Source organism: Kribbella sp. CCNWLW201 (assembly GCF_037203805.1).
In the GTDB taxonomy this organism is placed as follows: Bacteria; Actinomycetota; Actinomycetes; order Propionibacteriales; family Kribbellaceae; genus Kribbella.
Window position 1 is genome coordinate 112614 of sequence record NZ_JBBCBQ010000003.1, and the last position, 54880, is coordinate 167493.

Consider the following 54880-nt stretch of genomic DNA (forward strand, 5'->3'; position numbering starts at 1 on the left):
TGGTGACCGGCTCGGTCAGGTCGCCGCCCGGTGGCGACACCGCGCCGACCACAGTCACCGACGCCGTCCGGCCGCCGTGGGTGCGGACCCGGCCCGCTCGTTCGTAGAAGGCGGCGAGCGCCGACGACAGATCGGCCGGATACCCCTCCTCGGCCGGCAACGCACCGGTCCGGGAGGCGAACTCCCGCAACGCCTCGGCCCACCGCGACGTCGAGTCCGCCACCACCACCGCGTGATACCCCATGTCCCGGAAGTACTCGGCCACGGTGATCGCGGTGAAGACGCTGGCCTCGCGGGCCATCATCGGCATGTTCGAGGTGTTGGCGAGGATCACCGTACGGTCGATCATCCGGCCACCGGTGCGAGGGTCGGCGAGCTCGGCCAGCTCGCCGAGGACGTCGGCCATCTCGTTACCGCGTTCACCACACCCCACGTAAACGATGACGTCCGCGTCGCACCATTTCGCCAGCTGCTGCAGGAGAACGGTCTTGCCGGTGCCGAAGCCGCCCGGCACCGCGGTTGTCGAGCCGGCACCGATCGGGAAGAGCAGATCGAGGACCCGCTGACCGGTGTGCAACGGGACGAAGGCTTCCTCGCGATACTCGAACGGTCGCGGACGGCGCACCGGCCACTGCTCGAAAAGCCCGATCTCTACGTCGCCGACCCGTGCCACCGGCTGGTCGGACGACACCTTGCCGGCACCGACCAGCAACCGCAGTTCCCCGCGGACGCCCGGCGGCACCAGCACGCGGTGCTCGATCGCTCCGGCACCGGTCACCACCCCGAGCACCGTGCCCGGCCCGACTTCGCGGATCTCCCCCGCACCGGGGACGAAGTGCCAGCGAGTGGACGCCGACTCGTTCGGCGCCAACGGTTGCGGAACGAGCCAAGTCGGTGCCGACGACAACGGGCGCAACAACCCGTCGAAGACCTGCCCCAGCAGGCCCGGTCCGAGGCGCGCCGACAACGGCCGGCCGGTGCGATGGACCGGGTCGCCGACCATCAGGCCACCGGTGTACTCGAAGGCCTGCAGGGTGACGGTGTCACCGCGGATCGCGACCACCTCGGCCGGGATCCGCGGACGACCCAGCTCCAGCACTTCGTACATCGCGGGGTCCGGCACGTTGCGCGCCTCGACCAACGGGCCGTTGATCCGGCGAATCCGGCCCGGCGACGTCAGGCCGTCCACAACGCCGTCACCTCCACACTCGATCGGTCGAGGGCTCGCTCCGCCAGCGCCGGAAGACTCAGGTCCAGTCGCCTGCTGCCCACCGATGCCACGACGCCACCGTCCGGGCTGTCCGTCACCATCGCGTCGGTGCCCAACCAGGCCCGGGCCGCTTCGACCAGTTGTTGCCGGAGCTCTGCGTAGTCAGGCTCTTCGGCCAGTCCCGTCGCGGCAGTACGGCACCGTCGCCGCAGTTCGTCGTACAGCTCGCGTTGTGCCGCCAGGACCGTCCGCCGCGCCTCCCGGCGGCTGTCGGCCATCCGCGCCGCGACCGCCGCGGTCGCATCGGCCTGTCCGTCGGTCCGCGCTGCGGCCAACATGCCGGCCGAGGTACGGCGTGCGTCGGCGAGCAGCTCGTCCTTCTGGCGCTGGGCCTTCAGCCGGACGGCGGCAGCGTCGGCGTGAGCCGCGGCCAGCAAAGCTGACCGGACCGGATCCAGGGCGGCATCGGCAGCCGCCGTCAGCGGCCTGCTCATGGCGGCAGGACCACCGTCAGCACCGTCGACGATTCCAGCGTCTCCCGGCCGACCGCCGCAGCGGCCGCGGGCGTGAGGAGCACCACCCCGACGTCATCGGGCAGCTCGCGCCAGCACCGCCGTACCTCGTCCGCTGTCGTTGCCTCGAGCAACCGTACGCCGGCGGCCGCGTAGCCCGCCGCCAGAACCGGCGCGCCCAGGACCGCGATCGTCGTCATCGAGCCTCGCCCACCAAGATGATGGCGACGATCAAGCCGTAGATCGCGATGCCCTCGGCGAGTCCGACCACCACCATCGCCCGGCCGAACAGTTCCGGCCGCTCACTCATCGCGGCCAGCGCGGCGGCACCGGTGTAGGCGACCGCGATACCCACCCCGATCGCGGAGCCCGCGACCGCGATGGCCGCGCCGAGCAGTGCGGACCCGTTGGCCGTGGCCGCGGCGGCCCGGCCCGCTGTGGCCACCTCCGGCCGGCCGGCCGCGAAGCCCCAGTCCGCGGTCACGATGGCGATCAACAGGGTCACGGCGGCGAGCAACAGCAGTACGTTCGCGACGGTCAGCACGACCGCGGCCCGAGGATGCCGGCGAAGGAAGGTTCTCACGGTGTCACCTCCAACTCCTCCGCGGGCAGCCGCCACGGGCGGAACGGTCGTCCGTCCGCTTCGAAGACCCGGGAGAAGAGTTCGTAGTATTCGAGCCGAAGAGCCTGGATGGCTGCCACCAGCGCCTCCAGGGCGAATGCGACGGTGGTGCCGGCGAGCAGCACCAGGACGGCACCCAGCCGGCCCGGCACCGAACCGCCGTCCCACAAGGCGACTGTGCCCTGCCAGACGATCGCGCCGAGCGCCGCATGGGTGAGGCCGAACGCGGCCAGGCGCGCGAACGAGACCACGTTCGAGCCCAGCCGGACCACCACGTCGAACAGTTCCACGGTTGCCTGCAGGACCCCGGCGGCCCCGCCACCGGCTGCCGTCAGCAGCCCGATGAACGTCAGCACCAGGCCCGCCACCGCCAGCAGGACAGCACCGGCCAAGAGTCCACCGCTGCCGAAGTAGATGCCGCCGGCAACACCGCCGAGGGCCAGGAACAGCAGGCTGCCGGCGATCCCGGTCCGGGCGTACAGCGCGAACCCCCAGCCGCCCTCGCGGAAGCGGTTCACGATACCCAGGGCGTACGCACCACCCAGCAACACCGCCCCGACACCGATCGCGGTCAACAGCAGGGTGATGACGTCGTCGACCGGAGACAGCCACACCACCGGGACCAGGCCGGTCGGACCGAACATCTCGCCGTACAGCAGGCCGAAGACGACGCTGGTCGCCCCCGCCCCGGCGAGGAACGGCCAGGCCCGCCGGAGCTTCGCCAGCCGGGTGAACCGGCCGCTGTGCACGATCGCCGCGGCGGCGAGCAGGAGCAGGCCGTGACCGACGTCGCCGAACATCATTCCGAACATGGCCACGTACGCGAGCCCGGCGACCAGCGACGGATCCACATCTGCGTAGGGCACGGTGGTGTAGGTCTGCACCAGGAGCTCGAATGACTGGCCGCGGCCCTTCTGGCGCAGCAAGGTCGGCGGCTGGATGCCGGGCGGCGTGGGGAGCGGTACGGCGGCAGCATCGACAGGCGCCAGCGCCTCGGTCAGATCAGTCAGCGCCGCTGCCGGTGTCCAGCCCAGCAGGGCTGTCACAGGCCCATGGTGGACCGCTTGCGCCGTCCGGCGCCGAAGCTCCAGTTCGCGAGCCGACCAGTCCGGCTGACGGTCCGCGACGACGGCGAGTTCGACGTCGGTCTGCACCGGATCGAGTTCGACCACCCCCGACGAACTCAGCGTGGACAGCAGCTCGCGCGTGTGCTCTGCCGGCACGAGCAGGGCAATGCGCTGCATGCGCACCGGCCGGACGGCGTCACGCCAGGACATCGAGCACCTCCCCCGGCCCGGCGCCGACAGCCGCGTCACCGAGGGCCACCCGCACCCGCCAGCCATCGACCGCGAGGACGGCGACGGCACCCAGGAAGGGTTCGATTCCCGGGGTCCCGTGCCGCAGCAGGCGGAAGCCGTCGGACTCGATCCGCGCGGCCAGTCCCGCCTCGGCCCGCCAGAGATCCGGCGGGGACCCGACACCGTCCAGGACCCATCGGCCGGCCGCCGGAACAGTGTCGCGCAGCGCCGCGACAGAACTCGCCGTCATCCAGTCCGTGCCGATCAGCGGGGCCGCGGCCCGCACCACCTCCTCGGCCGGACCAGTTGTTGTCACGAGCAACTGTTTGGCCGCCACCAGGGTCGCCGCACCGGTCACCCACTCGATCGCCGGTGCTGCTTCCGCGGCCACCATCCGCAGCCAACGCAACAGCAGTACGTCGCGCAACGCCGCCGGTGTGGTGTCGCCGGGGTCTCCCCACGGCGATGCCCTGAGTGCTTCACGCAGCGCTGGTGCGGAGGTCGTCGCCGCGATTCTCGGCCAGGACAACGCCAGGCTGCCGAGGTCGTAGTACTGGTGTGACCGCTCGGCCCCAGCCAGGTTCCGCGCGAGCGTCTCGATGTTGGCGCGTTCGTAACGAGCCCCCAGTGCCCGCGCCAACCCGACCGCCGACCTGGGCAACCAGCCCGACAGGACCCGCAGGTGCCACAACTCGAGTTCCGTCACCACCCGCTCCGCCTGCGACAGCGGCGTACCCGGCACAGCTGCCCGTGCGTACGCCGTCCCGGCCAGCAAACCGAGTGCGTCGGACAGCCCCGGGCTGAGCGCGATCCGTCGCGCCGCGCCGGCGCCGAGACGACGGCGCGCCATCGCCTTCGCGCGCACGCTGGCCGCGACCCAGCCCGCATCCATCACTCCACCCCGGCCCGGCCGGCACTGTCGCGGACTCGCGCCACGATCAGGGCGACCAACTCGTCCATCCGCTCCTGTCCCCGCCGGATCACGAGATCCGCCTCGGCCGTCGCCGCGACCAGGACCCGCTCCGCGGCGGCCTCCCCGCCAGCCCGGATCCCGGCCGCCGCCTCGGCACGCTCGGCCGGCACCCGGGCTCCGGCTCCGTCGACCAGGCCGGCTGCCTCGCGCTTCGCCGCCGCCACGAGGTCCGCGGCCTCCTGTTCGGCACGCGCGCGAACGTCGCGGCAGTCCGCGATCACCTCGTCCAGAGCGTCGAAGACACCGACAAGCTCGGCAGGTACACCGGACCGCGTGTCCACGGGTACGCCGACCGGCGGCCCGGCGCTCCCCGGTGTGCCGACCGGGCGGAAGCGACGCAGCCGGTCCAGCATCACGCTCATCGCTTCCCCCTTCGATCGTGTCGCGGACAGAGCCCTGCCAGCATCGTGACCGCACGCCGTTCGACTCCCCAGGGCCCAAGGTCCCGTCCGCGGCGGCAACGGACCTTCGCGGGCTGTGCAGGACCTTCGATCCCTCCAGACCGGGGACTTGGCCTCTGCCCGGTCCGCCGGAGCAGTGGTGTGCTGGCAGTAGGCGCGCCCGCGAAACAGCGCGCGACAGACCGGAAGGGGCAGGACCATGAAGGCAGCACCCGGTAACTGGCTGGTCATCGAAGGTGTCCATCTGAGCGAGCCGAAGCGGCACGGCCTGATCCTCGAGGTGCACGGGCCGGATGGAGCCCCGCCGTACCTCGTCCGCTGGGACGACACCGAAGCCGAGACCCTGTTCGTCCCCGGCCCCGGCGCCCACATCCTGACCACGGAGCAGATGACACAGCTGCACACCCGCTGAATCGCGTATCAAGGGGGGATGAGATGACGATCGGCAGCCGCAACGCCGTGCTCGGAGCACCCGTGCTGATAGAGGTGCTCACCGACGGCATTCTGCCCACGAATGCCGCTGAAATGATTCGCGACCGGCTGGCACCGATCCTCGGCGTCCGGGCGGCTCACAGCCGGGTCCGGCTCACCAGGCTGAGCGAGCCCGGGCTGGCTCGGCCGGTCGTCGGGCAGCTCGATGTCCGGCTGGCTCAGCACCATCTGCGCGCGCAGGTGGCTGCTGCCACGATGCCGGAGGTCGGGATGATGCTGGCAGCCAGGGCGGTCGCACAGTTGCGCCTGTTCCCTGGCGCACTGGCCGAGTGCCTGCTTCGGCACAGTCCGACGCCACTGCCGGTGTGGTTCCCGGAGATGCGACCACCCGGCACCCGGCAGGTGGCCCGGCACAAGATGTGCCGGCCGGCTGCGATCACGATCGACGAAGCGATCGCCGCACTCGAGGCGGGCGACTACAGGTTCCATCTGTTCTGGGATCGCTCCAGCGGCCGGGACAGTTTCGTCGTCCGAACCGGGCCTGGCCGCTACCGGCTCGTTCAAGCCGCACCGGACCGGACTCACACCCGGGCGGCTTCCGGCCTGATCGAACTGGCCCCTGCCCTCTGGCGCACCGTGGACGAGGCGATCGCCCGGCTGGACCTGACCGGTGCCCCGTTCGAGATCTTCGCCGAGAAGGCGACCAGACGCGTCTGCGCACTCTATGCGAGGTACGACGGCCACTACGGGCTGCTCGGGCCCGCGACACAGCTCCGGCTGCCGTACTGACCGCCAGGTCGAGTCATGCCGGGGTGTGCACGACTGCGATCGAGCAGGATGCCTGGTGGAGGAGATCCTGACCGACAGAGCCGACCGGAGGGCCGCCCACCTGGCCATGCCCGCGCGATCCCACCACCAGCAGCGAAGCGTCACGTGTCAACTCGGCCAGCGCGGCCGCCGGTCGTCCCATCACCACGGTGACCTGCACCCGAACACCCGGGAACTTCTCCCGGTAGGGCCGAACGGTCTCGGCCAGCCCGGTCTCCAGCAGCGCCCGCTTCGTGGCCACGGCCGAGTCCTCGTCGTACGGGTGCGGTGGTTGCCAGGAATACGTCACCGTCAACGGCACGCCGGCGCGGTCCGCTTCCTCGAACGCGAAGGCCACCGGCTCCTCGCAGTTCGCCGTCCCGTCCGTGCCGAGCACGACCGGGCCTGGCCGGTTGTTGCCCCGAACAATGATCACCGGACAGGGCGCCGCAGCGATCACCGCCGCCGCGGACCGGAGTCCATCAGTCCCGCCCTGATCGCACAGGGCGATCAGGGTCGCATCAGCAGCCGCGCCGAGGATGGCCCTGGCCGCCGTACCGTGGACGACCTGGCCCGAAGCGCGACCGGCGCCGAGTCGATCGACCGCGTAGGCCACCGCGGCATCCAGTTCGGCCTGGCAATCCTCGAGTGGGAGCCGGCCCGATTGGTCCAGGCACGGGCGGACCACCCGCACCGCGGCGCCACGGCCGGCCGCGGCCTCGACCGCCCAACGCAAGGCGGGCCGGCTCTGCGGCATCTCGTCGATACCGACAACGATTTGCTCTGCCGGTGCAGTCATCAGAAGGGGCCCTTCGCTCGCCGGCCCTTGGTACAGCGGGGCCGAGGTTCGGCCGGCGTGGCGGTGCTTCCGTCACGCCGGCCGGTGCAGGGCGGCTGGATCAGACCGGGTGACCGGCGTGGTGCCACCAGCCGGCGTGGTCGATCAGCATGATGGCCAGAACGACCAGGATCGACCCCATGAAGAGCGCCAGCAGCAGTTCTGCCGCCGCGGTCTCCGCGAAGCCCAGTGCGACGATGCCCAGTACTGCGGACACGATCGCGATCCCGATCTCGGTCTTGCCCAGCCGATCCCGCGGGTTGCCGCTCAGCAGTAGCCCGAACGCCGCCGCGCCGAGCAGCAGTCCGACAGCGGACATACCACGGGCGTCCTCCACGAACGGCATGTCGCCGTCGATCAGGTAGCCGACGTAAGGCACTGCGATTGCGACGACCAGCAGAGTCGCGACAAGATCCCTCGCCTTCAGCCTCATCAACCTCACCTCCTTCCCCTACACCTCCACCGTCCACCCCGGCCGCGCACGGCGGCAGTGCCACAGGTCGCCCGCGCGACGACCCAGGTCCCGGCCGGTCAGGGTCTTCCGGCCCTGGGCGGGTCGCCGACCGGGGACGTGGAATTGGAGAATGAGCAAGCAGCCGGCAAGCGTTGCCACCCTCGACTCGCCTGATGCGACGGCCCCGGTGGTCGTCGTACCGGACGGGTGGGATCCGACGCAGGTTCAGGGCCTGATCGTGGTCGGCGTCATTGCCTCGGGGGGATCGCACGAAGCGATCGGATATGCCTTCCGGGCGGCCGCGACGCGGGGCGGCGAACTGATTCTGCTGTACGTCCTGGAGGGCGCTCCCACCCGCCCGGATCAGCCCTGGTATCCGGCTGCGCGGCAGCTCGTCACGCGCGCTCTGGACGGCTGGCCGGACAAGTTCCCCGACGTGACGTTCCGGACCCACTACCGCCTCGGCGACCCCGCCGACGTCCTCGCCCGGTACTCGCAGGTCGCCGACCTGGTCGTGGTCGGAGGGGCGTCGTCGACACCACTCGGAAAGAGCCTGCAGGAGCTCAGCAAGTGCCCGATCGCATTCACCGGTGGTCACTGACAGTGCCCGGAGAGCATCCTGAGAAGACCGGACTCCGACCAGCGAGGAGAGCCATGAACACCAGCCGCGCCGACCTCACCGGCTCACAGTCGGCCGATCAATTTGTCGCGACCTCTCGGTCGCCGTGGTCGATGCTGATCGTGGCGACCCTCGGTTTCGCGCTGAACTTCTGGGCGTGGGCGCTGCTCAGTCCGCTCGGACCGCTGTTCCGGACCGAGGGCACGCTCGGCAGGCTGACCGAGTCCGACGTCGCGCTGCTGGTCGCCGTACCCGTCCTGGTCGGGTCGCTCGGCCGGATCCCGGTCGGTGCCCTGACCGATCGCTTCGGCGGGCGGATCATGTTCCCGCTGATCTCGGCTGCGACCGTCGTACCGATCCTGTTCATCGGCTTCTTCGCCCTGGACTCGTACGCCGCGCTCCTGGTCGGCGGCTTCTTCCTCGGCATCAGCGGCACCACGTTCGCGGTCGGCGTTCCGTTCGTGAACGCCTGGTTCCCGCCAGAGCGGAGGGGCCTGGCGGTCGGGGTCTTCGGCGCTGGCATGGGCGGTACTGCGATCAGCGCGCTGACCACCGTGAAGCTCTACAGCAACGTCGGCCACCGCATTCCGTTCCTCATCACGGCGGTCACCCTCGCTGTCTACGCGGTGGCCGCTTGGTTGGTACTGCGAGATGCGCCGGGCCGCAAGCCTGCTCAGGGATCGTTGCTGACTCGACTCATCGCGAACGCCAAACTGCCGATCAGCTGGCAGGCCTGCATCCTGTACGCCGTCGCCTTCGGTGGGTACGTCGCCTTCTCGGTCTACCTACCGTCGTACCTGAAGACCGCGTACGACCTGGACGCGGCCGACGCCGCCAACCGGATGGCCGGCTTCGTGGCGGTCGCCGTTCTGATGCGGCCGATCGGCGGCTGGCTGTCGGACAAGTTCGGTCCTGTCCCCGTGCTGGCCGGTTGCTACGCGGTCGTCGTCGCGGGCGCGGCGGTCGCCGCGACCACACCGTTGCTCGAGTACGTCGGCACTGTCGCCTTCCTGTCCATGGCGGCCGCGCTCGGCGGCGGTAGCGGGGCCACCTTCGCACTCGTTGCCAAAGTCACCGATCCGGCCAGAGTCGGCGGGGTGACCGGGCTGGTCGGCGCGGCCGGCGGGCTCGGTGGCTTCGTGCCGCCGCTGATCATGGGCTACGTCTACGGCCGCACCGACTCGTACGGGATCGGCCTGGCGTTGCTGTCCGTCACCGCGGCCTTGACGCTCGTACTGACCCTGACGATCGTGAGAAAGACCGCCAATCAGACAACCCGCAAGGAGAACCCGACCAGCGAGGAAGCTGCATGAGCACTGGGGCTCGTCCAGAACATGACCAACCGGGACTGGACGGAGGGCTGGCCGAGGCCCTGGTCCGGACCCGCCGCTACTTCACCAGGTCCGAGGTGTCCGACGACCTGCGCACCCTGCACAAGACGGGCGGGCGCGGTGCCGACGACTTCTACCGCGACCGCTGGAGCCACGACAAGGTCGTCCGCTCGACCCACGGTGTGAACTGCACCGGCTCGTGCTCCTGGAAGGTGTACGTCAAGGACGGCATCATCACCTGGGAGACCCAGCAGACCGACTATCCGTCGGTCGGTCCGGACAAACCCGAGTACGAGCCCCGCGGATGCCCGCGGGGCGCGGCCTTCTCCTGGTACACCTACTCCCCCACACGTATCCGTTACCCCTATGTACGCGGCGTACTGCTGCAGCTGTATCGCGAGGCCAAGTCCCAGTACGGCGATCCCGTCGCCGCGTGGGCGCACATTGTCGACAATCCGACGCTCGCACAACAGTACAAAACTGCCCGCGGCAAGGGCGGCCTTGTCCGGGCGACCTGGCAAGAGGCCACCGAGCTCATCGCGGCCGCCTACGTGCACACGCTGAAGAAGTGGGGACCCGACCGGATCGCCGGGTTCTCGCCGATCCCGGCCATGTCGATGGTGTCGCACGCCTCCGGCGCCCGGTTCACCTCGCTGATCGGCGGAACCATGCTGTCGTTCTACGACTGGTACGCCGACCTGCCGGTGGCCTCACCACAGGTGTTCGGCGATCAGACCGACGTACCGGAGTCCGGGGACTGGTGGGACGCCGGTTATCTGATCATGTGGGGCTCGAACCTGCCGGTCACGCGGACGCCCGACGCGCACTGGATGGCCGAGGCGCGGTACCGCGGGCAGAAGGTCGTCGCCGTGTCTCCGGACTACGCCGACAACGTGAAGTTCGCCGACGAATGGTTGCCTGCGGCACCTGGTACGGACGGCGCGCTGGCGATGGCGATGGGACACGTGATGCTGAAGGAGTTCTTCGTCGACCGCGAGACGCCGTACTTCATCAGCTACGCCAAGGCCTACACCGACCTCCCGCACCTGATCCGCCTCGACGAGGCCGACGGCGTCTACCGGCCCGGCAAGTTCCTGACCGCAGCCGACCTCCCCGGCACCACGGAAGACAACGCCGACTTCAAGACGGTGGTGCTGGATTCGATCACCGGCGAGCCCGTCGTACCGAACGGATCGCTCGGTCACCGCTTCGGGGAAGCCGGCCAGGGCAAGTGGAACCTGGACCTGGGCGAGGTAGATCCGCTGCTGTCGATGGCCGGTGAGGAGACCGTGCTGCTCCGGCTGCCCCGCTTCGACACCGGCGACGGCTCAGCCGGCGACCTGATGCGTGGCGTCCCGGTACGGCGAGTGGGCGGCCACCTGGTCACGACCGTCTACGACCTGATGCTGGCCCAGTACGGCGTCGCCCGCCCCGGACTGCCAGGCGAGTGGCCCGCCTCGTACGACGACAACGCGCCGTACACACCGGCATGGCAGGAATCCATCACCGGCGTCCCGGCAGCAGCCGCGGCCCGGATCGCGCGGGAGTTCGCGCAAAACGCCGAAGACTCACGCGGCCGATCAATGATCGTGATGGGCGCGGGTACCAACCACTGGTTCCACTCCGACACGATCTACCGTGCCTTCCTCGCGTTGACCACGCTGACCGGCTGCCAGGGCGTCAACGGCGGTGGCTGGGCGCATTACGTGGGTCAGGAGAAGTGCCGGCCGATCACCGGTTGGGCGCAGCTCGCGTTCGGCCTCGATTGGTCGCGACCACCGCGGCAGATGATCCAGACGGCGTACTGGTACCTGCACACCGACCAGTTCCGCTACGACCCCTTCGGCGCGGACACGTTGGCCGCGACGCAAGGACAGGGTCAGCTGGCCGGGAAGTCCACGGCCGATCTCATCGCGCTCAGCGCCCGCCTCGGCTGGATGCCGTCGTACCCGACCTTCAACCGCAACCCGCACGACCTGGCCGACGAAGCCCAGGCGGCGGGACGGCCGGTTGCTGAGCACGTGGTCGACCAGCTCAAGTCCGGCGAGCTTCGGTTCGCCTGTGAGGACCCGGACTCCCCCGAGAACTTCCCGCGGATCCTCTCGATCTGGCGAGCCAACCTGCTCGGCTCGTCGGCCAAGGGCAACGAATACTTCCTCGAGCACCTGCTCGGCGCCGGCTCGTCGTTGCGCGCGAGCGAAGGCAGCCGCCCGAAGGACGTCGAGTGGCACGACGAGGCACCACGCGGAAAGCTCGATCTCCTGCTCACCCTGGACTTCCGGCAGACGAGTACGACGCTTTTCTCGGACGTCGTACTCCCCGCAGCGACGTGGTACGAGAAGCACGATCTCAACACCACCGACATGCACCCGTTCATCCACTCCTTCAACCCCGCGATCGCGCCACCCTGGCAGACCCGCACCGACTGGGACGCCTGGCAGACCATCGCGGAGAAGTTCAGCGAGCTCGCAGCCGACCATCTGGGGGTACGTCGAGACGTCGTCGCCGTACCGCTGCTGCACGACACCCCCGACGAACTGGCCAACCCGCACGGCATCGTCCGCGACTGGAAGACAGGCGAGTGCGAACCGGTGCCGGGCGTCACGATGCCCAAGCTGGTCGAGGTCGAACGCGACTACGGCGCTGTCGCGGCCAAGATGGCGGCGCTCGGACCGCTGATGGACAAACTCGGCGCGACGACCAAGGGCGTCACCTACGACGTGACCGAGTCGGTCGACTACCTCCGCGCGAAGAACGGCGCAGTCCGCGGCGGCCCCGCCGACGGCCGCCCATCGCTCAAACGAGACATCCACGCCTGCGAGGCCATCCTCGCTCTCTCCGGTACGACGAACGGACGCCTCGCGACCGAAGGATTCAAGACTCTAGAGATCCGGGTCGGCAAACCACTCCACGACCTGGCCGCGGAGAACGAAGGCAAACGAATCACGTTCGCCGACACGCAAGCCGCGCCAGTCCCGGTCATCACCTCACCGGAGTGGTCAGGCTCGGAGTCCGGCGGCCGGCGGTACTCGCCGTTCACCATCAACGTCGAGCGGCTCAAGCCCTGGCACACCCTGACTGGCCGGCAACACTTCTTCCTCGACCACGACTGGATCGCCGAGCTCGGGGAGAACCTCCCGGTCTACCGGCCGCCGCTGGACATGGGTGCGCTGTTCGCCGAGCCGGCGATCGGCTCGGTGACCGAGCACGGCGTGACGGTTCGCTACCTGACTCCGCACAGCAAGTGGTCGATCCACTCGGAGTACCAGGACAACCTGTTCATGCTGTCGCTGTCCCGCGGCGGTCAGACGATCTGGATGAGCGACAAGGACGCGGCCAAGGTCGGGATCGCGGACAACGACTGGATCGAGGCGGTCAACCGCAACGGCGTCGTGGTGGCCCGGGCGATCGTCTCGCACCGGATGCCCGAGGGGACGGTCTACATGCATCACGCGCAGGACCGGCTGATCGACGTACCGATCGCCGAAACCTCGAAGAAACGCGGCGGCATCCACAACTCGCTGACCCGGCTGCTGATCAAGCCGACCCACTTGGTCGGCGGGTACGCCCAGTTGTCCTTCGCCTTCAACTACCTCGGCCCGACCGGCAACCAGCGCGACGAGATCACCGTGATCCGGCGGCGCTCGCAGGAGGTGAACTACTGATGCGAGTGATGGCTCAGATGGCGATGGTGATGAACCTCGACAAGTGCATCGGCTGCCACACCTGCTCGGTGACGTGCAAGCAGGCGTGGACGAACCGGAGCGGGACCGAGTACGTCTGGTTCAACAACGTCGAGACCCGGCCCGGTCAGGGCTATCCGCGCACCTACGAGGACCAGGAGACGTGGAAGGGCGGCTGGACGCTCAACCGGCGCGGCCGGCTCACGCTGAAAACAGGCGGACGGCTGAAGAAGTTGCTGACCATCTTCTCGAATCCGAAGATGCCGTCGATCCACGACTACTACGAGCCCTGGACCTACGACTACGCGACGCTGACCGACGCGCCGGCGCAGCAACACACCCCGGTCGCGCGGCCGAAATCGTTGATCTCCGGCAAGAATATGAAGGTGTCGTGGTCGGCCAACTGGGACGACGATCTCGGTGGATCCGCGGTGACGGCCGAGCGCGACCCCGTCCTCGCGAAGGTCGGCGACAAGGTCAAGTTCGAGTTCGAGCAGACCTTCATGTTCTACCTGCCCCGGATCTGCGAGCACTGCCTGAACCCGTCCTGCGCGGCGTCCTGCCCGAGCGGCGCGATCTACAAGCGGACCGAGGACGGCATCGTGCTGGTCGACCAGGATCGCTGCCGGGGCTGGCGGATGTGCATCTCCGGCTGCCCGTACAAGAAGGTCTACTTCAACCACCGCACCGGCAAGGCCGAGAAGTGCACGTTCTGCTTCCCCCGCGTCGAGGTCGGGCTGCCGACGGTCTGCTCGGAGACCTGCGTCGGCCGGCTGCGCTACCTCGGCCTGATGCTGTACGACGCCGACAAGGTCCTGGCCGCCGCGTCGACACCGGACGAGCACGGACTCTATGAAGCCCAGCGGGACGTGTTCCTCGATCCGTCCGATCCCGACATACGACGGGAAGCCGAGCGGGCCGGGATCCCGCACGACTGGATCGAGGCGGCCCAGCGGTCGCCGGTGTACGCGTTGATCAACCGCTACAAGCTGGCGTTGCCGCTGCATCCGGAGTACCGAACCCTGCCGATGGTCTGGTACATCCCGCCGCTGTCACCGGTCGTGGATGTGGTCAAGGAGACCGGAGAGGACGCCGAGAAGCGGGAGAACCTGTTCGCCGCCATCGACGCACTGCGCATCCCGATCGAGTACCTCGCCGAGTTGTTCACCGCGGGCGACGTGCAGCCGGTTGACAGCGTTCTGCGCAAGCTCGCCGCGATGCGCTCCTACCTGCGCGACATCAACCTCGGCCGGGACCCGGACGGCTCGATCCCGGCGGCTGTCGACATGACCGAGGAAGAGATGTACGACATGTACCGCCTGCTCGCGCTGGCGAAGTACGACGAGCGCTACGTGATCCCGGCGGCGCATGCCGAGCAAGCGCATGACCTCGAAGAGCTGGCCTGCTCACTCGACTACGAGGGCGGCCCGGGCATGGGCGGCTCCGGCCCGTTCGGCGAGGGATCCGGCGCACCGACCCCGATCGCGGTGGAGAACTTCCAGCTGCTGAAGGACCGCCAGACGGCGGACACGATGGCGGCTGCCACGGACAAGGACACCCGCGTGAACCTGCTGAACTGGGACGGCAAGGGCAGACCGGACGGGCTGTTCCCACCGAAGGACGGTGGGGAATGACCAGGCATCCGGATCCGAAGCTGCCGGCGCATCAGTTGACGATCGCCTGGCAGGCCGCCTCGTTGCTGCTCGACTATCCGGACGAAACCCTGCAATTGGGGCTCATCCAGCACGCAGTGGCCGAACTCCCTTCAGCCGTCGGCGATCCGCTGCGCGCCACCGCCCGAGCGCTGGCGTCGGAGGACCTCTCCGCGCTCCAGCAGGACTACGTGGACACCTTCGACAGCCGGCGACGGCACAACCTCTACCTCACCTACTTCGCCCACGGAGATACCAGGCGTCGCGGAGTCGCGTTGCTGCGGTTCAAGCAGACCTACCTGCGATCCGGCTACGTACTGGACGAATCGGAACTGCCGGACCACCTCTGCGTGGTGCTGGAGTACGCCGCGACGGTCGATCAACGACTGGGGTGGCGCCTGTTGCTCGACCATCGCGCCGGACTCGAGCTGCTGCGGCTGGCTCTCGCGGAGGCCGGGTCCGCCTGGCACGGCGCCGTACAGGCTGTCACCGCGACGCTGCCGCCGCTCGACGGTGACGAACTCGCGGCCATCGACCGGCTCGCGGCCGAAGGGCCGCCACAGGAGGAGGTCGGACTCACGCCGTACGCGACGCCGGCCTTCGATCCGTTGCCGATGCCGACGTTTCCCGGAGCGCACCGATGAACGACATCCTGTGGGTGGTCATTCCCTACGTCTGCCTGACGGTCTTCGTGGTCGGGCATTTCTGGCGGTACCGGTACGACAAGTTCGGCTGGACCACTCGGTCCTCGCAGCTCTATGAGGACCGGCTGTTGCGGTGGGGCAGCCCGTTGTTCCACTTCGGCATCCTGGCCGTGTTCCTCGGCCATGTGATGGGTCTCGGCATCCCGAAGTCCTGGACCGAGGCGGTCGGCATCTCCGAGGGGCTGTACCACTTCCTCGCCGTCTCGATCGGCGCGATCGCCGGCTTCGGCACCGTCGTCGGACTGGCGATCCTCATCTATCGCCGCCGTACGGTCGGGCCGGTGTTCTCCGCGACCACCCGGATGGACAAGGTCATGTACCTGTTCCTTGCCACGGTGATCGTGCTCGGGCTGGTGAACACGGTGGTGGCCAACATCGTCGGGCACTACGACTACCGCGAGGGCGTCTCGGTCTGGTTCCGCGGCATATTCCGGTTCGATCTCCATCCCGAGCTGATGGCCGAAGCACCGTTGACCTTCCAGCTGCACGGCCTCGTCGCCATCGCCCTCTTCGCGCTCTGGCCGTTCACCCGCCTGGTCCACGTCTTCAGCGCTCCGATCGGCTACCTGACCAGGCCGTACATCGTCTACCGCAGCCGCGATCAGCGGACCGCCGGCCACTCCCCGCGCCGCGGCTGGGACAACCCCTGATCAGGTAGGCCCTCGGTCCCGGCAGGCCGGGACTTCGTGCTCTGGGGCGTCGCGCGGTCCGCCGGTTGGATGGTGGTACAGCGCTCAGGAAGGGCACTCGAGATGAACACCACACCCCAGCACCAGCCCTCGGTCGATCTCGCCACGCGCGTCCGGCAGCGGCGGCTGGCGCTCGGGCTCAGTCGTGCCGACGCCGCCCGGCGAGCCGGTCTCACCGTCACGGCGATCGACCGGATCGAGAGCCGGCCGGTCGCGCTGACCGCCGGGGACCTCGTCCGGCTCGTCGAGGCCCTGGACACGACCGTGTCCGACCTGGTCGGCGCCGAGCCGCCGGAGAATCTCGCGAGGGGGCTTCACCCCGTCCACCCGACGCTGGAGGGGATGTCCCGGGCGGAGTGCCTGGCCATGCTGGCAACGGGCAGCGTCGGCCGGCTCGCGTACCAGGCCGCCAACCAGCTCATGGTCGTGCCGGTGACGTTCAGCCTGTACGGCGACCTGATCGTGTTCCGGACCGCCGAGGACTCCGCGATCGCGCAGTACGCGCTGGAGCCGGTCGCGTTCGAGGTGGACCGGATCGACGAGGGCATGCACGAGGGCTGGAGCGTGCTCGTGAACGGCACCGTCCGGCCGGCCACCGACGAGGAGGCCACCCGCGTGCATGACCTGGTCGAACCGTGGGCCGGCGGCAACCGGGACACGTGCATGCTCATCGAGCCCGCCCAGATCAGCGGCCGGCGGCTTCGCGCCTGATCACCGGCCAGCTCAGGACCTTCTGCCCTGATGAGGCGGCGTACCAAGAGAAAGGGTGGACGTCGATGCCAGCCTGTCGACACTCACTGCGGTTTGCGCTTCCCCCGCTCGACGGCGTAGACGGCCGCCTCGGTGCGGCGCTCCAGGCCGAGCTTGCGGAGCAACCCGGAGACGTAGTTCTTCACGGTCTTCTCGGCCAGGAACATGCTCTGGGCGATCTGCCGGTTGGTCTTGCCCGCCGCGATCTCATCGAGGATCCTGCGCTCCTGCTCGGTCAGCGACTTGTAGCGGGGGTCTTCCTCTTCCTCCGCCGGATGCCGCAGCCGTTCCAGCACCGCCGCTGTCATCGCCGGGTCGAGCAGCGACTCCCCTGCCGCCAGCCGGCGGACCGCGCCGACCAGATCGGTGCCGCTCACCTGCTTGAGCAGGTAGCCGGCCGCTCCCGCCATGATCGCCGTGAACAGCGCGTCGTCGTCGGAGAACGACGTCAGCATCAGGCACGCGGGCGGTTCGTCCATCGCCGACCTGACCTCACGGCAGACCGAGATGCCGTCGCCGTCGGGCAGCCTGACGTCCAGGATCGCGACATCCGGCCGCAGCGCCGGGATCCGGGCGATCGCCTGGGCCGCTGTGGCCGCGTCTCCCACCACCTCGATGTCCGGTTCACCGTCGAGCAGCTGGCCCAGACCGAGGCGAACCACCTCGTGGTCGTCCAGCAGAAACACCTTGATCGCCATGCTGCCTCGCTCGTCGATCGGATCACTGTTCAGCCCAGACTAATACGGCCACGCCCCGGGACGCCGCAATGACGACTCGTGACCACTTCGACACTGCGGGTCTGGAGATTCTCACCCGGTCCGAATGCCTGCGCCTGCTCGGCTCGGTGCCGCTCGGGCGACTCGTGTACACCGACGGCGGTCTGCCCGTCGTCCGCCTGGTCAACTTCGTGATCGACGCTGACACCGTTGTCTTCGCCAGCGTCGACGGGGACAAACTGCGGGCCGCCGAACGCGGTGACGTTGTCGCCTTCGAGGCGGACGCCGTCGATCTCGACCGGCATCTCGGCTGGACCGTCACCTCCGTCGGGCACCTGTCCGTCGTACCGTCCGAGGAAGCGGAACGGCTTGCCCGTCAGATCCCGCTCCGGCCCTGGGCACCGCTGCCGCACCCACGCCTGATCCGGCTCGGGGTCGAGTCCGTCGCCGGCCGCCGCCTCCGCCCCTGGGCCCAGCGTCCGCACGACTGAGTCTTCACCAGGCGCGCGGATCGCCAGAAGCGTCGCCACGTCACGGCACGCTTGGTACCGTGAGTGCCGTGGGGGATACCGAGAAGCGTGGAACCTGGGACGAAGGGGCGCTGGAGTTCGCAGGTCTGTCACGGGTGCGCCTGGACGCCCTGCTGCAGGAACTGCTCGGCCGGGTCGACGAGATCATGGACACCCAGGAGCGGCTGCGCGCCCTGCTCGACGCGGTCGTCGGGATCGGTGCGGACCTCGACCTCAACAGCACTCTCGACCGGATCGTGACCGCGGCGTGTGACCTGGTGGGGGCGCAGTACGGCGCTCTCGGCGTGGTCGGCCCGGACGGCAAGCGGCTGGTCCGGTTCATCACGCACGGCGTCACCCCGGAGCAGATCGCGGCGATCGGACCGTATCCCGAAGGCCACGGGATCCTCGGCCTGCTCATCGACCACCCCGAGGCGCTGCGGCTGCACGACCTCGCCGAGCATCCCCGCTCCTACGGCTTCCCGGCGAACCACCCGCCGATGAAGTCGTTCCTCGGCGTACCGATCCGGACCCGCGAACACGTCTACGGCAACCTCTACCTCACCGAGAAGACCGGTGGCGCCGACTTCACCGAGGACGACGAGCGCACCATGATGGCGCTGGCCGCGGCGGCCGGTGTGGTGATCGAGAACGCCCGCCTGTACGCCGATACCGAGCGGCGCCGGCGCTGGCACGAGGTGACCGCGGAGATCACCCAGCTGATGCTGGGTGAGTTCGCCCCGGAGGACGCGCTGCAGTTGATCGCCCGACGCGCTCGTGAGGTCTCCGGCTCGCTGGTCGGTGCGGTCCTACTCGCGGAGGACGGCGAACTGATCGTCGACACCATCGAGGGACCGGAGCAGTTCCAGCGCCTCGTCGGAGCGCGGCTTCCCGCCGACCTGCCGGTGATCGGTGATGCGGTCACCGGTGACCAGCAGGTGGTGATCGAGGATCTCGCCCAGCTGGCGAAGGAACTCGGCCGGCTCTCCGACGTACCTGAGCTCGAAGGGCTCGGCCGCACCATCATCGCGCCGCTGCCGGAAGGCACCCGCAGCAGCGGCGGATTGCTGGCGGTCGCCGCTGAACGCGGAGCCGTGATCGGCGTGACCGAGAGTTCGGATCTGATGCGGATGTTCGCCAACCAGGCGGTGCTGGCGCTGGAACGCGCCCAGGCCCAACGCGATCGGTCGATCATCGCCGTCCTCGAGGATCGTGACCGGATCGCCCGGGACCTGCACGACCTGGTCATCCAGCGCCTGTTCGCCACCGGGTTGCAGCTCCAGGGGATGTACCGGATGGCACGACCGGAGCTGCAGGAGCGGCTCCGGCGGGCTGTCGAGGACATCGACACCACCATCCGTGACCTGCGCGCGGCGATCTTCGAGCTCCAGGAGGAGCCGGGTCAGAGCTCATTGCGGGCGGATGTCCAGGCCCTGGTCACCGAGTACGCCGAGCCGCTCGGCTTCCGGCCCCGGATCATCTGCACCGGCCCGCTCGACACCGCCGTACCGGCGACGGCCCGGCCACAGATCCTCGCCGCCGTCCGCGAGTCCCTCTCCAACGTCGTACGCCACGCCCAGGCCACCGAGGTCGTTGTCGAGGTCACCGTGGACTCGAACGCGGTGCTCGCCCGGATCACGGACAACGGGATCGGGATCCCGCCGAACGGACACCGCAGTGGCCTGCGCAACCTGACCGAGCGCGCCAACTCACTCGGCGGCACGGTCGAGGTCACGGACAACCACCCGAACGGCACCGTCGTCGAACTGCGCGCCCCGCTCAACCACGGCTAGCGCAAGTGCCGCGAGTGCCAGTCCGGCTCGGGTGTGGACGGGGTGAGGCGGATCCTGACGTCGACCGCGACCGCGCCGTCGGGGCCGGCGATCAACGGGTTGATGTCCAGTTCGGCGATCTCCGGCAGCGTCTCGGCAAGCCAGGCGATCCGATGCAGGACGTCCAGTACGGCGGACTCGTTCGCAGCCTTCGCACCCCGATAGCCGGCCAGCAGCGGCGCACACCGCAGCGAACGCACCATCTCCGCCGCATCCAGGTCCGTCAGCGGTAGACCGCGCCACTGACGATCGGCCAGCAGGTCCGTCAGGATCCCGCCGCTGCCGGCCATCAGCACCGGCCCGAAGAGCGGGTCACGCACCATCCCGATCACCAGCTCGGTGCCGGCCGGCGCCATCGCCTGGACGACGACATGCGGATCACCCGTCGCGGCCACGATCGCGTCGTACGCCGCCTCGACCTGATGGTCATCGCTCAGTCCTACCCGCACTCCACCGACATCGGTCTTGTGCAGCACTCCTTCGGCAGCTGTCTTCAGCGCGACCGGGAAACCACTCAGCCACGCGGCTGCGACAGCTTGCTCGACCGTTCGCGCTGAGGCGGCGTGCAGTGTCGTCACGCCCGCACACTCCAGCAGCTGTTCTGCTTGAAGGGGCCGCACCCAGCCACCGTCGGCGTTCCGGTCGAGGAACCTGCGCGCGACGGCTTGTGCGCCCACCGGGTCGGTGCCGCTCGGCTCCGGTTCCGCGCCCTGCGGGCGTGCACGCCATTCGGCGTACCGGACCGCGTGGGCATGCGCCCGAACGGCGCTCTCCGGGAAGGGGAACACCGGGAGTCTGCCACCGTCCGCCAGGACGATCTGCGGGGCCGCCTCCGGGGCTCCGAGGCAGTTCACCACGACTGGCAGCCGGCTGCCGTCGACAGCCGATGCGATGGCGTCGTACGTCGCGTCGACCCGGCCCGCCCTGGTCGCGGCGTAGCAGATCACGACCGCGTCGACCTCGTCGCTGGCGATCACCGTGCGCACAGTGTGCGCGAGTGTTGCCGGCGAAGCCGCAGCACCGAGGTCGACAGGATTGCCTGGGCCGACAGCGCCCGTCGCAGTGGTCAACTCGTCCTGAACCGCCTGACTCAGCTCCGGTACCTCGAGGCCGAGGCGCCCAGCCGCATCCGCGGCCAGCACACCGGCGCCGCCGGCGTTGCCGATCACGGCGATTCTGCGGCCGCGCGGAAGTGGCCGGCCGGCGAGCACCCGAGCGGTGTCGACCAGCTCCTCCACCGTGTCCATCCGCAGTACGCCGGACTGCGCGAACAGCGCGTTGACCGCGGTGTCCGGCGTCGCGGCGGCGGCGGTGTGGGACGCACCGGCGCGTCGCCCGCCGGCCGACCGGCCGCCCTTGACGACGAGGATCGGCTTGGTCCGCCCGACCAGGCGAGCGAGCCGGCCGAACTTGCGCGGGTTGCCGAACGACTCCAGGTACAGGCCGATCACGTCGGTCCGCGGTTCGTGCCACCAGTGCAGCAGCAGGTCGTTGCCGCTGACATCGACCTTGTTGCCGAGCGAGACGAACTCCGAGATGCCGAGACCGGCCCGGCCGGCGTGATCCAGGACCGCGATACCGACCGCGCCGGACTGAGCGGCGATGGCCAGCGTTCCCGGCACCGGAGTGACTTCGGCGAAGCTCGCGTTCAGCCGCACCGCGGGATCGGTGTTCACCACACCGAGGCAGTTCGGCCCGATCAGCCGGATGCTGTGCCGCCGCGCGACCTCCAGGATCGCCCGCTGCGCCTCCTGGCCGTCCGTGCCGACTTCGGAGAATCCCGCGGTCAGGATGACGGCGCCGGCCACGCCCTTGGTGCCGCATTCGGCCAGGACGTCGTACACCTGCGCGGCCGGAACGGCGATCACGGCCAGGTCCACCGGGCCGGGAACGGCCAGGATCGACGGGTAGGCCACCACGTCGCCGATGTGGTCCGCCTGTGGGTTGATCGCGTACAGCTCGCCGGTGTAGTTGCCTTGAGCAAGATTGTGGAGCACCTCGTGGCCGATGCCGCCCGGTTTCCGGCCGGCGCCGACGACGGCGACAGAGTGCGGCGCGAAAACCCGTTGCAGCGATCGGTCCTCCGCCAAACGTTCGCGGTCGGCCATCCGGTCCAGTGTCGCCGGGCCGTACGCGGTCTCCAGCACGAGCTCGACCAGTCCGCTCTCCAGCTTGCGGACCAGCTCGAACCCGGAGTCGGCGAAAACCCGCAGCATCGGGGCGTTCTCGGCGAGCGTGTCGGCGCGCAGACGCCGGATGCCGTGGTCTCGGGCCACAGCGGCCAGGTGCTCGAGCAACAACGTCCCGATCCCGCGCCCGTGGACGGCGTCGTCGAGCAGGAACGCCATCTCCGCCTCGCCGGTGCGCAGCGGCTCATAGCTCGCCACACCGACGATCTGGTCGCCGTACTCGGCAACCAGTGCGACATGCCCGTCCCGATCCCTGGTCAGATGGTGACTGTGCTCGTCGGCCATCCGGCGGCTGATCCCGAAGAAGCGCAGGTAGATCGAGCGATCGGAGACACGCTGGTTCATCGCGTCGAGGGCCGCTTCGTCGTCCGCCCGCAACGGACGGATCCGGACCACGGACCCGTCCGCGGCAAGCGCGTCCCAGCCGGCGTCGGGGTCCACCGAGTGGGTCTGGTCCGTGAGTTCGAGCTGCGTCATGACCTCTCCTCGTCGTCGCTTCCGTCCGGCACCAGTCCACCGCAACGCACCCGGGACATCGCAGGGACGAACGTCCCGAATCTGCCGCCAAAGGGACCGGTCCCGACACCTGTCCGGCGCTCAGGACCGTCGGACGACCGCGCCGGGACCTTCGCCCCTGGCTCCGGTCCCCGGTACCGGCGACGGTGGAACTGAACGACCGACCAGGAGGGTCCTTCATGACTGACTACCCGATCGTCGTCGGCATCGACGGCGCCGCGGACTGCGAGAACGCGATCCGCTGGGCGACCACTGAGGCCGCCGCACGCGGCACCGGCCTCCGGCTGGTGCACGCCTTCGTCTGGCCCGAGTTCCCCGTCCCGCTGGGACCGAGCGACGTCGCGCCGGGACTGCGCGCGTACGCCGACAAGATCGTCGCGGACGCGCTGGAACTGGCGACCAAACTCGCACCAGATCTTCCGATCACCGCGGAACGGGTCGACGGCTTCCCCTCCCCTGTCCTGCTCCGAGAGTCCCGCACCGCGGATCTGCTCGTGATCGGCAGCCGCGGCCTCGGCGGGGCCCTGGGGATGCTCGTTGGCTCCACCGGAACGGATCTGGCCGCCCACGCGCACTGCCCGGTGGTCATCATCCGTCCCGAGGAGGCGGTCGACCAGGGCCGCCGAGTGGTCATCGGGTACGACGGATCACCAGCCGCCGGCGCCGCACTCGACTTCGGCCTGGCCCACGCCCGGCGTCATCACGTCGACGCTCGCGTGGTCGCCGTACATTCCCCGCACGAAGATCACCAGCGGGTGACCCAGCACGACCTCGCCCGCGCGGTCCAGTCCCGGCAGACTGGTCCGGTCGCCGAACTCATCCACGTCACCGGCCATCCGGCCGAGGAGTTGCTCAGCTGGTCGACCGATGCACGCCTCCTCGTGGTGGGAGCCCGCGGCCGCGGCGGCTTCACCGGAATGCTGCTCGGCTCGGTCAGCCAAACCGTCCTGCGCCAGGCCCAGTGCCCCGTCGCCGTCATCCCTCGCTCGGCCGTCCAAGCGACTTAGCCTGCTGCCGACCAGGACCGCCGGTGCAACACCGGCGGTCCTGGTCTTGTGTTATCCGGTCTGGATCTCGCCGCCACTACTGGAACCGGGTTGTTCCCGGTGCGGGGACGGTGTCGTCGAAGGCCCAGGTCAGCTCGTTGCGGACATCGACGACGCCGTCGACCTGGCGCGTGAGCTGCTCCGCGACCGCCACCAGGCTGCGGTGATCCAGCTCGCCGGCCAGCGTGACGACACCGTCGGTCACCGTCACCTCCACCGCGAACGGGTCGTCCCACAGTCCGTGCTCGATCACGTCGTGACGCACGCGGGCGAGAATCTGCTTGTCAGGGGCAACGAAGGCCCGGAGCAGGTCCGACCGGCTGACGATGCCGGTGAGCACCTCGCCGTCGGTCACCACCAGCCGGGTGATGTCGCGCGCCAGCATCAGCCGGGCCGCCTCGTCCAGGGTCGAGCCGCCATCGACGGTCACGGCCGGGCGGGTCATCAACTGGCCGGCGGTCAGCGCCGCCGCCTTGCCCCTGGCCCGGTGACGCCACCAGCGTAGGTACCACGGCAGCGGGCGGGCCGCCCTGAACTGTTCCTTGGGCAGCAGATCCGTCTCGGACACGACGCCGACCACCGTGCCGTCCGGGCTGGTGACCGGAACCGCGCTGATGTGGTGATCGGACAAGGTCCTGGCCACGGTCTTGAACGACGCGTCCGTCGACACGGTGACGACCTCCCGGGTCATCACGTCGGCGACGGTCAATGGGTGCCTCATCGCTCCTCCTTCCGGTGCCGCACCACCGCAACCGGGCAGGCGGCGCTGTGCAGCAGGCTCTGGCTGACAGAACCGAGCAGCAGGCCGCGGACTCCACCACGGCCGCGTGAACCGACGATGGCCAGCGAGGCTCCGCTGGAGCGCTCCGCCAAGGTGGCAGCGGGCCTCCCATGAACGACCTCAGCCCGTACGGCGACGGCCGGGAACTTCGCGCGCAGCGGCTCGAGGCTCTCCGCCAACCAGTTCCGCAGCAGCGTCTCGGTGTCCTCGACAGCCCGATAGTGACGGTCGAACGGCTGCCAGCAATAGACGACGCTCAACGGCGCGTGGGACCTGGCCGCCTCCTCGAAGGCGAACTCCAGGGCTGCCTCGGAGTCCTCCGAGCCGTCTGTCCCGATCACGATCGGGCCGTCATGTGCTTCGCCTTTGACCACCACGACCGGACAGGTGGCGCGGGCGGTGACCGAGGTGACCACAGAGCCGAGCACGGCCGCCTGCAGCCGGTGGTGAACCCGCGATCCGAGCACCACGAGCTCCGCATGGGCCGCTTCGCTGAGAATCGCTTCGGCCGGTGACTCGTACGCCAGCCAGCCGGAGCCGGCGTCGTACCCGAGCCGGTCACGGACGTAGGCGACCGCGGTGTCCAACTGGGCCTGGAACTCGTCGACCGGCGGCGCGGGCACATACCCTTCGGCACCGATCGCGGGCCACTGGACGGCCTGGTTCAGATAGGCACGCACCACCCGGACACCCAGGCCGCGGGCCTCGGCGGCGGCGACGGCCCAGCGCAAGGCGAGCTGACTCTCCGCTGTCTCATCGATGCCTACGACAACGAACTTCGGATTGCCGCCGGTCATGATCGGCCACCTGCTCCTTCACTGGGATGGGCGGCCAGGATCTGCCGCAACGAATCGACGAAGCGCAACGAATCGTCGTACCCGCGCTGCCAGACATTGCGGCCGAAGATCAGGCCGAGCCCGCCGGCGTCCATCGCCTGCTGGGCCTTGCTCAGCATCGCCTCGTCACCGGACTTCTCGCCGCCGGAGACCAGGACCAGCGTCCGGTTGGCGGAGCGGACGACCGCATCGATCGCCTGCTGCGAGGTGAACACCTCGCGGTAGGCTGGCTTGACGTTGTCGCGCTTCTCCGGGTGGGGGAAGTTCACCTTGACCACGTCGGCGCCGAGTTCGCTGGCCACCCGGGCCGCGTAGTCGACGGCGTAGAACGAGTCCTTGCCGCCCTTGGCCTCGATCGCCGCACCCCGTGGATACGCCCACACGATCAGCGGCATGCCCAGCCGCTGCGCGTCGGCCCGGATCTGGCGGTACTGCGCGAAATCGGCCTCCTGCGCAGGCGAACCGACGTACAGGGTGTAGCCGACCGCGTCGGCGCCCAGCCGGACGGCGTCCTCGACGCCGGCATGCACCGGCGACAGCGCCTCGGCGTCGGACGGGATGTCGGTCTTGCCGTTCAGCTTGAGAATCAGCGGCACCTCGCCGGCATAGTCCCAGTAGAACTTCTCGGCCAGGCCGATCTGGATCGCGATGCCGTTGAAGCCTCCCGCGATGGCCAGCTTGACGATGTAGGCCGGATCGGACGCCTGCGGGTTCGCGAAGAAGTCCCGCGGCCCGTGCTCCAGACCCTGGTCGTACGGCAGGAAGAACGCCGTACCGTTGCGCAGACCGTGATCGAACAGGATTCGCCGCAGTCGAGTCTTCTTACCGCTGTTCAGACCTAGCTCACGCAGTGGTGGACGGGTCTGCATGGATGATCACCTCCGATGGTGCCGCTCGGGCAGTCGCCCGCTGTTACCAATGTGTCCTGGGCGGGCCGGGCCCCGGCAGGGTCGTACTGCCCGACCCGCTGGGACCTTCAGCCCGCTGCCACTCCGGCGAGGCCGGCGATCCGCGCCTGATCGCGTTCGGCCTCGGCCACGTTCGTCTTCACCGCGAAGAAGCTGTCCGGGGTGACGGAGATCGAGTCGATGCCGCTGTGCACCAGGAACGTGGCGAAGGCCGGGTCGTCGCTCGGCCGCTGGCCGCACAGACCCACCTTGCGACCCGCCCGGTGCGCCGTGGCGATCAGGTGCTCGATGCTCCGGGTCACGGCCAGGTTGCGCTCGTCGAACAGGTCGGCCAGCGTGGCCGAGTCGCGGTCGACGCCCAGCGTCAGCTGGGTCAGGTCGTTGCTGCCGATCGAGAACCCGTCGAACCGTTCGGCGAACTCGTCGGCCAGGATGATGTTCGACGGGATCTCGGCCATCACGTAGACCTGCAGCTCGTTCTGGCCCCGGACCAGGCCGTGCGCCGCCATCACGGTCAGCACCCGGTGTGCCTCCGCCAAGGTCCGGCAGAACGGGATCATCACGACGACGTTCGTCAGCCCCATCTCGTCCCTGACCTTGCGAATCGCCCGGCACTCGAGCGCGAAGCCGTCGGCATACCCGGGGCTGTAGTAGCGACTCGCACCGCGCCAGCCGATCATCGGGTTCTCCTCGACCGGCTCGAACCGCCGGCCGCCGATCAGCCGTGCGTACTCGTTCGTCTTGAAGTCGCTGGTCCGCACGATCACCGGTGCCGGCCAGCGTGCGGCCGCGATCCGGGCGATTCCCTGGGCCAGCGTGTCCACACAGAACGCCTCCCGGTCGTCGAAGCCCCGGGTGACCGCGTCGACCTGGGCACGCTCCTCGGCATCCAGTTCGCCGTACCGGACCAGTGCCATCGGATGCACCTTCACGTGGTTGCTGACCACGAACTCGATCCGGGTCAGTCCGACCCCGTCGGCCGGCAACCGCCACCAGCGGAAGGCCGCGTCGGGGTCGGCGACGTTCAGCATCACCTTGGTCCTGGTCGCCGGGATGTCGCCGAGATCGATCTCGGTGGCCTCGTACTCCAGCAGGCCCTGGTAGACCACGCCGCGCTCGCCGGACGCACAGGAGACCGTGATCTGCTGCTCGTCGCGCAGCACGGTGGTGGCCGTACCGGTACCGACGATCGCCGGAACGCCGAGTTCCCGGCTGACGATCGCCGCATGCGACGTCCGGCCACCGTGGTCGGTCACGATCGCGGCCGCCCGGCGCATGATCGGCTCCCAGTCCGGGTCGGTGATCCGGGTGACCAGAACCGAGCCGTCGACGAACCGGCCGATGTCGGCGGCCGAATCCAGCCGGCAGACCCGGCCGGTCGCGATCGCCTCACCGACCGCCAGACCGGTGACCAGCTCCGGTCCGCTGTCCAGCAGCTTGTACGACCGCAGGGAGGTCGCCTCCCGGCGGGTCTGGACCGTCTCCGGCCGGGCCTGCACCAGATACAGCCGGCCGGTCCGGCCGTCCTTGGCCCATTCGATGTCCATCGGCCGGCCGTAGTGCGACTCCACTGCGACCGCCCAGCGGGCCAGTCGCAGGATGTCGTCGTCGTCCAGTACCCAGCGCATCCGCTCGTCCTCGGACGTGGCGACCGTCCGGGTGCCCTGCGGTTCGTCGTACACGACCTTCGTCTCCTTGGCGCCACGCTCCTTGGAGATGATCGGCCGCAGGTCGCGCTCGGCCAGCAGCGGCTTGAAGACCAGGTACTCGTCCGGGTCGACCACACCGCTGACGACGGACTCCCCCAGGCCCCAGGCCGCACTGATCTGTACGACGCCCGGGAATCCGCTGTCGCTGTCCAGGGTGAACATCACGCCGGCGCTGCCGAGATCCGAGCGCACCATCAGCTGAACGCCGATCGACAGCGCGACAGCCAGGTGGTCGAAGCCTCGTTCCTCGCGGTAGCTGATCGCCCGATCGGTGAACAGCGACGCGAAACAACGCTTGCAGGCCGCCAGCAGGTCACCTACGGTGTTGACGTTCAGGAACGTCTCCTGCTGACCGGCGAAGCTCGCATCCGGCAGATCCTCCGCGGTGGCGCTACTCCGGGCGGCCACCTCCGTACCGTCGCCACCCAACTGGGCATAGGCGATGGTGATCGCTTCCACCACCGTCGGCGGCAGTTCCGCGGCGGCGAACGCCGCCCGGATGGCGGCGCCCACCGACGGCAGGTCGGTACCGGCCCGGTACCTGCCGATCTGGTCGGCGATCAGCGGCCGCAACCCGGCCGCCTCGATGAACTCGCGGTACGCCGCGGCCGTGACCGCGAAGCCGTCGGGAACATCGATGCCCTCGGCATCCAGCTCGCGCAGCATCACACTCAGCGAGGCGTTCTTGCCACCGACCGCCGACAGGTCCGTACCGTTCGGGTCCCTCAGCCAGGTCACCCTGGGCTTGTCCGTCACCGGACTCTCCTTCCGTGCGCAGAGTCAGAGGCCGGCCGCGACCCGTTCGGTCAGGTCCAGCAGGCGGCTGGTGTAGCCCCACTCGTTGTCGTACCAGCCGAAGACCTTGACCAGCGGGCCGTTCGCCTGGGTGAGCTGGGCGTCGAAGATGCAGGACGACGGATCGCCGACGATGTCGCGGGACACGATCGGATCCTCGGTGTAGCGCAGGATCCCCTTCAGCGGGCCGGCGGCCGCGTCGGCGAAGGCCTGGTTCACCTGCTCGGCCGTGGCCGGTTCGGTCAGCTGGACCGACAGGTCGGTCAGCGAACCGTCCTCGACCGGCACCCGGACCGCGACGCCGTCGATCTTCCCCGCCAGCTCCGGGATGACGAGCCCGACCGCGCGGGCAGCCCCGGTACTGGTGGGAATCAGGTTGGCCGCGCCGGACCGGCCACGCCGAAGGTCCTTGTGCGGACCGTCGAGCAGGACCTGGTCGTTGGTGTAGCTGTGGATCGTGGTCATCAGGCCGCGTTCGATGCCGAAGGCACGATGGAGCACCGAGACCATCGGCGCGACGCAGTTGGTCGTGCAGGAGGCGTTCGAGATGACGTGGTGCCGCGACGCGTCGTAGATCTCGTCGTTCACCCCGAGGACGATCGTGGCGTCGACGTCCTTACCCGGCACGGACAGCAGGACCTTGCGCGCCCCGGCGGCCAGGTGCGCTCCGGCCGCTTCGCGGGTCCGGAACTTGCCGGTCGACTCGATCACGATGTCCACGCCGACGGCTCCCCAGTCGAGGGCGGCCGGGTCCCGCTCGGCGGTGGCCCGGATGGTCCGGCCGCCGACGGTGATCGAGTCGGCCGTGTGGCCGACCCGCTCCTTCAGGGGGCCGTACGTCGAGTCGTACTGCAGCAGGTGCGCCAGGGTCGCCGGTGCGGCGATGTCGTTGACCGCGACCACTTCCACGATCCCGGGTCCGCGCTCCATCGCACAGCGGAGGAAATCCCGGCCGATCCGGCCGAACCCGTTGATACCAACCTTGATGCTCATACCTTCCCCTCTCGTAGTTGACTCCGTCGCCGGCTGTTCGCTGTCGACGGTCAGGACGACCACCGATGCCGGCGGAGCGGCCGGACCGAGCCGGACAGCGGCCGCAGTTCGGCCGCGAGTTCCTCACCCCAGGCGCGGGCGCGATCGATCTCGCCCTGCTCGAGCGGGCCGGTCATGTCGTGCACGAAGAAGCTCGCCGGGGGCGCGACCGTCGGCTCGAAGCCGTGCCGTCGCAGCAACTTCGCCGCCGAGCGGGCGGCGGATCCGGGCAGCCGGCGAACCTTGGTGACCCGGGTGTCGAAGGTGGCCGCCACCGTCGGCGTCGTCGGCTCGGGCAGTTCCTGCAGCCACTCCCTGATGCCCGTCTCGGTCGGCATCATCACCTGGTCCTGTTCGGCGGCCTGCGTCCTGGTGGAGCGCCGGCTCATGCTGAACGCATGGGTCGGTCCACCGACGACCAGCAGCCGGACGTCGGCCGGGATCTCGGCCGGCGCCTGGTCGGCCCGCACCACCTCGGTGGGGATGGCGTCGCGCAGACCGTCCCTGATCGCCAGCGCGATCTTGTGGGTGTTGCCGAACATCGACTCGTAGACGATGAGGGCTCGGGGTGTCTGTGCCGTGGACATGGTCAGCTCCTTGTCTCGGGAATGGCGGCCGGTGATCCGGCCCGCTCGTGAAAGGCCTGTACGGCGGTTGGCAGCGTGAAGAAGATGTGGTCCGCACCGAGCCGGTCGACGAAGCCGGCGGCCTCGAGGTCGTCGCGGAGGTCCTGCTTGACCCGGGCCATCGCCAGCACGATCCCGCGCTCGGCCAGCTCGCGACGCAACGCTTCCAGGGCGTCGATCGCGGTGATGTCGATCTCGACGTTCGCCTCGGCGTTCAGCAACAACCACTCCACCGAACCGTTGGCCTCGTCCACCGCGGCGAGCGCCCGCCGGCGGAAGTCCTCCGCGTTGGCGAAGAAGAGCGGCGAGTCGTACCGGTAGACGACGAGCCCGGGCACCGGCCGCGCATCGGGATAGTCGTCGACGTCGTGCATACCGGGGATCCCCGGCGCGATCCCGAGGATGCCGTCGTGCGGCCGCGCAACCCGGCGCAGGATGTCGAGGACGGACAACGCCACCGCGACGAGTACGCCGTACAGGACATCGAGGGCAACGACGCCCGCCGTTGTGGCGAGGGCGAGGATGAGTTCGCTGCGGCGGAACTTGGCGATCCGGCGGAACTCGGCAACGTCGATCAGCCGCAACGCGGCGAACACGACCAGCGCGCCCAGGGCCGCCACCGGGAACGACGACAGCAGCGGTCCGGCGAAAAGCAGGGTCGCGACGACACTGGCACAGGCGACGAGCGAGTACACCTGGCTCTTCGCCCCCGCAACGTCGGCGACAGCCGTCCGGCTTCCGCTGCTGCTGATCGGGAACCCGCGCAGCAGTCCGGTCGCGAGGTTCGCGACGCCAAGGGTGAGCAGTTCGCGGCCGGCGTCGATGCGCTCATGATGTTTGGCCGCGAAGGCACGACCGGTGAGGACCGTGTCGGTGTACCCGACCAGCGCCACGCCGAGCGCAGGGAGAATCAACAGCCCGAGATCACTCCCCCGCACCGCGGGCACCTCCGGGACCGGCAAACCGGACGGCACTGGCGCCACCAACGCGATCCCACGGTCGGTCAACCCGGCCAGACCCGTGACGACCGAGGCCATCACCACGACCAGCAGCGGTCCAGGCAGGCGCGGCACCCAGCGGGCCGCGGCCAGGAGCAGTACGAGCGCGCCAACGGACAGCAGCACGGTCGCGACGTGCCAGGATCCGATCTGCCCGACCGCCGACGCGACCTCGGCCACCGCTGTCTCGCCACTCACGTCGGCGCCGGTCACCGCATCCAGTTGGCCGGTGATCATGATCAGCGCGATGCCGGCGAGGTAGCCGATCAGCACGGGCTTGGACAGCAAGTCCGCAAGGAACCCGAGTCGGGCAAGCCAGGCCAAGACACAGACTGCGCCGACCATCAGGGCCAGCGCAGCGGCCAGGACCGTGTAGCGACCCGGATCGCCGGCGGCGAGCGGCCCGATCGCGGCCGCGGTCATCAGCGCGGTCGTCGACTCGGGGCCGAGTGACAACAGCCGCGACGAGCCTAGGAAGAAATACACCACCAGCGGTGCCAGGATCGCCCACAGTCCCGCCACGGCCGGCAGTCCGGCCAGCTGGCTGTAGGCCATCGCCTGCGGGATCAGGTAGGCCGCGACGGTGACGCCGGCCACCACGTCGGCGCGGAACCAGCCACGCTCGTAGCCGTTCACCCCAGACACCCGGATCCCCATGTCAGTAAGTGGGTACGACGATCTCGCCGCGCCGGACGGGCCGCGCGTGCAACCGCTCCCGCTCTGCGACGGTCGGGTGATGGGGAACGATCGCGACCGGGCAGGTCATCGCGGCAACCGAACGACGAGCGACCGGATCGGCGACCGGCAGTGGACCCGCATGGGCGCCCACCACGATCAGTCCAACCTCCTGGCTCTCGTGGATCAGCGCCGACGCCGCGTCCCGGCCGGTGAGGTACTTCGTCACTCGGACAGCGGGAAACTCGCGCGTCCACGGCGCCAGGGCTTCGGACATGGTGTGGTCGGCGCGACTGATCCACGAGTGCTCGTCGTCCTCGCACGGGCTGCTCTCGCCGGCGTGCAGCACGATCAGGTCTCCCTCCCGATCGGCGGCCTCCCGGAACGCGAACTCCAGTGCCTCGGCCGACAGCGGCGTACCGTCGATGCCGACGGCAACCTTCCGGTCGGCGGCCGACGGGCGCCACGACAGCGGTACGACGATGACCGGGCAACCGGTCCGGCCGGCCAGGAACAGATTGCCCTGCGCCGCCAGCAGCCGCTGCGGTCCGCGCGCACGAGTTCGGCCGACGACCAGCATCCGCGCGTGCCGGGCGATCCTCGGCAACACCCGTAGCCTGGATCCCTCCTGCGAGACCGCGTTCAGCTGGAGACCGTAGCCGTACCGGTGCCGGATGTGAGCCACCGCGCCGCGCAGGCTCGCGTCGGCGAGCTCAGCCGGCGGTTTCGGGAGCTCGCCGAGCTGCATCGGCGAGTACGCCGCATGCGCGTGGTACGGCGCGGCGAGAATCAACTCGGCACCGATCCGCAACGCCTCCATGCAGGCGTAGTCCACGACCCGCAGGCCCTCCGCCGTGCCGTCGACCTCCACCGCGATGGGGCCGGTCCGTGCCCACGTGCTCATGTCGTTCCTCCAGTTCTGGCATTTCGAGCGTCTCAGCGCGGGCGCGGGCGGCGGCAGAGCCGCCGTGCCCTTGGTCGCGGGACACACGGCTGACCCCCACGGGACCTTTGGCCCGTGGGGGTCAGCCGGCCTCGATCACGAGGTGTGAACGACAGCGACCGGGCAGGTCGCGTGGTGCAGCACGCCGCGGGCGACCGAGCCGAGCAGCACCGAGGTGACCCGGTGGTGCCGGCGTCCGCCGACCACGAGCAGTTGCGCGTCGGCATCCTGCGCCGCGCTGACCACGCCGTCGACGGCGTGACCTCGCCGGACGTCCACCTCGATGTCCAGCGCCGGGTACTTCTGCCGCCACTGCTCCGCGACCGCGTCCCATCGCCGGCGAGCCTTCTCGGCCAGCTCCTCGTCGATCCCGGCAACGACACTGGCATCCCAGCTGTAGATGTTCGGAAGGTCCCAGACATGCACGATCCGCAACGGGACCTTTCGTTCGGCTGCCGCGGTGATCGCGAACTTCATCGCCGCGTGCTGCTCCTCGGACTCGTCCACCGCGACGACGACCGGCCCGATGTGGTCTCCTGGCTTCCACCCGTCCGGTACGACCACCACTGGCACAGTCGCCCGATGAACGACGGCCTCCGAGGTCGAACCGATCAGCAGCCGCTTGAACGCCCCCATCCCGCGCCGCCCGACCACCAGCATCGTGCTGCCCTCGGCGGTCTGCGCCAGTGTGGCCGCGGGTGGCCCGGCCAGCAGGTCGGCCTCGTGGTCGAGTCCGCCGTCGTCGGCCGCCAGTTCCTTCCGGACGCTGTCGACCAAGTCCATCGCCGCGTCGTCCACGACGGTCGGCTCCCAGTACGCCGTACGGCGTAGGGAGTCGTCGATGACGTGGACGGCCCGGATGGGCTCCTGCCGGAGGTTTGCCTCCTGCAGGGCCCATTCCAGGGCGCCGGTGTCACGCCAGGAGTTGTCGAACCCGACCTGGATCACAGGCTGTGCCGTCATCCAGATCACCGCAGCCAGGGGTAGCGCCGGACCAGGTCGAACGTGCCCCACCAGCGGCCGAAGCCCCACACGTTGCCAGCGGCAACCAGAGCGAGAACGACCAGGGAGATCGCGCCGAGGATGTGGTCGTCCAGCACCGGGTTGTTCTCCGGCGGCAGGGCGGCGGTCCACATCAGGACGTACAGCAAGGCACCCGTGGCAGCCGCGATCCGCATCCCGATGCCCAGCGTCAGCGCCAGGCCGATACCGGCCAGACCGACCATGAACAGCGGCGTCACCCACCAGTCACCGACCAGCGACTGGTAGAAGTCCGCGAACGGGCCACTGGTCCCCTTGCCCAGGAATCCGGCCGTCGGATCGCCACCGTCGATCCAGCCCTTACCGGACGGAGTGGCGTAACCCAGACCGAACAGCTTGTCCACGAACGCCCACAGGAAACTGAGTCCGAAGGCGATCCGCAGTACAGCGAACGCACGGCCCGCCGCCGTGGTGATCCGGCCCTGCCGATCACCGTCAGGTTCCATCACAGGCGCCGGCATCGGCCGACGGTGCTGGGTGGTGCTCATGGTCGTTGTCCTCTCCAATCGATCCGTCACCCAGATCGTCCGGCCGCCGGCCGAGCCGCGGGCAGGGCCCGTGGTCACCGCCCGACCTGCCGAAAGGCCCCACCGTTCGGGACCGATGCCGCTGCCTCGGCCGGGCCGATCCCGCGATGCTGAAACCGCGGCAGCTGATGCCGCGAGAGAGGTTGAGGAGGTCCCGATGTCCGACGTCCAGCTGTCGACGGAACAGATCGACGTACTACTCCGTGCTGCCATCGCGGCGCCGAGCATGCACAACACGCAGCCATGGCGGTTCGAGGTCAACGGCCTCGTCATCGACGTCTACCTGGACGGATCCCGCACGCTGCCCGCGGAGGACCCGACCGGCCGGGCGATGCGGATCGCGGCCGGGACGGCGACCTTCAACCTGCGCTGCGCGGCGGCCTCGCTCGGCTACGCAACCTGGCTCGGCCTGGCCCCGGATGCCGAGGAGCCCGACCTGCTCGCCCGGATCGTGCTGGAGCCGAGCAGCACGACCGATCAGCGGTTGCGCGACCTGTACGCCGAGATCCCGCGTCGCCACACCAGCCGAGATCCGATCCGGACCGCGCCACTGGCCCAGCAGACCCGGATCGACCTGGCGAAGGCCGCGCTGGCCGACGGTGCCGAGCTCACCTGGCTGTCGGCCGAGCAGATCGAGACGGTCGTCGACATGTTCCTCGACACCGACCTGCGCGAGATCGGTGACTGGCGCCGCAGCGCGGAACGGGCCCATTGGGTCGGCGGCAACCGTGCGGATGACGGCATTCCCAGCTCCGCCCTCGGACCTCGCGCCAGCAGCTACCGGACGGCGTTCCGCGATCTCGGCACCCGGCCCGCGGACCGGACCCGGACCCAGGCCGCGTTCGAGCAGCACCCGAACCTGGCCGTGCTGTCGACCGAGCACGACGAACCGGCCGACCAGGTCTCCGCCGGCATCGCGCTGGAACGCGTCCTGCTGACCGCCACCGGCCACGGCGTCGCCGCCTCGTTCCTGAACCAGCCGCTCGAGTACGACGACCTGCGCCAGAAGGTGCAGCGGATGACCGGCAGGGCCGGCTTCGCCGACATGGTGATCCGGTTCGGCCACGCCCACCCGTCGGGCTCCACCCCACGCCGTCCCGTCGAGGACTTCGTCCACATCAAGGAGAAATAATGTCGTCACAGGCCGCACCGATCGTCGTCGGATACGACGGTTCACCCGCCAGTCTCACCGCGCTGCACTGGGCCACTGCCGAGGCGGTCCGCCTGCACGCCCGGTTGCGCATCGTCGAGGCGTTCGAGCTCATCCTCGCGCTCCGTCCCACCCCGGGCTCCGTCGTACCGCTGGCGGCGGTCCGGACCGCTCGGGAGAACGGGCTGAGTGCCCTCGCTGATGGAATCCGCATCCAGCACCCGAAGCTCGAGGTGGAGACTCTCCTGGTCGAGGGAACCCCGGCCGAGACGCTGATCGAGGAGAGTGCCCAGGCCCGGATGATCATCCTCGGCTCCCGTGGACTCGGCGGCTGGAGCGGTCTGCTGGTCGGCTCCGTGGCTGTCCAGGTGAGCGCCCATGCGCAGTGCCCGGTCCTCGTCGTACCGCCCGACCTGCGTCCTCGGGCGCTGGAGAAGCCGACCGTGGTGGTCGGCGTGGACGGTTCGAAGGTGTCCGCGAAGGCGATCGACTTCGCCTTCGACCAGGCCGAGGCACTCCACGCACGGGTGATCGCCGTCTACGCGTGGACGAGCCCGTTCCTGACCTATGACGACGGCCAGACGATGCTCCAGTTCGGCGAGGACGAAGTACAGCAGTCCGCCCAGGTGCTCGTCGCCGAGGCACTGGCCGGCGCCATGGCCGACCACCCCGACATCGAGTGCGAGACCCGGCTGATGAGGGGTCGGGCGGCGCGAGCCCTGCTGTTCACCGCCGAGTCCGCGAGTCTCGTGGTCGTCGGTTCTCGCGGCCGCGGCGGCTTCACCGGTCTACTGCTCGGCTCGGTCAGCCAGAGCGTCCTGCACCACGCACCGTGCCCGGTTGCGATCGTCCGCTGACATCTCCGTGGCCAGCCGACGTACTGTCGCCCTATCCGGGATGCAGGGAGGACGACGATGGCTCGCACAAAGGACGGACGGCTGCCGAAGAAGGTGTACGAGACTGAGCTCCTGCGGCTCCAGGCCGAGCTGGTCAAGCTGCAGGAGTGGGTGCGGGTCGAGGGTGCCCGGCTCGTGGTCGTCTTCGAGGGACGCGACGCGGCCGGCAAAGGCAGCACGATCAAGCGGGTGACGGAGTTCCTCAACCCGCGGGTCGCGCGGATCGTCGCACTGCCCGCGCCGACCGAGCGGCAACAGACGCAGTGGTATTTCCAGCGGTACGTCGAACACCTGCCGGCAGCCGGCGAGATCGTGCTGTTCGACCGCAGCTGGTACAACCGGGCCGGGGTCGAACGGGTGATGAGGTTCTGCACCAGCCAGGAGTACGCGCGGTTCCTGCACCAGTGCCCGATCTTCGAGCGGCTCCTGGTCGAGGACGGCGTACTGCTGCGCAAGTACTGGTTCTCCGTCAGTGACAGCGAGCAGGAGAACCGCTTCCGCAGCCGGCTCCACGACCCGATGCGCCAATGGAAACTCTCACCGATGGACCTGGAGTCGATCACCCGCTGGGAAGACTACTCACGCGCCAAGGACGAGATGTTCGTCCACACCGACATCCCGGAGGCGCCGTGGTACGTCGTCGAGAGCGAGGACAAACGGGCCGCCCGCATCAACATGATCGCCCACCTGCTCTCCACCGTCGCGTATCACGAGGTGCAACGCCCGCCACTGAAACTCCCCGCCCGGCCGCCGTCCGGCGGCTACGAACGCACGCCTCGCGAGATGCAGACACAGGTCCCCGACCACGCCGCGAGTCTCGCCGGTCGCTGATCCTGCTGCCGAGTGGCCTCGCCTCCGGTGACCTTCGGCCCTGCTCCGGTTCCCGGGTACGGCGTGCAATGGCAGCAGGCGAACCGGATGAGGTGAACTGCGATGCTGATCCAAGACCTGATGAGCACACCGGCGATCACGGTACTGGGCGAGACCCCGGTCGGTGCGGCACTGCATCTGCTCGACGAGCACAAGATCACGGCCCTGCCGGTGGTCGATCGCCGCGGTCGCCTGGTCGGCGTGGTCAGCGAGGCGGATCTGATGCAGGACGCGCTGCAGTTGGACGACCGGGTCGTGTGCATGCCGGTCAGGGTGTCGGCCACCGCCCGGCCGCGCCGGGTGGCCGAGGTGATGGCACACCTCGTGGTCAGTGTGCACAGCGACGACGGCCTGGACGACGCGATCGACCTGCTGCGCGCCACGATGGTGAAGAGCCTGCCCGTCGTCCAGGACAACCAGGTGGTCGGTGTGATCAGCCGCAGCGACGTGATCCATTTCCTTGCCCAGCGGGACGCGAAGATCCGGACAGAGGTCGCTCAGCGCCTGCATGACCGCAATCCCGCCTGGCAGGTCGACGTCGACGACGGCATCGTGAAAGTGACCGGGCCAGTCGGCGCCGAGGAGCGGCACCAGGCCGAAGCCGTCGCCGACACCGTCCGTGGCGTCATCGCCGTCCACGTCAGCTGACCCGTAGTACTGCCCGGCTCCGGTACGGGGTAGGGACCAGGTCCCGGTGGCCGCGGGACCTTCGGCTCTAGGGGCTCGGGGCGGCCGGGCGAGATCGTCGGGGGCATGGATGCGATCGATCTGGCGCGGTGGCAGTTCGGGATCACCACCGTCTATCACTTCTTGTTCGTACCGATCACGATCGGGCTGTCGGCGCTGGTCGCGGGGTTGCACACCGCCTGGTACCGGACCGGCCAGGTCAAGTACCGGCGGATGACGCAGTTCTGGGGAAAGCTGTTCCTGATCAACTTCGCCATGGGTGTCGTCACCGGCATCGTGCAGGAGTTCCAGTTCGGGATGAACTGGAGCGCCTATTCGAAGTTCGTCGGGGACATCTTCGGCGCCCCGCTGGCGATCGAGGGATTGCTGGCCTTCTTCCTCGAGTCGACCTTCCTCGGCCTGTGGATCTTCGGCTGGGACCGGCTGCCGCCGAAGCTGCACCTGGCGTCGATCTGGCTGGTTGCCATCGGCACCCAGTTGTCGGCGTACTTCATCCTGGCCGCGAACTCGTGGATGCAGTGGCCGGTCGGCTACCGCTACGACCAGGACAGCGGCCGGGCCGAGCTGCAGGACTTCGGCGCCGTACTGACCAACAAGGTCGCCCTGGTCACGTTCCCGCACACGATCTCGGCCGCCTTCCTGACCGCCGGAGCGTTCATGCTCGGCATCGCGCTGTGGCACCTGGTACGGCGCCCGGGCGAGCACACCGAGTTGTTCCGGCCGGCCGTGAAGCTCGGCGCGATCACGGTGCTGGTCGCGTCGGTCGCGGTGATCGTGACCGGTGACATCCAGGGCAAGATCATGACCGAGACCCAGCCGATGAAGATGGCCGCCGCGGAGGCGCTCTACGAGACCTCGGAGCCAGCGGACTTCTCCCTGCTGACGATCGGATCGCTGGACGGTCAGCGCGAGGTGTGGTCGCTGACCATCCCGAACGGACTGTCCTTCCTGGCCACCGGCAGTTTCGACGGCAAGGTCGAGGGCATCAACGACCTGCAGACCGCCTACGAGCAGCGCTTCGGGCCGGGCTCCTACAAGCCGAACATCCCGATCACCTACTGGAGCTTCCGGCTGATGATCCTGTTCGGCGCGCTCGCCGCCCTGATGGCTCTGCTGGCGCTGTGGTACATCCGCCGCAAGAACCCGCGACCGTCACGATGGCTGGTCCGCGCGGCGCTGGTACTGCCGGTGCTGCCGTTGCTCGCGAACAGCCTGGGCTGGATCTTCACCGAGATGGGCCGCCAGCCGTGGATCGTGTTCGGCCTGATGGAGACCCGCGACGGTGTCTCCCCCACCGTCGGCGCCGGCACCGTCCTCACCTCGCTGATCACCTTCACCCTCGTGTACGCCGTACTCGCCGTCATCGAGGTGTTCCTGCTGGCCCGCTTCGCCCGGACCGTCCCGGCCGAACCCGAGCCCGAGACCGGTGCTCCGGCACCGGCCTTCCTGTACTGAGGAGACGCGCGTGGCACTCACAGACATCTGGTTCCTGCTCATCGCCGTCCTGTGGACCGGCTACCTGGTCCTGGAGGGATTCGACTTCGGTGTCGGCATGCTGCTGCCGGTGGTCGGGAAGGACGCCGTCGACCGCCGGGTGACCCTGCAGACCATCGGCCCGGTCTGGGACGGCAACGAGGTCTGGCTCCTGGTCGCCGGCGGCGCCACGTTCGCCGCGTTCCCGTTCTGGTACGCCAGCCTCTTCTCCGGCTTCTACCTCGCCCTGCTGGTGATCCTGGTCGCGCTGATCGTGCGCGGTGTCGCCCTCGAGTACCGCAACAAGCTCGACCACGCCGGCTGGCATGCACGCTGGGACCTCGTGATCGTGATCGGCAGCGCCGTACCGGCTCTGCTCTGGGGTGTCGCGCTGGCCAACATCGTGCGCGGCGTGCCACTGAACGAGAACCACGACTACACCGGCAACTTCTTCACCCTGCTCAACCCCTATGCGCTGGTGGGCGGTCTCACGACGCTCGTGCTGTTCGCCTTGCACGGCGCGATCTTCCTCGCACTGAAGACCCATGGCGAGGTCCGTGACCGGGCCCGGCGGCTGGTGCTCCCCCTCGGTGCCGCGACAGTGGTGCTGGCGGCCGGGTTCCTCGGCTGGACGCAGTCGCTCGACGGATCATGGATCACCTGGCTGCTCGCGCCCGGAGCCGCAGTGGCACTGGTCGGCGCGCTGATCGCCTCACGACTCGGCCGCGACGGCTGGGCCTTCACCGGTACGGCGGCCACGATCGCGCTGGCGTCCGCGACGTTGTTCGTCACGCTCTATCCCGACGTACTCCCGTCGACCACCGATCCGGCCTTCAGCCTGACCACGACGAACGCCGCGTCGACGGCGTACACGTTGAAGATCATGACCTGGGTCGCGGTCATCTTCACTCCGATCGTGCTGCTCTACCAGGGCTACACCTACTGGGTGTTCCGGCGTCGGCTCACCCGCGACGACATTCCCCAGGTCGCGAAAGCGGCCTGATGCCGGCCGTCGACCCGCGGCTGCTCTGGTACGCGCAGACGACCAGGCTGTTCATCGGCCTGTCCGCGCTGATCGGAGTCGTCCAGGCGGGGCTGATCCTGGCCCAGGCCTGGCTGCTGGCCTCCGTCATCACCGACGCGTTCATCGGCGGCGCCGGTCTCGGCGACCTGCGCGGCCGGTTGATCGCGCTGGCCGGGACACTCGGCGGACGGGCCGTGCTGTCCTGGCTGGCGGAAGTGACAGCGCAGCGCGCATCCGCAGCCGTGAAGTCCGAGCTGCGGATGCGTCTGCTGCGCAAGGTCGTCGACCTGGGTCCGCGATGGCTGACCGGCGAACGCAGCGGTGAGCTCACCACGCTGGCGACCCGCGGCATCGACGCCCTGGACGACTACTTCTCCCGCTACCTCCCCCAACTCGTCCTGGTGTGCATTGTGCCGCTGGTCGTCGCCGCACGGATGCTCGCGGCCGACTGGCTCAGCGCGCTGATCGTGATCGTCACGCTGCCGCTGATCCCGATCTTCATGGTCCTGGTCGGCCTGACCACCAAGAAGCTCGTCGCCCGGCAGTGGGCCACCTTGCAGAGCCTCGGGCACCACTTCCTCGACGTCCTGTCCGGCCTCGGCACGCTGAAGGCGTTCAACCGGTCGCGCGCACAGGTCGCCACCATCGCCTCGCTGGCCACGAGGCAGCGCAAGGCGACCCTGGCCACCCTGCGCATCGCGTTCCTGTCCTCGCTGGTGCTCGAACTGCTGGCGACCTTGTCGGTGGCCCTCGTCGCGGTCTCGGTCGGTCTCCGCCTGGTGGACGGCCGCCTCGAGCTGCAGACCGCGTTGCTGGTGCTGATCCTGGCGCCTGAGGCCTACCTCCCGTTGCGGCTGCTCGGCGCGCACTACCACGCCAGCGCCGAAGGGCTGGCCGCCGCCGATCAGGTGTTCGAAGTGCTCGATCGAGAGCCTCACCGCGGCGGCGCCGCGGTCGCGTCGGCAGGGACCGGCATCGTGCTCGACAACGTGACTGTCCACAGCGCGGATCGCGACACACCGGCCCTGGACCGGCTGTCGATGGTGATCCCGGCCGGCCAAGTCACCGGGATCGTCGGTCCCAACGGATGCGGCAAGTCCACCGTGCTGAACCTGCTGCTCGGAGCGATCCGGCCGGACTCCGGCCGAGTTGTTGCCGGTGGCATCGACCTGGCCGATGCCGAGCTGGACTCGTGGCGAGCTCAGGTCGCCTGGCTCGGCCAGGACCCGGTGCTGTTCGCGCGAACGGTCGAGGAGAACATCCGCCTCGGTCGCCCGGCAGCCGACGATCTCGCGGTACGACGCGCCGCCCGAGCGGCCCGTGTCGACGTACCGCTCGAACACGAGCTCGGTGAGCGCGGGCAGGGTGTATCGGCAGGTCAGCGCAGACGGATCGCGCTCGCGCGGGCACTGTTGCTCGACGCACCGCTGCTGCTGCTCGACGAGCCTACCGAAGGTGTCGATCCGGACACCGAGCAGGACCTACTCGAGTCGTTGCCAGCAGCGTTCGCCGGCCGGACCGTCGTCCTGGTCACGCATCGGCCGGCGCTGCTCAGCCTCTGTGACACCGTGGTCGAGCTCGCGCCGGAGGTGGTGCCGGTATGACCACGTGGCGGTGGTTGCTGCGGATCATCCGGCCAGAGCTCAGGCGGCTCCTCGTCGCCGCTGTGCTGGGATCGTTGGCGATGGCTTGCTCGATCGGGCTGATGGCGACGTCGGCCTGGCTGATCTCGCGGGCGGCCGAACATCCGCCAGTGCTCTACCTGACCGTCGGCATCGTCGCCGTACGGGCCTTCGGCATCGGCCGCGGCGTGCTCCGGTACGCCGAACGCCTGGCCGGCCACGACGCGGCGTTTCGCGTCCTCGGCCGGACCCGGGTCCAGGCCTGGCGCGATCTCGATCGGGCTGCGCCGGCCGGCCTCGGCAAGAGCAGGTCCGGGGATCTGCTGACCCGGGTGCTCAACGATGTCGACGCAGTACAGGATCTGCTGGTGCGCGGTCTGCTTCCGATCGCCGTCAGCATCATCACCGGCGCCGCGACCGTCGTACTGCTCAGCGTTCTGTTGCCGGCGGCCGGGCTCATTCTCCTGCTCGGACTCCTGATCGCCGGTGTGGGCGGACCGCTCGCCACACTGGCCGTCGCACGGCACACCGAACGGCGCATCTCGCCTGCCACGGCAGCCCTGGCCACCCCGATTCACGAGCTGCTCATCGGAGCCGCCGACCTCACCGCGTTCCGTGCGACCGAGCGACTGCTTGCCCGGATCAACGACCGCGACACGGGACTGACCACGTTGCTGCGCCGGTCGTCGGTCGGCGCGGGCCTTGGTACGGCGGTCGCCAACGCCACGCTCGCCGCGACCGTGGTCGCCGAACTCCTCGTCGGCGTCCCCGCTGTCCGCGAGGGCCGGTTGCCGGGTGTGTTCCTCGCCGTACTCGCCCTTACTCCCCTCGCGGCGTTCGAGCTCGTCACGCCGCTACCGACGGCGGCCCGGCACCTGGTCCGTGGTCCGGAGGCCGCCGATCGACTGCGTTCACTGGCCGAGCTGCCGGCTCCCTCGATTGCCTGGGGCAAACAGACCGTTGCCGGTAGCACCTTGGCACTGCACGACGTGGACGCGTCGTGGCCAGGTGCCGACCGGCCGGCCATCCGTGGTGTCAGCCTGACGTTGCCTCCCGGTCATCGGGTCGCCGTCATCGGCGAGAGCGGCGCCGGCAAGAGCACGATGGCCGCGGTACTGCTCGGATTCCTGACCCCCGAACACGGCCGGGTCACCTTCGGCGGCACCGAGCTGGCTGAGCTCGACGAGGCGTTCTTCCGTCGTCAGGTCGTCCTCTGCGCCCAAGGTGATCACCTGTTCGACACGACGATCCGCAACAACCTGCTGATCGGCCGCCCTGACGCCTCCGACGACCAGCTGATGACTGTCCTCGCCGAGGTCCGGATGGCCGACTGGGTACGACGTCAGCCCGGCGGACTCGACACCACGGTCGGGGAACGCGCGGGTCGCTTGTCCGGTGGTGAACGCCAACGGCTGGCCCTGGCCCGGGCACTGCTCGCGGATCCCGCCGTACTGGTGCTCGACGAACCGACCGCGCACCTGGACGCGGCCACGGCCGCCGAGCTGACCCGCGACATCCTCGACGCCACCCGGGACCGGACGGTCGTGCTGATCACGCATCGACTGGCCGGGCTCGACGACCTCGACGAGGTGATCGAACTGGCCGCCGGCCAGGTCCTCGGCGCCAACGGAGAAAGGGTATTTCGGCCCTGCCGCAGGTGAGTCGCCCGAGGTGTGCTTGACCTGGAGAGGAGCTTCGATGTCCAGCGAGATACTCGTGGCGTACGCCACCAAGATGGGCTCGACCGCCGAGATCGCCGAGGCGATCGGGGCCGAACTGCGCGCACACGGCCACCAGGTCGACGTGCGCAACGTCACCGACGTCGGGTCGATCAGCGATTACGACGTGGTGATCCTCGGGAGCGCGATCTACATCCGCCGCTGGCGCCGGGAAGCGGTGCGCTTCCTCCGCAAGCATGCCGACGAGCTCAGCGACCGGCGGGTCTGGCTCTTCCACAGCGGACCCGTCGGACCGGACAAGGATCAGGCGCAGGAGCTGCCGGGGAACGTCCGGCGGTTGGCGCGGCTGATCGGTGCGGGACCGGTGATGACATTCGCCGGACGACTCCAACCACAGACAGCCAAGGGCTTCCTGGCCCGTCGGCTCGCCCGCGGTGAGCTGGCCACCGACTCCCGGGACTGGGCGCTGATCAAGAACTGGGCAGCCGGCATCGCCACCACCCTCACCTCCAGCGAGGCCGGTTCCTGACGGCCAGCTGTGACGACTTGCAAACTTCTTCAATTCATTACATAGTGAAGCGATCAGTCGGCGAATTGGAGGAGTGCTCGTGGCAGACGGCGAGTTCGCCATGGCCCTGCGCCGCCGGGTGCGCGAGGCGCAACTGGCGTTGGAGCAGGCCCGGGCCGAGGGAGACTCCTACGCGGTGGACATCCGTACCGGCGAGCTGGACAGCCTGCTGCACTCGGCATCGGAGAACGGCGTCGACCTCGGCGAGCTTCACGACGCGGCCGGGCAGGGCGGCGATCGATGAACAAGCCGATGGTCCCGCTCTATCAGGCGAAGGCGGACTTCTTCCGGATGCTGGGTCATCCGGTCCGGATCCGGGTGCTCGAGCTGTTGCAGGACGGGCCACGTCCGGTGCGCGACCTGCTGGCCGACATCGCCATCGAACCGTCCAGCCTGTCCCAACAGCTCGCCGTACTGCGCCGGTACGGGATCGTGGCGTCGCAGCGCGAGGGGTCCAGCGTCGTCTACCAGATCACCAGCGGCGATGTCGCGGAGTTGCTCAGGGTCGCCCGGCGGATCCTGACCGATGTGATCGCCAGCCAGGACGAACTGCTCGCCGAGTTGCGCGAGGCTGAGGCCACCGCTCGATGAGTTCGGCCTTGTCCCGCGGCTGGGAGCGGACGCGTTCGCTGCTGCCTGCTCGCACAGATCTCGCCGCGATGACGCACCAGCCCCGCCGTGATCTGCTGGCCGGCCTCACCGTCGCGATCGTCGCGTTGCCGCTCGCGCTGGGATTCGGCATCTCCTCCGGTCTCGGCGCGGCCGCGGGGCTGACCACAGCGGTGGTCGCCGGCGCAGTGGCCGCAGCCTTCGGCGGCTCGAACCTGCAGGTCTCCGGGCCCACCGGCGCGATGACGGTCGTCCTGGTGCCGATCATGCACGCGCATGGCGCGAGAGGTGTGTTGACCGTCGGACTCCTTGCGGGCCTGATCCTCGTCGGCCTGGCGATCGCCCGGGCCGGCCGCTACATGGCCTTCGTCCCCGCTTCGGTGGTCGAAGGGTTCACGCTCGGCATCGCCTGCGTCATCGGCCTGCAGCAGCTTCCCTCCGCACTCGGTGTCGCGACGCCGGACGGCGACCAGGTCGCCGTGGTCGCTGCCCGGGCGGTGGCGGAGTTCGCGGCCCACCCTGACTGGATCGCTGCCGCGATCGCGGCCCTGGTAGCGGTGGCCATCCTGGCCGGCGCCCGGATCCGTCCGACGGTGCCCGTCTCCATCCTCGCGGTCGCCGCTGCCACAGTCCTCGCCGAGGTGGCCGGGTTGGACGTCGCCCGCATCGGCTCGCTGCCTACCGGGTTGACAGCGCCGACGCTCTCCTTCATCGATCCGTCGACCGTCGTGTCGCTGGCCGGTCCGGCGCTCGCAGTCGCGGCGCTGGCCGCACTGGAGTCGTTGCTGTCGGCGGCCGTCGCCGACGGCATGGGCGTGAGTCACAAGCACGACCCGGACCGCGAACTGTTCGGGCAGGGCCTCGCCAACCTGGTCACGCCGCTGTTCGGCGGTGTGCCGGCCACCGGCGCGATCGCCCGGACCGCGGTCAACGTCCGATCCGGGGCTGGATCCCGGTTGGCCGCGCTCGTTCATGCCGCGGTGCTCGCCGCGATCATCTACACCGCGGCACCGCTGGTCGGGCGGATCCCGCTCGCCGCGCTGGCCGGCGTACTGCTCGCCACCTCCATTCGGATGGTCGAGGTCGGTTCCGTCCGGGCCATGGCCCGCGCCACTCGCTCCGATGCGATCGTGCTGGCGCTGACAGCGATCGCGACGTTGGCGCTGGACTTGGTCAAAGCTGTCCTCCTGGGGCTCGTCGTGGCTGGGGCACTCGCCCTGCGGGCCGTTGCCCGTAGCGCCCGGCTACGCCAGATGCCGCTCCACCCTGATCTACCCGGTGACCACACCGCCGAGGAACGAGCTCTGCTGGACGAACACATCGTCGCCTACCGCATCGACGGGCCACTCCTCTTCGCAGCGCACCGATTCCTGCTCGAACTCTCCGAGGTCGCGCAGGTCTCTGTGGTGGTCCTGCGGATGTCAGCTGTCAGCGCGATCGACGCCAGCGGCGCCCTTGTCCTCAAGGACGCCATCGAAAAGCTCCAGCACCGCGGCATGGTCGTCCTCATTTCCGGTATCCGCCCTGGCCACGACCGCCCGCTGGCCGCGCTCGACGTCATCACCGAGCTCCGCCACGCCGGCCGGGTCTTCGCCAGCACCCCGGAAGCCATCCACGCCGCACGATCCCATCTGCACACTGTCGGCGTTCTGCACGCCGCACCGGACGGGGACACGACCACCACGACGTCGAGCGACGCATGACGTACCGGTGGGGAGGCGTCACGACCTCGAGTGGCGGAGTGAATACAGGTCGCCGGTCGTCCCGTCCTTGGCCCACTCGATCATCAGCGGACGGCCGCCATACCGGCTGCTCATCGTCAGCGTATGGCGCGCGAGGGCGACGACCTCGTCGTCGGTGAGGACGAGGCGTTGCCGTTCGGCCGGCTCGGTGCGGATCGCCTTGATTCCGCGCGGCTCGGCGCAGACGACCTTCATCGCCTTGCTGCCCCTGCGGGTGGTGATGAGCGGGCGCTCCGAGCGGGCGTCGAGGACCAGGTACTCGTCAGGCTCAACGCGCTCACCGATGAGCATGTCGCCCAGTCCCCAGACCGCGCTGACCCGAACGAGCCCGGGAATGTGGCCGTCCAGCAGTTCGGCCGAGCCGGAGCCGGCCAGATCCGAACGAACCATCCGCTGGACCCCGACCGAGATCGTCGCACTCAGGTGATCGACCCCGTTCTGCTCCCGCAGGCTGATGGCACGATCGGTGAACAGGACGGCGAAACAGCGCTTGCAGGCGGCGAACAGCTCCCTGCCGGTCCGCACGTTCAGGAAGATCTCGTGGTCCTCGACGAAGGTCGTTTCAGCGCTCCGCACGACGACCGGCGTACCCTCGCCGCCCAGCTGCTGATAGGCCGCGCTGATTGCCCGGCCGAGTGCGGACGGCATCTCCGCGTAGGCGAACGCCGTACGGATCGCCGCTCCCACCGCGAGCGGGTCCGCGCCGTGGCGATACCGCCTGAGCTCGCCTGCGATGAACGGCCTGATGGAGGTCGCGCGGAGGAACTCCTGGTAGGCGTCGGCGGTGACGGTGAAACCCTTCGGCATCTTGATGCCTGCGGGGCCCAGCTCACTCACCACGAGGCGGCTCGGCGCGAACCCGATCTCCTCGACACCAGTGAATCGGCTCATGTGACCCTCCCTCATCAGTTCCATTCCATCCGCACCCCGTCGAATCCAGCAGGGCCGAAGGTCCCAGGACGCACGCCGCTGGCCCTCAGCTCGGCGTGGGCTCCAGCCCACTGAGGCTCAGGGGCTCCTCGAGCTCGTCCGGAGCCGGCGGACCGCTTGCCGCCGGACGCGCCGGCGAGTGGGCTGCCAGGCCTCGAGTGGGGACCCGAGGTCCAGCCAACGTTCCATCGCGCTCGGCTGTGGCGAGACTCCCGCGAGGTGCTGCGGTTCATGCCTGCCGGCAACGACTGGGCCGGCGATTTCCGGAACAGCGGCTTCGATCGCGCCGGGCTCCGGCACGGTGATCTCGGTCGCCTCAGGAGCCAGTACGGCGGTCTCGGTCGCATCAGGCGCCAGTACGGCGGTCTCGGTCGCCTCAGGCGCCAGTACGGCGGTCTCGGTCGCCTCAGGCGCCAGTACGGCGGTCTCGGTCGCCTCAGGAGTCGGTACGGCGGTCTCGGTCGCGGCGGTCTCGGGGCGGTCGGAGAAGGTCGCGATCCGGGTGGCGTAGGCGTCGACGTCATCGATTCCGTGGGCGGTCACCAGCACCGCGGCACCCGTGGCCGCGACCTCGCGCAGCACCACGGCCAGCTCACGGCGACCGTGCTCGTCGAGGTCGGTCATCGGGTCGTCCAGCACGATCACGTCCGGCCGGTGCATCAACGCCTACACCAGGCCCAGCCGGCGCAGCTGACCCCGGCACAGCTGGCCCATCGGCCGATCCAGATCCAGCCCGAGGCGCTCGGCCAGCTCGACCGCGAACGCCGCCGTACATCCGCGCACCGCGGCGCAGATGTCCAGCACGTCCCGGGAGCTCAGCGAGCCCATCGTCTCCAGGTCCCGAACCAGGAAGCCGACCCGCGGCTTCAGCTCGTCCCGATCGGCGATCGGGTCCAGCCCCAGCACTCGAACCGACCCCTCGGCGGCCGGGCGCGCTCCGACGACGGCCTGGCTCACCGTGCTCTTGCCGGCACCGTTCGGGCCGACCAGAGCGACGACCTCGCCCCGGCGTACCCGCAGGTCGGCGATCCGCACGTCGTAGATCGACAAGCCGCTGACCACGATGACCTCGTCCAGCCTCAGGTCGGTGGTGCCCTGCTCGATGATGGTGGTCATCGCCCGCTCCCTTCCCTCGATCCTTGGGTCTGAGTCTTCCGTCCGCGGCGTGACCTGGCCCACAGTCGTCCGACCCGACCCAGCGGGCCCCAGGACCCCCAAAAGAGAGCGGCCGCGAGGGCCCAAGGTCCCGCTCTCATCGGGACCTCTCGGCCGACGCGCGGCCGGAACGCTGGAGTGGAAACGCGGCTCCGCTGCCACATGTCTGGGTGGTTGGTCTCAGCAGGAGACCAACGCGGCACCCCCACGGGCCAACTGTGGAGTCTGGCCCGTCGATCAAGGTGGGTAGCGGTCCCCAACCCACTCGATGACCACCGAAGACGGGTCGCCGGAATGCCCCGCTGTGGTGGGCCTACCTACCACAGGCAGGTGGCCGGCGCGGCGGGTGACGGCCGCGGCGGTGGGGTGCGACCGGGGTGGGGAGGATCCGTGCGCTAGTGGTTGACCGGCTTGCGGGTTTGGGGGGTGGTGGGCTTCTTCGGGCGCGGGATCGAGACGATGGTCCAGCCGGCGGCGAAGATCACCACCAGGAGGACGCGGACCGACTCCGACAGGTCGCCGGTCCAGACCGCGGTGCCCAGCACCCAGGGGAAGAACAGCAGCCAGACGAAGATCTCGGCGAACCACGGCAGGTCCCGGATCGAGCTCGCGAGCGCGTCCAGGCGGTCGGCTCGGAGCAGGACGAAGAACGCCACCCACATGCCCACCATCCAGACGAACCAGACCTTCGAGCCGGTCGTGACGCGGCCTCTCACACTCTGCGGGCGACTGCGCTCCGGATCGGTGGCGTGGCCGGGCGATTGCGGTACGTGCTCAGACATCATGGCCTCCTTCACAGGCCGGGTTGGTTCCGACGCTCCCGTCGTCAGAGATCGATCTCGTGCTCACGCAATCGCGCGCGGGCCTGGTCGAACTCGTCGCGATCCAGCTCGCCGGCGGCGTACTGGCGCTCGAGGATGTCGAGCGGAGACGGAAGCTGCTGCGGCACCGGCCGGCGCTGCCTGATCAGGTGGACGCCGATACCGACGGCACCCGCCACCAGGGCAAGCCAGACCGTCAGCGCGAGGACGATCCAGACCGCGTCCTGACCGCCCACGTCTTGCATCATGCCGACACCTCCTCGTCTCCGTCCTCGACGGCCGGGCCGCCGGGCTGACCGCTCAGATGAAGAGCAACTGGGCGCCTTCGGTCTTCTCGATGAAGTCCGCGGCGCTGATGATCCCCTCGACCTCCTCGTAGAGGTCGGACTCGTCCAGCCGCATCATGTCGGCGGACATCCGGCACGCCCACAGATGCCCACCGGAGGCGACGATCTGCTCCAGGAACTCGGGTACGTCGGGCACCCCGATGTCGTGGATCTGCTTCTTCATCTGGTGGGTCGCCATCGCGGTCATGCCGGGCAGGCCGCCGAGTCCCTGCGGCAGGTGCGTGGCGGTGTTGCCGAGCATGGTGAATTTCAGGTCGTGCATCCGCGACTTGGTGATCATGTCGAAGCCCCAGAAGGTGAAGAACAGATGCGTCTCCACCCCTTCGCCGAGAGCCGCGTTCGCGAGGATCAGGCCCGGGTAGGCCATGTCCAGATTGCCCTTCGAGCAGATGATCGCGAGCTTGCGGTCCGTGCCGGCGTCGTCGCCGAAGTCCGGGACGACCAGGGGGGCGAACTCGGTCGTGGTCATGACAGGTCCTTTCTCACACGCAGCCGCGCGGTTTCGGCAGCCCGGCGATGTAGGCCATCTTCTTGGCCGGCTTGCCGGGGAACAGCGCGAAGAGTTGCTTGACCGGGATCCCGGCCAGCGTCGACACCCGTCGCAGGGTGGCGGTCTCGCCGTGGGACGGGTAGTCGGAGCGCAGGAAGCGAATCGCCTTCCAGTGATCCTCGGTGAGCTCGATGCCGATCCGGGCGGCCAACTGCCCGGCGAGCTCTTCGGTCCATTCGCCGTACTCGGTCAGGAATCCCTCCGCGTCGACGTGGATCTGTGCGGGTCCGAGGGTGACGACAGTCATGATCAGCTCTCTTTCTCGGATCGATGGTCGGGTCGGTGTTTGCCGGTCATCGACATCAGCGTCGGCACCGGCAGCCGCCGGCCAGGCAGCAGCAGATGCCAGTAGACCCAGCGGAACGCGAGCTTGCCCCAGTGGTTGAGCTTCGTCTCGCGGAGCAGGGCCAGCGGGCCGAGCCGGCCGAACGGATAGCGTCCGGGCAACGGTTCGGTGTCGTAGTTGAAGTCGATCAGCAGGCCCTTGCCGTCGCCGGACTCGACGAAGCAGTTCGCGTGCCCGTCGAACCGGCCGGTCATCGCGAGACCCTCGGCGTACTGGCAGAAGTTCCCGGCGAAGACCTCGGCGGAGAAGTGCGCCACCGAGCCGGCCTTCGACGTCGGGATGTCGTTGGCGTCGCCGATGGCGAAGATGTCGGGGTACGCGGTCGACTGGAACGTGTGCTTGTCGACCGGGACGTAGTTCAGTTCGTCGCCCAGTCCGGAGCGGGCGACGAAATCCGCGCCCATGTTCAGCGGCACCGTGACCAGGAGGTCGAAGTCCACCTCGCGCTCGTCGTAGCTGATCAGCGTCTTGCGTACGGCGTCGATCCGCTCGACCAGGAAGTCGGCCTCGACGGTGATCTTGCGTTCGTCCAGCAGCCCGCCGAGCCGCCGGGCGGCGATCGGTTTGGTGAACGCACCGTCCAGCGGCGTCACGTAGACGATCTCGACCTGGTCCCGCATCCCTTTGGCGCGCAAGTACGACTCGGCCAGGAAGGTGAACTCCAGTGGGGCGACCGGGCACTTGATCGGCTGATCGACGATGTGCACCACCAGCCGGCCGCCGGTGAAGGCGCGCAACGCCGGCGCCAGCGCGACCGAACCGTCGAAGGTGTAGAACTCGTGGATGCTCTTGCGCCATTCGGGGCCGAGCATGCCGGGCGTCTGATCCGGCCGCGGGCTGGTGCCGGTCGCGATGACGAGCGAGTCGTAGCCGACCGCTCCCCCGCCGGCGAGCCGGACCACCTTGCGCTCGGGGTCGATCACGTCGACCTCCCCGCGCAGGAGCTGAATGCCGTTGTCGAGCAACCGCCGCCGCGATCTGACGATCTCGTCGGGCCGGTACCGTCCGAACGGGACGAACAGCAGCCCCGGCTGGTAGAGATGGACGCCGTCACGGTCCACGACCGTGATCTGCCACTCGTCGAACGCCAACCGGCGCCGAAGCTTGTTCGCCACCATCGTGCCGGCGGTGCCGGCACCCAGGATCACCAGTCGCCTCATTCTCAGTGCCTTTCGTTAGTCGGTGCCGTGCGGCCGGAGAGGTGGCGGCCGCACGGCACCTGCGGCTGGGGCGGCACGCCTCCGGGCGCGCCGCCCCAACGGATCAGGGAGTGTGAACGACGGCGATCGGGCAGGTGGCGTGGTGGAGGACGCCGCGACTGACCGAGCCGAGCAGCATCGACGTGACCCTGCGGAGGCGGCGGGCACCGACGACCAGCAGCTGGGCGTCGCCGACCTGCGCGGCGGTGACGACGCCGTCAACGGCATGGCCACGACGAACGTCGATCTCGACGGTCAGTCCCGGATGCTTCAGCCGGAGTTCGTCCGCGACGGACTCGACGTACCGCTGGGCGTTCTCGGCCCACTCGGTGCTGATCCCGGCGACGTTCATCGCATCCCAGCTGTAGATGTTGGGCAGGTCCCAGACGTGCACGATCCGCAGCGGTGCCTGCCGCTCCTCGGCAGCCGCCACCGCGAACTCGATCGCCGCGTAGTTCTCGCCGGAGTCGTCGATCGCGATCAGGACCGGACCGGCGTGGTCGCTCGGCTTCCACCCGTCCGGTACGACGACCACCGGCACGGTTGCCTGATGCACAACAGCCTCGGAGGTCGAGCCGATCAGCAGCCGCTTGAAGGCGCCCATGCCGCGCCGCCCGACGACCAGCATGACGCTGTCCTCGGCGGCCTCGGTCAGTCTGTCGGCGGGTGGACCGACCCGCAGATCGGCGTCGTGGTCCAGCCGGCTGCCTGAGGTGTCGAGGTACCGCTGGACATCGCTGACCAGATTCGTCGCCGTGTCGTCGATCACGATCGGCGACCAGTACGGCGTACCGCGAACCGCCTCGTCGATCACGTGGACCGCACGCAGCGGCTCGTGCCGAAACTCTGACTCTTGCAGCGCCCACGCGAGGGCGCCGGTCTCCCGCCAGGAACCGTCCACGCCGACGACGATCAGCCGCTTGCCGGTGCTCATCCTCATGTCCTCTCCCCTGTGGTCCTTCACTTCGATCCTTCCGCCGCCACGACGACACCGGCAGGGACCGCGGTCACCACCGGACCTGCCGAAGGGCCCGGTTAGTCGGGACCCATGCCGCTGCCCACCGGCGAGGTACGACGGCAGGCTGATACCGCGGCCACTCATGCGTCGCCGAGTCCGGTCGAGAAGGAGTACCGAGAATGAACGCCACCGATGCACTGCTGCGTGAATTCGACCGCTGGGACCAGGATCTGGGCAGACTCGAGGACGAGTATGCGGCCGGTGACTGGGCTCAACGTGAGCGGCTGATGGTCACCGCACAGCGAACCGTCGCCACCTACCGCGGCCGGATTCTTCCCCAGTTGCGGGCAGAGCAGGCGCCGGCCACGACCTACGCGCACGTGGTGGCGGACCAGCTCACCCATGCGGTCGACCTGCTCGACGATCTCCAGCGAGAGCTGGTCAGGCCCGGCCAGGCCGGCAAACTGGAGCTGCACATCAACGAGACGCTCGCGGTGATCCGGGTCCTGGGCACCGTCGTACGCCGCGTTCACCAACTCGACCACGCGAATCACTCCTGATGAGCACCGCGATCGTCACCTTCCTCGGCGCGGCCGGGACGGTGACCGGTAGCAAGTTCCTGGTGGAGAGCGCCGGACACAGGTACCTGATCGACTGCGGCCTGTTCCAGGGCGAAGCCCGGTGGCGGCGGCGGAACTGGGAGCAGTTCCCGGTCGGGCCGCGGTCGCTGGATGCCGTCGTACTCACGCATGCCCATCTGGACCATTGCGGTTACCTGCCGGCTCTGGTGCGGCAGGGATTCCGTGGGCCGGTGATCTGCTCCGCGGGTACGGCGCAAGTGGCCGCCATCGTGCTTCGTGACGCGGCCCATCTGCAGATGGAGGACGCCGCGCAGGCTCGGGTCGGTGGCTACTCCAAGCACGATCCTCCGCTGCCGCTGTTCGATCTGGCCGATGCCGAGCGAGCGATCCGGCTGTTCCGGCCGGTCGGCGAGCCCGGCCGGGTCGACCTGCCGGGCGGAGCGACGATCACGCTGTATCGGGCCGGCCACATCCTCGGCTCGACCTTCGCCGTACTGGAGCTGGACGGCCGACGGCTCGCCGTCAGCGGTGATCTCGGCCGGCCGGACCATCCGCTGTTGCGGCCGCCCGAGCCGCTCCCGTCCGCCCACGCGATCGTGGTCGAGTCGACCTACGGGAACCGGCGGCATCAGCCGATGGACCACGGCCGGCTGGGCCGGCTGATCACCTCGACCGTCCAGCGGGGCGGTGTGGTGCTGATCCCCGCCTTCGCTGTCGACCGCACCGCCGTCCTGCTGCACGAGTTGGCCGGGCTGACCCGCGACGGGCTGATCCCGCGGCTACCGGTCTACGTCAACAGCCCGATGGCGCTGGCCGCGTTGAACGTCTACCGGACCGCGGTCGAGAAGAAGTGGCCGGAACTCCGGCCCGAGATCGTCGGTGCCGGCGACCCGTTCGACCCCGGCGACCTCCGGCTGGTTCACAGCGTCGACGAGTCCATCCGGCTCAACCACGTCAACCGGCCGTGCGTCATCGTGTCCGCGTCCGGGATGGCGACCGGTGGTCGCGTGCTGCACCAC

General features: G+C 69.3%; 56 protein-coding genes (2 of these 56 only partly in view). 26 read left to right on the top strand and 30 right to left on the bottom strand.

Going from position 1 to position 54880, the window contains the following annotated elements:
- The 7 genes in view from V9K99_RS15835 to V9K99_RS15865 are tightly spaced (each overlapping or abutting the next) and all read right to left on the bottom strand, a layout consistent with a single transcriptional unit that may run on beyond the window.
- Positions 1–1189, bottom strand: partial view of a V-type ATP synthase subunit A gene (locus V9K99_RS15835; protein ID WP_337000240.1) — the 5' portion only. The gene continues 539 nt to the left of window position 1, outside the view; only the first 1189 of its 1728 coding nucleotides appear in the window; the start codon lies at positions 1187–1189; its stop codon lies beyond the left edge, outside the window.
- A complete protein-coding gene (locus V9K99_RS15840; protein ID WP_337000239.1) occupies positions 1177–1704 on the bottom strand; it encodes a V-type ATP synthase subunit E family protein in 528 nt (175 codons plus the stop codon). Before V9K99_RS15840 ends, V9K99_RS15835 begins: the two co-directional genes overlap by 13 nt.
- Complete coding sequence (locus tag V9K99_RS15845) at positions 1701–1922, bottom strand: V-type ATP synthase subunit F (RefSeq protein WP_337000238.1); 222 nt, start codon at positions 1920–1922, stop codon at positions 1701–1703. Before V9K99_RS15845 ends, V9K99_RS15840 begins: the two co-directional genes overlap by 4 nt.
- Entirely contained in the window at positions 1919–2305 is a 387-nt protein-coding gene (locus V9K99_RS15850) for an ATP synthase subunit C (protein WP_337000237.1), read from the bottom strand. Before V9K99_RS15850 ends, V9K99_RS15845 begins: the two co-directional genes overlap by 4 nt.
- Entirely contained in the window at positions 2302–3621 is a 1320-nt protein-coding gene (locus V9K99_RS15855; RefSeq protein ID WP_337000236.1) for a V-type ATPase 116kDa subunit family protein, read from the bottom strand. Before V9K99_RS15855 ends, V9K99_RS15850 begins: the two co-directional genes overlap by 4 nt.
- Positions 3608–4534, bottom strand: coding sequence for a hypothetical protein (locus V9K99_RS15860; RefSeq protein WP_337000235.1), 927 nt, complete (start codon positions 4532–4534; stop codon positions 3608–3610). The genes V9K99_RS15855 and V9K99_RS15860 overlap by 14 nt, the downstream gene beginning before the upstream one ends.
- Entirely contained in the window at positions 4534–4977 is a 444-nt protein-coding gene (locus V9K99_RS15865) for a hypothetical protein (RefSeq protein ID WP_337000234.1), read from the bottom strand. The genes V9K99_RS15860 and V9K99_RS15865 overlap by 1 nt, the downstream gene beginning before the upstream one ends.
- Before the next feature lie 238 nt (positions 4978–5215).
- Here V9K99_RS15865 and V9K99_RS15870 point away from each other — a divergent pair, with 238 nt between their 5' ends.
- Together V9K99_RS15870 and V9K99_RS15875 are read left to right on the top strand one after the other, a co-directional pair.
- Positions 5216–5428, top strand: a complete 213-nt coding sequence (locus V9K99_RS15870; protein WP_337000233.1) for a DUF1918 domain-containing protein — start codon at positions 5216–5218, stop codon at positions 5426–5428.
- A 23-nt stretch (positions 5429–5451) separates the two neighbouring features.
- Positions 5452–6237 (top strand): sigma 54 modulation/S30EA ribosomal C-terminal domain-containing protein, encoded by a 786-nt coding sequence (locus V9K99_RS15875; RefSeq protein ID WP_337000232.1) that lies wholly within the window; start codon positions 5452–5454, stop codon positions 6235–6237.
- Between the two features lie 13 nt (positions 6238–6250).
- Here the strand turns inward: V9K99_RS15875 and V9K99_RS15880 are convergent, their stop codons facing one another.
- A complete protein-coding gene (locus tag V9K99_RS15880) occupies positions 6251–7054 on the bottom strand; it encodes a universal stress protein (protein ID WP_337000231.1) in 804 nt (267 codons plus the stop codon).
- A gap of 100 nt (positions 7055–7154) precedes the next feature.
- Complete coding sequence (locus V9K99_RS15885; protein ID WP_337000230.1) at positions 7155–7526, bottom strand: hypothetical protein; 372 nt, start codon at positions 7524–7526, stop codon at positions 7155–7157.
- Positions 7527–7677: 151 nt separating this feature from the next.
- Here V9K99_RS15885 and V9K99_RS15890 point away from each other — a divergent pair, with 151 nt between their 5' ends.
- The 7 genes from V9K99_RS15890 to V9K99_RS15920 all read left to right on the top strand — a co-directional run bounded on the left by V9K99_RS15890 (position 7678) and on the right by V9K99_RS15920 (position 16936).
- Positions 7678–8148: a universal stress protein gene (locus tag V9K99_RS15890; RefSeq protein WP_337000229.1), complete on the top strand. Its 471-nt coding sequence runs from the start codon at positions 7678–7680 to the stop codon at positions 8146–8148.
- A gap of 53 nt (positions 8149–8201) precedes the next feature.
- Positions 8202–9479, top strand: coding sequence for an MFS transporter (locus V9K99_RS15895; RefSeq protein ID WP_337000228.1), 1278 nt, complete (start codon positions 8202–8204; stop codon positions 9477–9479).
- Positions 9476–13162, top strand: coding sequence for a nitrate reductase subunit alpha (locus V9K99_RS15900; RefSeq protein WP_337000227.1), 3687 nt, complete (start codon positions 9476–9478; stop codon positions 13160–13162). Before V9K99_RS15895 ends, V9K99_RS15900 begins: the two co-directional genes overlap by 4 nt.
- Entirely contained in the window at positions 13162–14814 is a 1653-nt protein-coding gene (narH, locus tag V9K99_RS15905; RefSeq protein WP_337000226.1) for a nitrate reductase subunit beta, read from the top strand. The genes V9K99_RS15900 and narH overlap by 1 nt, the downstream gene beginning before the upstream one ends.
- Positions 14811–15476 (top strand): nitrate reductase molybdenum cofactor assembly chaperone, encoded by a 666-nt coding sequence (gene narJ, locus V9K99_RS15910; RefSeq protein ID WP_337000225.1) that lies wholly within the window; start codon positions 14811–14813, stop codon positions 15474–15476. Before narH ends, narJ begins: the two co-directional genes overlap by 4 nt.
- Positions 15473–16186: a respiratory nitrate reductase subunit gamma gene (narI, locus tag V9K99_RS15915; protein ID WP_337000224.1), complete on the top strand. Its 714-nt coding sequence runs from the start codon at positions 15473–15475 to the stop codon at positions 16184–16186. Before narJ ends, narI begins: the two co-directional genes overlap by 4 nt.
- 102 nt (positions 16187–16288) lie before the next feature.
- A complete protein-coding gene (locus V9K99_RS15920; RefSeq protein WP_337000223.1) occupies positions 16289–16936 on the top strand; it encodes a helix-turn-helix domain-containing protein in 648 nt (215 codons plus the stop codon).
- A gap of 83 nt (positions 16937–17019) precedes the next feature.
- Here the strand turns inward: V9K99_RS15920 and V9K99_RS15925 are convergent, their stop codons facing one another.
- On the bottom strand, positions 17020–17673 hold the full coding sequence (locus tag V9K99_RS15925; RefSeq protein WP_337000222.1) for a response regulator transcription factor: 654 nt from the start codon (positions 17671–17673) through the stop codon (positions 17020–17022).
- A gap of 68 nt (positions 17674–17741) precedes the next feature.
- Between V9K99_RS15925 and V9K99_RS15930 the strand changes: the two genes are divergently transcribed.
- Together V9K99_RS15930 and V9K99_RS15935 are read left to right on the top strand one after the other, a co-directional pair.
- On the top strand, positions 17742–18182 hold the full coding sequence (locus tag V9K99_RS15930; RefSeq protein ID WP_337000221.1) for a pyridoxamine 5'-phosphate oxidase family protein: 441 nt from the start codon (positions 17742–17744) through the stop codon (positions 18180–18182).
- Between the two features lie 59 nt (positions 18183–18241).
- Positions 18242–19993, top strand: a complete 1752-nt coding sequence (locus V9K99_RS15935) for a GAF domain-containing sensor histidine kinase (RefSeq protein ID WP_337000220.1) — start codon at positions 18242–18244, stop codon at positions 19991–19993.
- Here the strand turns inward: V9K99_RS15935 and V9K99_RS15940 are convergent.
- Positions 19990–22698, bottom strand: coding sequence for a bifunctional acetate--CoA ligase family protein/GNAT family N-acetyltransferase (locus tag V9K99_RS15940; protein WP_337000219.1), 2709 nt, complete (start codon positions 22696–22698; stop codon positions 19990–19992). The two genes, V9K99_RS15935 and V9K99_RS15940, sit on opposite strands and share 4 nt — an antisense overlap.
- A 218-nt stretch (positions 22699–22916) precedes the next feature.
- Between V9K99_RS15940 and V9K99_RS15945 the strand changes: the two genes are divergently transcribed.
- Positions 22917–23744, top strand: a complete 828-nt coding sequence (locus tag V9K99_RS15945; RefSeq protein ID WP_337000218.1) for a universal stress protein — start codon at positions 22917–22919, stop codon at positions 23742–23744.
- A 76-nt stretch (positions 23745–23820) separates the two neighbouring features.
- On the opposite strand, the gene V9K99_RS15950 is transcribed toward V9K99_RS15945, so the two are convergent.
- From V9K99_RS15950 to V9K99_RS15995, 10 genes are all read right to left on the bottom strand, one after another.
- On the bottom strand, positions 23821–24504 hold the full coding sequence (locus tag V9K99_RS15950; RefSeq protein ID WP_337000217.1) for a CBS domain-containing protein: 684 nt from the start codon (positions 24502–24504) through the stop codon (positions 23821–23823).
- Complete coding sequence (locus V9K99_RS15955; protein ID WP_337000216.1) at positions 24501–25361, bottom strand: universal stress protein; 861 nt, start codon at positions 25359–25361, stop codon at positions 24501–24503. The genes V9K99_RS15950 and V9K99_RS15955 overlap by 4 nt, the downstream gene beginning before the upstream one ends.
- A complete protein-coding gene (locus V9K99_RS15960; protein ID WP_337000215.1) occupies positions 25358–26269 on the bottom strand; it encodes a class I fructose-bisphosphate aldolase in 912 nt (303 codons plus the stop codon). The genes V9K99_RS15955 and V9K99_RS15960 overlap by 4 nt, the downstream gene beginning before the upstream one ends.
- A gap of 107 nt (positions 26270–26376) precedes the next feature.
- Positions 26377–28773, bottom strand: a complete 2397-nt coding sequence (gene ppsA, locus V9K99_RS15965) for a phosphoenolpyruvate synthase (RefSeq protein WP_337000214.1) — start codon at positions 28771–28773, stop codon at positions 26377–26379.
- Between the two features lie 24 nt (positions 28774–28797).
- A complete protein-coding gene (gene gap, locus V9K99_RS15970) occupies positions 28798–29805 on the bottom strand; it encodes a type I glyceraldehyde-3-phosphate dehydrogenase (protein ID WP_337000213.1) in 1008 nt (335 codons plus the stop codon).
- 50 nt (positions 29806–29855) lie between these two features.
- A complete protein-coding gene (locus V9K99_RS15975) occupies positions 29856–30431 on the bottom strand; it encodes a flavodoxin family protein (protein WP_337000212.1) in 576 nt (191 codons plus the stop codon).
- A gap of 2 nt (positions 30432–30433) precedes the next feature.
- Positions 30434–32125 (bottom strand): SulP family inorganic anion transporter, encoded by a 1692-nt coding sequence (locus V9K99_RS15980; RefSeq protein WP_337000211.1) that lies wholly within the window; start codon positions 32123–32125, stop codon positions 30434–30436.
- A 1-nt stretch (position 32126) separates the two neighbouring features.
- Positions 32127–33047, bottom strand: a complete 921-nt coding sequence (locus V9K99_RS15985) for a universal stress protein (protein ID WP_337000210.1) — start codon at positions 33045–33047, stop codon at positions 32127–32129.
- 135 nt (positions 33048–33182) lie between these two features.
- On the bottom strand, positions 33183–34049 hold the full coding sequence (locus tag V9K99_RS15990) for a universal stress protein (RefSeq protein ID WP_337000209.1): 867 nt from the start codon (positions 34047–34049) through the stop codon (positions 33183–33185).
- 5 nt (positions 34050–34054) lie between these two features.
- The gene (locus tag V9K99_RS15995; protein WP_337000208.1) at positions 34055–34615 is read right to left on the bottom strand and encodes a hypothetical protein; all 561 of its coding nucleotides are present in this window, start codon (positions 34613–34615) and stop codon (positions 34055–34057) included.
- A 196-nt stretch (positions 34616–34811) separates the two neighbouring features.
- Here V9K99_RS15995 and V9K99_RS16000 point away from each other — a divergent pair, with 196 nt between their 5' ends.
- From V9K99_RS16000 to V9K99_RS16055, 12 genes are all read left to right on the top strand, one after another.
- Positions 34812–35786: an Acg family FMN-binding oxidoreductase gene (locus tag V9K99_RS16000; protein WP_337000207.1), complete on the top strand. Its 975-nt coding sequence runs from the start codon at positions 34812–34814 to the stop codon at positions 35784–35786.
- Positions 35786–36661, top strand: coding sequence for a universal stress protein (locus tag V9K99_RS16005; protein ID WP_337000206.1), 876 nt, complete (start codon positions 35786–35788; stop codon positions 36659–36661). The genes V9K99_RS16000 and V9K99_RS16005 overlap by 1 nt, the downstream gene beginning before the upstream one ends.
- 57 nt (positions 36662–36718) lie before the next feature.
- Entirely contained in the window at positions 36719–37531 is an 813-nt protein-coding gene (ppk2, locus tag V9K99_RS16010) for a polyphosphate kinase 2 (protein WP_337000205.1), read from the top strand.
- Between the two features lie 102 nt (positions 37532–37633).
- The gene (locus V9K99_RS16015) at positions 37634–38218 is read left to right on the top strand and encodes a CBS domain-containing protein (RefSeq protein WP_337000204.1); all 585 of its coding nucleotides are present in this window, start codon (positions 37634–37636) and stop codon (positions 38216–38218) included.
- Positions 38219–38323: 105 nt separating this feature from the next.
- Positions 38324–39712: a cytochrome ubiquinol oxidase subunit I gene (locus tag V9K99_RS16020; protein WP_337000203.1), complete on the top strand. Its 1389-nt coding sequence runs from the start codon at positions 38324–38326 to the stop codon at positions 39710–39712.
- A gap of 10 nt (positions 39713–39722) precedes the next feature.
- Entirely contained in the window at positions 39723–40733 is a 1011-nt protein-coding gene (cydB, locus tag V9K99_RS16025) for a cytochrome d ubiquinol oxidase subunit II (RefSeq protein WP_337000202.1), read from the top strand.
- Positions 40733–42358 (top strand): thiol reductant ABC exporter subunit CydD, encoded by a 1626-nt coding sequence (cydD, locus tag V9K99_RS16030; RefSeq protein WP_337000201.1) that lies wholly within the window; start codon positions 40733–40735, stop codon positions 42356–42358. The genes cydB and cydD overlap by 1 nt, the downstream gene beginning before the upstream one ends.
- Positions 42355–44037, top strand: coding sequence for a thiol reductant ABC exporter subunit CydC (gene cydC / locus V9K99_RS16035; protein ID WP_337000200.1), 1683 nt, complete (start codon positions 42355–42357; stop codon positions 44035–44037). Before cydD ends, cydC begins: the two co-directional genes overlap by 4 nt.
- Before the next feature lie 37 nt (positions 44038–44074).
- Complete coding sequence (locus V9K99_RS16040; protein WP_337000199.1) at positions 44075–44584, top strand: flavodoxin domain-containing protein; 510 nt, start codon at positions 44075–44077, stop codon at positions 44582–44584.
- Between the two features lie 79 nt (positions 44585–44663).
- Complete coding sequence (locus V9K99_RS16045; RefSeq protein ID WP_337000198.1) at positions 44664–44867, top strand: hypothetical protein; 204 nt, start codon at positions 44664–44666, stop codon at positions 44865–44867.
- On the top strand, positions 44864–45214 hold the full coding sequence (locus V9K99_RS16050; protein ID WP_337000197.1) for an ArsR/SmtB family transcription factor: 351 nt from the start codon (positions 44864–44866) through the stop codon (positions 45212–45214). The genes V9K99_RS16045 and V9K99_RS16050 overlap by 4 nt, the downstream gene beginning before the upstream one ends.
- The gene (locus V9K99_RS16055) at positions 45211–46935 is read left to right on the top strand and encodes a SulP family inorganic anion transporter (protein WP_337000196.1); all 1725 of its coding nucleotides are present in this window, start codon (positions 45211–45213) and stop codon (positions 46933–46935) included. Before V9K99_RS16050 ends, V9K99_RS16055 begins: the two co-directional genes overlap by 4 nt.
- Positions 46936–46953: 18 nt before the next feature.
- Here V9K99_RS16055 and V9K99_RS16060 read toward each other — a convergent pair whose 3' ends face one another.
- The 9 genes from V9K99_RS16060 to V9K99_RS16100 all read right to left on the bottom strand — a co-directional run bounded on the left by V9K99_RS16060 (position 46954) and on the right by V9K99_RS16100 (position 53262).
- Complete coding sequence (locus tag V9K99_RS16060; protein WP_337000195.1) at positions 46954–47865, bottom strand: PEP/pyruvate-binding domain-containing protein; 912 nt, start codon at positions 47863–47865, stop codon at positions 46954–46956.
- A gap of 117 nt (positions 47866–47982) precedes the next feature.
- Positions 47983–48564, bottom strand: coding sequence for a hypothetical protein (locus tag V9K99_RS16065; protein WP_337323410.1), 582 nt, complete (start codon positions 48562–48564; stop codon positions 47983–47985).
- Positions 48565–48570: 6 nt separating this feature from the next.
- Complete coding sequence (locus V9K99_RS16070; RefSeq protein ID WP_337000193.1) at positions 48571–49020, bottom strand: ATP-binding cassette domain-containing protein; 450 nt, start codon at positions 49018–49020, stop codon at positions 48571–48573.
- Between the two features lie 434 nt (positions 49021–49454).
- The gene (locus V9K99_RS16075) at positions 49455–49841 is read right to left on the bottom strand and encodes a hypothetical protein (protein WP_337000192.1); all 387 of its coding nucleotides are present in this window, start codon (positions 49839–49841) and stop codon (positions 49455–49457) included.
- A gap of 44 nt (positions 49842–49885) precedes the next feature.
- Positions 49886–50128: an SHOCT domain-containing protein gene (locus V9K99_RS16080; protein ID WP_337000191.1), complete on the bottom strand. Its 243-nt coding sequence runs from the start codon at positions 50126–50128 to the stop codon at positions 49886–49888.
- Positions 50129–50180: 52 nt separating this feature from the next.
- Positions 50181–50696 (bottom strand): DsrE/DsrF/DrsH-like family protein, encoded by a 516-nt coding sequence (locus V9K99_RS16085; protein WP_337000190.1) that lies wholly within the window; start codon positions 50694–50696, stop codon positions 50181–50183.
- A gap of 13 nt (positions 50697–50709) precedes the next feature.
- Positions 50710–51024: a TusE/DsrC/DsvC family sulfur relay protein gene (locus V9K99_RS16090; protein ID WP_337000189.1), complete on the bottom strand. Its 315-nt coding sequence runs from the start codon at positions 51022–51024 to the stop codon at positions 50710–50712.
- Between the two features lie 2 nt (positions 51025–51026).
- Positions 51027–52283, bottom strand: a complete 1257-nt coding sequence (sqr, locus tag V9K99_RS16095) for a type III sulfide quinone reductase, selenoprotein subtype (protein WP_337000188.1) — start codon at positions 52281–52283, stop codon at positions 51027–51029.
- Positions 52284–52386: 103 nt separating this feature from the next.
- Positions 52387–53262, bottom strand: coding sequence for a universal stress protein (locus tag V9K99_RS16100; protein ID WP_337000187.1), 876 nt, complete (start codon positions 53260–53262; stop codon positions 52387–52389).
- Positions 53263–53459: 197 nt separating this feature from the next.
- Between V9K99_RS16100 and V9K99_RS16105 the strand changes: the two genes are divergently transcribed.
- Positions 53460–53840, top strand: coding sequence for a hypothetical protein (locus V9K99_RS16105; RefSeq protein ID WP_337000186.1), 381 nt, complete (start codon positions 53460–53462; stop codon positions 53838–53840).
- A protein-coding gene (locus V9K99_RS16110) for an MBL fold metallo-hydrolase (RefSeq protein WP_337000185.1) crosses the window boundary here: on the top strand, positions 53840–54880 show its 5' portion. Its footprint extends 342 nt past the window's final position; the window shows 1041 of its 1383 coding nt (coding positions 1–1041); its start codon is at positions 53840–53842; its stop codon lies off the right edge, out of view. Before V9K99_RS16105 ends, V9K99_RS16110 begins: the two co-directional genes overlap by 1 nt.

What these genes read in the sequence shown, in the direction of transcription:
- V9K99_RS15840 (WP_337000239.1), bottom strand. Translation starts at nt 1,704, where the DNA reads ATGAGCAGGCCGCTGACGGCGGCTGCCGATGCCGCCCTGGATCCGGTC.
- V9K99_RS15845 (WP_337000238.1), bottom strand. Translation starts at nt 1,922, where the DNA reads ATGACGACGATCGCGGTCCTGGGCGCGCCGGTTCTGGCGGCGGGCTAC.
- V9K99_RS15855 (WP_337000236.1), bottom strand. Translation starts at nt 3,621, where the DNA reads ATGTCCTGGCGTGACGCCGTCCGGCCGGTGCGCATGCAGCGCATTGCC.
- V9K99_RS15860 (WP_337000235.1), bottom strand. Translation starts at nt 4,534, where the DNA reads ATGGATGCGGGCTGGGTCGCGGCCAGCGTGCGCGCGAAGGCGATGGCG.
- V9K99_RS15865 (WP_337000234.1), bottom strand. Translation starts at nt 4,977, where the DNA reads ATGAGCGTGATGCTGGACCGGCTGCGTCGCTTCCGCCCGGTCGGCACA.
- V9K99_RS15870 (WP_337000233.1), top strand. Translation starts at nt 5,216, where the DNA reads ATGAAGGCAGCACCCGGTAACTGGCTGGTCATCGAAGGTGTCCATCTG.
- V9K99_RS15875 (WP_337000232.1), top strand. Translation starts at nt 5,452, where the DNA reads ATGACGATCGGCAGCCGCAACGCCGTGCTCGGAGCACCCGTGCTGATA.
- V9K99_RS15880 (WP_337000231.1), bottom strand. Translation starts at nt 7,054, where the DNA reads ATGACTGCACCGGCAGAGCAAATCGTTGTCGGTATCGACGAGATGCCG.
- V9K99_RS15885 (WP_337000230.1), bottom strand. Translation starts at nt 7,526, where the DNA reads ATGAGGCTGAAGGCGAGGGATCTTGTCGCGACTCTGCTGGTCGTCGCA.
- V9K99_RS15890 (WP_337000229.1), top strand. Translation starts at nt 7,678, where the DNA reads ATGAGCAAGCAGCCGGCAAGCGTTGCCACCCTCGACTCGCCTGATGCG.
- V9K99_RS15895 (WP_337000228.1), top strand. Translation starts at nt 8,202, where the DNA reads ATGAACACCAGCCGCGCCGACCTCACCGGCTCACAGTCGGCCGATCAA.
- V9K99_RS15900 (WP_337000227.1), top strand. Translation starts at nt 9,476, where the DNA reads ATGAGCACTGGGGCTCGTCCAGAACATGACCAACCGGGACTGGACGGA.
- narH (WP_337000226.1), top strand. Translation starts at nt 13,162, where the DNA reads ATGCGAGTGATGGCTCAGATGGCGATGGTGATGAACCTCGACAAGTGC.
- narJ (WP_337000225.1), top strand. Translation starts at nt 14,811, where the DNA reads ATGACCAGGCATCCGGATCCGAAGCTGCCGGCGCATCAGTTGACGATC.
- narI (WP_337000224.1), top strand. Translation starts at nt 15,473, where the DNA reads ATGAACGACATCCTGTGGGTGGTCATTCCCTACGTCTGCCTGACGGTC.
- V9K99_RS15920 (WP_337000223.1), top strand. Translation starts at nt 16,289, where the DNA reads ATGAACACCACACCCCAGCACCAGCCCTCGGTCGATCTCGCCACGCGC.
- V9K99_RS15925 (WP_337000222.1), bottom strand. Translation starts at nt 17,673, where the DNA reads ATGGCGATCAAGGTGTTTCTGCTGGACGACCACGAGGTGGTTCGCCTC.
- V9K99_RS15930 (WP_337000221.1), top strand. Translation starts at nt 17,742, where the DNA reads ATGACGACTCGTGACCACTTCGACACTGCGGGTCTGGAGATTCTCACC.
- V9K99_RS15940 (WP_337000219.1), bottom strand. Translation starts at nt 22,698, where the DNA reads ATGACGCAGCTCGAACTCACGGACCAGACCCACTCGGTGGACCCCGAC.
- V9K99_RS15945 (WP_337000218.1), top strand. Translation starts at nt 22,917, where the DNA reads ATGACTGACTACCCGATCGTCGTCGGCATCGACGGCGCCGCGGACTGC.
- V9K99_RS15950 (WP_337000217.1), bottom strand. Translation starts at nt 24,504, where the DNA reads ATGAGGCACCCATTGACCGTCGCCGACGTGATGACCCGGGAGGTCGTC.
- V9K99_RS15955 (WP_337000216.1), bottom strand. Translation starts at nt 25,361, where the DNA reads ATGACCGGCGGCAATCCGAAGTTCGTTGTCGTAGGCATCGATGAGACA.
- V9K99_RS15960 (WP_337000215.1), bottom strand. Translation starts at nt 26,269, where the DNA reads ATGCAGACCCGTCCACCACTGCGTGAGCTAGGTCTGAACAGCGGTAAG.
- gap (WP_337000213.1), bottom strand. Translation starts at nt 29,805, where the DNA reads ATGAGCATCAAGGTTGGTATCAACGGGTTCGGCCGGATCGGCCGGGAT.
- V9K99_RS15975 (WP_337000212.1), bottom strand. Translation starts at nt 30,431, where the DNA reads ATGTCCACGGCACAGACACCCCGAGCCCTCATCGTCTACGAGTCGATG.
- V9K99_RS15980 (WP_337000211.1), bottom strand. Translation starts at nt 32,125, where the DNA reads ATGGGGATCCGGGTGTCTGGGGTGAACGGCTACGAGCGTGGCTGGTTC.
- V9K99_RS15985 (WP_337000210.1), bottom strand. Translation starts at nt 33,047, where the DNA reads ATGAGCACGTGGGCACGGACCGGCCCCATCGCGGTGGAGGTCGACGGC.
- V9K99_RS15990 (WP_337000209.1), bottom strand. Translation starts at nt 34,049, where the DNA reads ATGACGGCACAGCCTGTGATCCAGGTCGGGTTCGACAACTCCTGGCGT.
- V9K99_RS15995 (WP_337000208.1), bottom strand. Translation starts at nt 34,615, where the DNA reads ATGAGCACCACCCAGCACCGTCGGCCGATGCCGGCGCCTGTGATGGAA.
- V9K99_RS16000 (WP_337000207.1), top strand. Translation starts at nt 34,812, where the DNA reads ATGTCCGACGTCCAGCTGTCGACGGAACAGATCGACGTACTACTCCGT.
- V9K99_RS16005 (WP_337000206.1), top strand. Translation starts at nt 35,786, where the DNA reads ATGTCGTCACAGGCCGCACCGATCGTCGTCGGATACGACGGTTCACCC.
- ppk2 (WP_337000205.1), top strand. Translation starts at nt 36,719, where the DNA reads ATGGCTCGCACAAAGGACGGACGGCTGCCGAAGAAGGTGTACGAGACT.
- V9K99_RS16015 (WP_337000204.1), top strand. Translation starts at nt 37,634, where the DNA reads ATGCTGATCCAAGACCTGATGAGCACACCGGCGATCACGGTACTGGGC.
- V9K99_RS16020 (WP_337000203.1), top strand. Translation starts at nt 38,324, where the DNA reads ATGGATGCGATCGATCTGGCGCGGTGGCAGTTCGGGATCACCACCGTC.
- cydD (WP_337000201.1), top strand. Translation starts at nt 40,733, where the DNA reads ATGCCGGCCGTCGACCCGCGGCTGCTCTGGTACGCGCAGACGACCAGG.
- cydC (WP_337000200.1), top strand. Translation starts at nt 42,355, where the DNA reads ATGACCACGTGGCGGTGGTTGCTGCGGATCATCCGGCCAGAGCTCAGG.
- V9K99_RS16040 (WP_337000199.1), top strand. Translation starts at nt 44,075, where the DNA reads ATGTCCAGCGAGATACTCGTGGCGTACGCCACCAAGATGGGCTCGACC.
- V9K99_RS16050 (WP_337000197.1), top strand. Translation starts at nt 44,864, where the DNA reads ATGAACAAGCCGATGGTCCCGCTCTATCAGGCGAAGGCGGACTTCTTC.
- V9K99_RS16055 (WP_337000196.1), top strand. Translation starts at nt 45,211, where the DNA reads ATGAGTTCGGCCTTGTCCCGCGGCTGGGAGCGGACGCGTTCGCTGCTG.
- V9K99_RS16060 (WP_337000195.1), bottom strand. Translation starts at nt 47,865, where the DNA reads ATGAGCCGATTCACTGGTGTCGAGGAGATCGGGTTCGCGCCGAGCCGC.
- V9K99_RS16065 (WP_337323410.1), bottom strand. Translation starts at nt 48,564, where the DNA reads ATGCACCGGCCGGACGTGATCGTGCTGGACGACCCGATGACCGACCTC.
- V9K99_RS16070 (WP_337000193.1), bottom strand. Translation starts at nt 49,020, where the DNA reads ATGACCACCATCATCGAGCAGGGCACCACCGACCTGAGGCTGGACGAG.
- V9K99_RS16075 (WP_337000192.1), bottom strand. Translation starts at nt 49,841, where the DNA reads ATGTCTGAGCACGTACCGCAATCGCCCGGCCACGCCACCGATCCGGAG.
- V9K99_RS16080 (WP_337000191.1), bottom strand. Translation starts at nt 50,128, where the DNA reads ATGATGCAAGACGTGGGCGGTCAGGACGCGGTCTGGATCGTCCTCGCG.
- V9K99_RS16085 (WP_337000190.1), bottom strand. Translation starts at nt 50,696, where the DNA reads ATGACCACGACCGAGTTCGCCCCCCTGGTCGTCCCGGACTTCGGCGAC.
- V9K99_RS16090 (WP_337000189.1), bottom strand. Translation starts at nt 51,024, where the DNA reads ATGACTGTCGTCACCCTCGGACCCGCACAGATCCACGTCGACGCGGAG.
- sqr (WP_337000188.1), bottom strand. Translation starts at nt 52,283, where the DNA reads ATGAGGCGACTGGTGATCCTGGGTGCCGGCACCGCCGGCACGATGGTG.
- V9K99_RS16100 (WP_337000187.1), bottom strand. Translation starts at nt 53,262, where the DNA reads ATGAGGATGAGCACCGGCAAGCGGCTGATCGTCGTCGGCGTGGACGGT.
- V9K99_RS16105 (WP_337000186.1), top strand. Translation starts at nt 53,460, where the DNA reads ATGAACGCCACCGATGCACTGCTGCGTGAATTCGACCGCTGGGACCAG.